We start from the raw sequence: 57671 nt of genomic DNA on the forward strand, positions 1-57671 counted from the left end.
TGGCTGTTCTTCCCTTTATCCATCCGGATATCCGACTGGGCATACAGATGGTGATACATCCTAAGAAATGGATCTCGCATGCGCAGAGAGATTTCATCGATATGATGATATCCAAACCCTAGAAAAAGCTCTGTCCGATGATATTGCATTTAAGGGAAAGATTAAGTATGATTTAGCTAACAATGTATAGGTTTATGTGTGACTGGCGTAGCATGGGGGACCATGAGGGAGCACATGGATGACAACGGCCGTACGCCTGGGCAGAGGTAAGGGAAGCTTATTTCCCTTACCTCTTTTATTATTCTAATGACTTCTATCATCTCTGAAACTATGAAAAAAAGGGGATATCACAACGATGTTGAAAACGAAGAAAATACTGCTGCTAGGATCAGGAGAACTGGGAAAAGAGGTTGTCATCGAGGCACAGAGACTGGGCGTTGAAACCATCGCCGTTGATCGTTATGCCGATGCTCCCGCCATGCATGTCGCCCATCGCAGTTATGTCATTGATATGCTGGATGGGGATAAGCTGCGCGAGATCATAGAGCAGGAGAAGCCGGATTTGATCGTTCCCGAGATTGAAGCACTGGCAACGTCGGAGCTTGTGAAGCTGGAGGAAGAGGGATACCGCGTTATTCCTACCGCGAGAGCCGCGAAACTGACGATGGATCGGGAAGGCATCCGCCGACTGGCGTCGGAGAAGCTGGGGCTGCCGACTGCGGGTTATCGGTTTGCCGATACGTATGAGGAGTTTGTTCAGGCTGTGCGGGAGATGGGATTTCCGTGTGTCATTAAACCGCTTATGAGCTCTTCCGGAAAAGGCCAGAGTGTCTGCCGCTCAGTAGATGAGATCGCGTCCTGCTGGAATATTGCCATGGAAGGCGGCCGGGTGCAGAACGGGAGAGTGATCATTGAGGAATTTATTACGTTTCAATCCGAGATTACACTTCTGACGGTTCGCTCTGTGAGTGGGACAAACTACTGCGCGCCAATCGGGCATATCCAGGAGAGTGGAGATTACATCGAATCCTGGCAGCCGCATAACATGTCGGAAGAGCAGATTGAGGAAGCCAAAGGTATAGCAAAGGCGATTACCGACGAGCTTGGCGGGTTCGGATTGTTTGGGGTAGAGCTGTTCTTGACCGAGAACAAAGTGTACTTCAGTGAAGTATCTCCAAGGCCGCATGATACCGGCTTGGTTACGCTTGTCACACAAAACCTGTCCGAATTTGCGCTTCATGTACGTGCCATTCTCGGGTATCCGATACCCGAGATCGAATGGATCACGCCTGGAGCCAGCCGGCCGTTGAAAGCACCGAAAGAGCTGGAACATTATACGGTTACCGGTGCTGAGCGGGCACTTGCCGTTCCGAACACTCAGCTGCGCATTTTTGGCAAGCCTGTAACCAAGGTCGGAAGACGCGTCGCGGTTGCGCTGTCCACGGCCAGCCATGTAGAAGAGGCACGTTCACGTGCAAAAAAAGCATGGGAGATGCTTGCTGTAGAAGAAGTTTAAACGCTTAAAGTGTAACCCTTCTTGCTTGTCCCTCTTGATCATGCTCTAAGGTCAACCGGCACTTCCCGGTTGGCCTATTTCTATAGGAAGCAGCCGCGAGGATCCGTTTCGCTATTGCCGTGCCGTGGTGCCGAGACGAGTATATGTAATTTAAAAATTAATAATAAATATGCAGAAATTTACGATCGTTCATGATAAGATACACAGGAATACGATGGTCCATATCCCCATAAACCGATCACTTGGGGCCTTATCACGGGATTCATTTCAACATATAAATAGAACGCTCTACAGGCATAGGAGAAATAACATGAGAGATATGACACAGGGAAGTCCGATCAAGCTGATCGTGATGTTTACGATACCGCTCTTAATCGGTAATGTTTTTCAGCAATTTTACAATATGGCAGATACACTCATCGTGGGACGGACGATTGGGGTGGACGCACTTGCAGCCGTAGGTTCGACAGGCAGCATTTTGTTCTTTGTCATCGGTTTTGCTCAAGGCTTGACCGCAGGATTGTCCATCATAACGGCTCAGCGCTTCGGTGCAAAAGATATCGCAGGTATCCGTAAAAGTGTCGGCACGAGCATCTGGATCAGCCTTGTCTTCACCATTTTTCTAACCGTTGTCAGTGTGATGTTTACGAGACCGGTGCTTGAGATGATGAATACGCCGGCTGAAATATTGGATGATGCCTACTCCTATTTGATTGTTATCAACTGGGGTGTTGGCGCAGCCGTTCTGTTCAACTTGTTGGCCAATCTGCTCAGAGCGCTAGGGGACAGCCGAACGCCGCTGCTCTTCTTAGTGGTTGCAAGCATTCTGAATATTGTACTGGATCTGCTGTTTATTCTTGTATTCAAGATGGGCGTAGCAGGAGCAGGACTTGCGACGGTTGTATCACAGCTGTTCTCCTGCTTGCTGTGTCTGATCTATATTCACAAAAAAGTACCGCTGCTGCAGTTCAAGAACGCGGATTGGTCCATAGACTGGACATTTATCCGCCAGCATATGTGGATCGGCTTTCCCATGGGCTTCCAAGCCTCCATCATTGCGATCGGGGCCATCATTCTTCAGATTACGCTGAATGGACTCGGTGCAACCGCCGTAGCTGCATACACCGCAGCTCAGAAAATTGATATGCTCGCGACCCAGCCTATGAGCTCCTTTGGCATTACAATGGCAACGTTTGCGGCTCAGAATTATGGGGCAAACCGTATAGATCGAATCAGGCTGGGGGTTAAACAGTGCATTTGGCTCTCGGGATCGTTCAGCATCGCCGTGGGATTGCTGGTCATATTCGCGGGTCCTGCCGCGGTCAGTCTGTTTGTCGGTCAGGGTCAGGAGGAATTGCTATCGCTCAGCAGGCTGTACTTCTTATCGAACGGAAGCACCTATTTACTCCTGTCGCTGTTGTTTATATACCGCTTCACCCTCCAAGGCTTGGGACAGAGCTTTATTCCAACGGTGGCAGGCATTATGGAGCTGATCATGCGCGTTCTGGCTGCCATCTTCCTGACCGCACAGATCGGTTTCCTCGGTGCAAGCCTGGCTAATCCGCTGGCATGGTTAGGTGCAGTCATCCCGCTCGGCATCGCCTATTATATGAGTATCAAGAGGTTGAGCAAGCCCGCTGCATCTACATCGATACCGGTTCATGCTTAAGGAACAAGATTCAATGGATAACGGAGAACGAATGATGACTCTAGGAACAGGAATCCACCTGTTTGATCAGAGGCACATTCGTTCTTTTTTTGTAACTTTGTAACGGCTTGAAAAAAACGTAAAAGTCAGACATTCCAAATTGCAGGACGGCGATGTAAGATCTTTTTAGATCCATTAAGACTATTAACGGACGAAAACAGGAGGGGTCGCATTGTATAAAGTGCTGTTAGTGGATGATGAAGCCGATGTGCGGGAAGGGCTCGTTCAGGAAATACACTGGGGAGCATGCGGATTCACCATCGAGGGTACGGCGGAGAACGGAAGAGAGGCTATGGAACTTGCAGAGCGACTCGAGCCGGATGTTGTCATTACTGATATCAGTATGCCATTTCAGGACGGACTTCAGTTAGCCGCATGGCTTCGGGAGCATCAGCCGCTATGCAAAATTGTCATACTGACAGGCTACGATGAATTTGATTATGCCCGCCAAGCGATTACGCTCCGTGTGGATGAATATTTGCTTAAACCATTCTCTGCGGACAGCTTCATGGAGCTATTGCATAAGATCAAAGACAAAATCGATAGGGAGGTTGCCGAACGCGAGGATGTAAGACAGCTGAAGGAGCATTACCGCACAAGTCTGCCCTTGCTTCGGGAATCGTTCCTGGCATCGCTGCTCACCCGTAAATTACCCCGTACGATTATCGAGGAGAAGACTCGAAACTATGGGCTTCCATCGAATGGAGCCTGCTATTTGGCGTCGGTATTGGCCTTGTATCCGGCGGCTGAGGATAAGGAGAAGACTTCTTCAAGCTCGCTGCGCCATTCAGGCGATCTGGATTTAATGCTGCACGCCATGTTGAACATAGCCAAAGAACTCATGGATCCTCTTTCTTATGGAAGCGCATTCATCTATCAGGATAGCATTGTGTTATTGACTGCGAATGACGGGCGTGAGGATGAGGCATGGTTTAACGATCTGCAGGTCACTCTGGACCGTCTATTAAAAAGCGTCCTTCACTACTTGAAGCTGTCGGTTACGATAGGCGTTGGCTCCAAGGTTCGGCATCTGTCCGATCTCAAGCATTCCTATCAAGATGCTCTGCTGGCACTGGATTACAGACTGATTCTCGGTGCCGAGAAAGTCATCTTCATTGATGATGTGGAGAGCCCGAGGCAGGAGGGAGTTCGTCTGGATGAGCTGAAGGAGCAGGCTCTGATTCGTAATCTGAAGCTGGGTACTGCGGAAGAGTTGAGTGAAGCGATTTCGCACATATTTGATGAGCTGATTGGTGCCTCCTGCACCATTCATGAGGTTCAGGTCTACCTGCTGGAAGTGGTCACTTCCATATTGCGAACAGCCAAGGAATCGGGAATTGAAATGGAGGAGTTGTTCGGGGCAGGGTTTCAGCTGCACGCTGAAATTTTTAAATTTTCCGGACTGGAGGAAGCCAAAGCGTGGCTTCTTGACATCAGTTTGACCATCCGCAAGCATATTTCCAGCTCCAGACAGCACTCCTATAAAGACATCGTGGAGAAGGCGCTTCAATATACCCGGGAGCATTACGTGGATCCCGAGCTTTCTCTGCAGAAGCTGTGCATGCAGCTGCACATCAGTACAGGCTATTTTAGCGGCGTGTTCAAAAAAGAGATCAAAATGACGTATGTTCAGTATTTAATGCAGCTGCGCATGGAAACGGCGAAGGAGCTTCTGCGTTCTTCGGATCTGAAGGCTTTTGAGATTGCAGAGCGCGTCGGTTATGCCGATCCGAATTATTTCAGCTTCTGCTTCAAGAAGCAGGTTGGTATATCACCCAAGGAATACCGTGCGCAAGCGAGGGGGTAGGACACAGGTGAAAATCACGTATTCCAAGCGATATTCGGCAAAGCCGGCCATGCAGCGCTGGGTTAGGCGATTTCGCACATACAGCATACAATCCATCATCATGTGGTCGTTCTCCGCATTTATTCTGCTCATTGTGGTTGTCGTAGCCGTGCTGCTCTTCAACAAATTCTCACGCTCGGCAGAGCAAAGCGTATTTCTGAATGCCCAGCAGATTGTCGATCAGGTTAGCTATAATCTGGAGGATTATGTGGATGGAATGGCGCAGCTGTACCGGGCTATCGAGGATAATATGCTCGTGGACGGGCAATGGGACGATGAAGAGGTGACCCAACAGCTGGATACGATCATGCGAAGCCGGGATGATATCGTCTCCATCGCATTATTCAATGCGCATGGCGAAATGCTGCGGAACCATCCGGCCGTGCCGGTCAAACCAAGCGCCCGGGTGACGGAGCAGAGCTGGTTTCACTCGGCCATGAGGGTGTCGAATCATTTGAGCTTCTCGCTGCCCCATGTGCAGAATCTGTACGACAATACGTTTCAATGGGTCGTCACAATGAGCAAAGGCATTACGGTCGTTCATAATGGGGAGCCCATGTACGTCATCCTGCTCGTGGATATCAATTTCAAGAAAATTGATGAGCTTAGCAGCCGTATCAGTTTAGGGAAGCGAGGGTATGCGTACATCATCGATGAAGGCGCCGGGAATATCGTGTATCATCCCCAGCAGCAGTTAATCTATATGGGGCTTCGGAATGAGAGCGTGGAGAGGGCGCTCACATCCTCCGACAGCTATATTGACGAATCGGATGGGATCAAGCGGCTGAACACCGTGAAGTCGGTGGTTAACATTGGCTGGAAAATCGTTGGTGTGTCTTATCTGGACGAGATCATGACCACGAGAGAAGAGGTCAACCGCTATCTGGTTCAGGTTGTCGCAATCGTTCTGGTGCTTGCCATCGTCGTGTCGCTGATTCTCTCCGCAATGCTTACACGCCCTATCCGCCGGATGGGCAGAACCATGAAAGCGGTGGAACGGGGCGATTTCAATGTAGAGCTCCCGATGCAGGGGCCGCTCGAAGTCATGCAGCTGTCCAGCCGATTCAATCTGATGCTGGACAAGATCAGGCAGCTGATGCAACAGATTGTGAAGGAGCAGGAATCCAAGCGAAAGTATGAACTGGAAGCATTGCAGGCGCAGATCAACCCGCATTTTTTATATAACACCTTGAATTCGGTTGTCCGCATGGTGGGCATGAGCAAGAAGGAGGAGGTCATTACGATGATTACCTCCTTGTCGAAGCTGTTTCGCTTGAGCCTGAGCAAAGGAAAAACATCCATCAGCGTACAGGAAGAGCTGGAGCATGCAAGGCATTATTTGACCATTCAACAGATGAGATATAAACAGAAGTTTGATTTTACAATCGAGGCCGATGAAGCGTCACAGTCTTGTTATACCCTCAAGCTGGTGCTTCAGCCTTTAATTGAGAACGCTATCGTGCATGGCATCGAGTATTTGGTGGATCAGGGACATATTTCCGTAACGGCAGCCGTACGGGGAGACGTGTTGGAACTGACGGTTGCGGATAACGGGGTAGGGATGGCTCCCGAGGTCGTTGAAGGAATTTTGGACGATGAATGGCCTGAGCAGAATCCCGCCAAATTTGTCAATACGGCCGGCTCCGGTGTAGCCGTTCGAAATGTTCACGATCGTATCCGGTTGTATTATGGGCATCGGTATGGTCTGGAGTTTCAGAGTGAGCTGGAAGCGGGCACGACCGTTCGCATTCAGATTCCTGTCATTCACGATAATATCGAGGAGGTGCGCGAGGATGATTAAGAGAATTACTTCAATTCGGTTACCGCATGTCCCGATCGTCTGTTTCATTGCGGTTTTCTTATCACTAATGTTCTTAACCTCATGTTCTTCAGAGCCACCCTTGGATGAGGAGAGCGAACTGCGGCATATTGCGCTCGTAGCACCCGTACACGCCGAAGAACAGGGCGATGCCATCCGTTTGGGTGCCGAAGCGGCTGCCAAGGAATACAGGTTTGAGCTGGATTATATCGCCCTTGAGCCAAGTGACGATGAAGCGGAGCAGCTTCAAGTCTCGCTACAGGCATTGGAGAGAGGCACTTCTGCCATATTGGTTGACCCGGCATCCGAAGCTGTGCTGAAGGACCTCGGCGTGAAGGCTTCAGCAGCGGGGATCCCGGTGATTGCATTAAATGATGCCCGCATGAATACAGGTGTGATGGCCGCCATTGCAATCAACAACGAAGCGGCAGGACGCCAGGCGGGGCAGCAGCTCGCAGACCTGCTTGGAGGAGCAGGCATAGTGGCCATCCTTCGATCGGACAGGGAAGATCCGGACTTAATTGCTCGCGAAGAAGGCGCCAAGCAAGTACTGTCGAATATCAGCGGCATTCAAATTGCGGATGGCGCCGCATGCGGCAAGCGTGAGGATGCTTGCTGGCAGGCAGCCAAGCAGCTGCTTGACCGGGATGCCATCGACGGGATTCTGGCACTGGATATTCAGGCATCCCTAGGTGCTGCCAAAGAAGTTGCTCGGCGCAAAGAGCAGGGGAGGATCAAGATTGTCACATTTGGCAGCGATCTGGAGCAGCTGCAGCTTCTTCAGGATGGCGTCATTCACAAGCTGGTGGTACAGAATGGCTTCAGCACAGGTTATTTGGGAGTAGAACAGGCGGTGAGAGTATTGGACGGCTCCAGATATGACAAGCCGATCGTGCTTGAAACCAAGGTCATTGATGCGGATAACATGTTCTGGATGGATAATCAGAAGGTGTTGTTTCCATTTGTGAAGTAATTCCACAACTGTAAAAAGTGATGAGGATTTTGATAGAAAACATGAGGATTTTGAATTCGAATGTGCCATCCGTTACGGCATAATGGCGATAGACAGTGAAATGCGGCAATGGATGGCCGTACACATCGCTGATCATCGAATGAATCAGGGAGGTCAACCCAGGTGAAGAAAAAATGGTTGTTTGTCCTTATGGCGGGCATGATGCTGACCACGGCGGCATGCAATAACGGCGGAAGCAGTTCAACCGGCGGTGAAAGCAAGGGAAGTGAAGCAGCGAGCGGAAGCACGCCCCAAGTGGGGGTGGCGATTTACAAATTTGACGATACGTTCATGACGGGTGTGCGTAATGCAATGTCCGACGCGGCTGATGGCGTGGCTAAGCTGGATATCGTGGATAGTCAAAATGCACAGCCTACCCAGAATGAGAAAATCGACCTGTTTATTTCAAAAAAATACAGCTCCATGATCATCAACCCGGTGGATCGGACAGCTGCCGGCGTCATTATTGATAAAGCCAAGACGGCCAATACACCGGTTGTTTTCTTGAACCGGGAACCGATCGCAGAGGATATGAACAAATGGGATAAGGTGTATTACGTAGGGGCGAAGGCGGAGGAATCCGGCACAATCTCCGGTCAGCTCATCGTGGATTATTGGAAGGCGAATCCGAAGGCAGACAAGAACGGGGATGGCAAACTCCAGTATGTGCTGCTGCAGGGCGAACCGGGCCATCAGGATGCGGAGCTGCGAACCAAATTCTCCGTGCAGGCGATTCAAGATGCAGGCATCGAAGTGGAAGCGCTTGCGGTAGATACCGCGATGTGGGACCGCGTAAAGGGCCAGGAAAAGATGCAGGCATTCCTCGCATCCCATGGCGACAAGATTGAAGCGGTTCTCGCGAACAATGACGATATGGCGCTGGGAGCCATTGAAGCATTGAAGGCAGCGGGATATTTCAGCGGCGACAAATACATGCCTGTTGTCGGCGTAGATGCAACGGCCCCTGCAATCCAGGCGCTTGAAGACGGCACACTTCTCGGTACGGTGCTTAACGATGCAAAGAGCCAGGGAAAAGCTTCAGTAGCGATTGCTGCGGCACTCTCCAAGGGAGAAACGCCGAACAAGGATAACACCGGCTTTGACATTACCGATGGCAAATATGTCTGGATCGCTTACAAAAAAATAACGAAGGACAATATCGCCGACGCGAAATAATGGCAGGGTTATATGAAAGGGGCAGCGGCTATTCGTAGCGTTGTCCCTTTATATTCGGCTTTTTTTGGCCCGGCAGGCGAAGGAGGTATCCAGGGATGACAGAATCGTACGTACTGGAGATGCGGAATATATCGAAGGCTTTCCCAGGAGTTCAGGCGTTGAATGATGTGACATTCAAGGTAAAGCCTGGCACCGTGCATGCTCTCATGGGTGAGAACGGGGCAGGCAAATCAACGCTGATGAAGTGTTTGTTCGGCATTTACAAGCCGGATGCCGGCGATATTTATTTGAATGGCAGCAAGGTAACCATTAACAGCTCCAAGGACGCGTTAAATTATGGAGTATCCATGATCCATCAGGAGCTCCATCCGGTGCCGCACCGCAATGTGATGGAGAATATATGGCTGGGCCGATTTCCGATGATGGGTTTCTGGCCTTTCAAATTTGTGAATGAGAAACAGATGGCTATCGATACGCTCCGGCTGTTCCGTGAGCTTGATATCGATGTTGATCCCAAGGCAAGGACGGGTGCGCTCTCTGTATCCAAGATCCAGTCGCTTGAAATCGTCAAGGCCGTGTCCTACCACTCCAAGGTGATTGTGATGGACGAACCGACCTCATCTCTGACGGGTAATGAGGTGGAGCATCTGTTCAGCATTATGAACAGGCTTCGGTCGCAGGGCGTGTCGATTGTGTATATATCGCACAAGATGGAAGAAATCCTGCGGATATCCGATGATGTGACCATCATGCGTGATGGCAAATATGTCGGTACCTGGCAGGCAGGTGAACTGACAACCGATTTGATTATTACCCGCATGGTGGGGCGGGATTTGACGGAGCGTTATCCTGAACGCACGAATGTTCCCGGAGATACCCGGATGAAGATTCACAATTTGAGTTCCCCGCATCCGAAATCGTTCCAGAATGTGTCCTTTGAGCTCCGAAAAGGCGAGATTCTGGGCATTGGCGGCCTGGTTGGTGCGCAGCGGACGGAGCTGATTGAAGCCATGTTCGGGCTTCGTCCGATCGCCTCCGGAACGATATCGATTCACGGCAAGCAGGTGAAGATCAAGTCACCTTCCGATGCCAAGAGAAACAATATGGCACTCTTGACGGAAGAGCGGAGAGCAACCGGCATTTTCCCGGTTCTCTCGGTTTACGAGAATACGGTCATTGCCAATCTTCAAAGGTATCAGAATTGGGCATTTCTGTTGAATGAACGTAAAGGAATGGAAGATGCCCGAAGGAATGTGGAGAAGCTGAGAACCAAAACGCCGTCGGTGAATACCCAGATTCGGAATCTGTCCGGCGGCAATCAGCAGAAGGTGCTGTTGGCAAGATGGCTGCTCACGGAGCCTGAGATTCTGCTTCTGGATGAGCCTACCCGTGGAATCGATGTCGGTGCGAAGTTCGAGATTTATTCCATCATTACGCAGCTGGCCAAGCAAGGGAAGAGCATCATCATGATTTCCTCTGAAATGCCCGAGCTGCTGGGGATGTCCGACCGGATCATGGTGATGAGTGAAGGGCGGATGACGGGAATTCTTGAGGGGCATGAGGCTAGCGAAGAGGAAATCATGCGGCTTGCCGCACAGCAGCGGTCAGCTGATCCAGGAGGGGAAGATCGATGAATACGCAAGTCATCGTTAAAGTTAAAGATTATTTGGCGCAGCGCGCCATATTCGTTGTATTGATATTGCTCGTGATCGGGATTGCCGTAGCAGATCCTAACTTTCTGGCCTTCTCCACATTGAGGGATATTCTGCAGCAATCCTCTACCAGGTTAATTATCGCGCTTGGCGCGGCATTCATTCTGATTACTGGCGGGGTGGATCTCTCGGCTGGACGGGTCGTAGGTTTAAGTGCCGTTGTATCGGCATCGATGCTCCAAACGGATGTCTATGCCAACCGTTTCTTTCCGGATCTCCCTCAAGTTTGGGTCTTCATGCCGATTCTTATCGGCATCTTGGCGGGGCTTATCGTTGGTTTAATTAACGGTTTCATCGTAGCCAAGCTGCATGTGCCGCCATTTATTGCGACACTCGGCACGATGGTCGGCATTTATGGCATCAATTCCATCTATTTTGATATGGAGCCGAACCAATCCCAGCCGATTGGCGGTTTAAGGCCCGATTTTACCGTGTGGGGAAGTGGATATATCGATTTCGGTGGCGGATACTCTCTTCCGTACATCGTTATTATTGCCGTGTTTGTGGCTTTTGTCTGCTGGGTTATATTCAATAAAACCCGGCTCGGCAAAAATATGTATGCCATTGGCGGCAACGTTCAGGCTGCGCATGTATCCGGCATTAACGTAGCCCGAAATCTCATAGCGATCTACGCCATCTCCGGGGCGCTGTATGGAATTGCCGGCGTGCTGGAGGCTGCCAGAACCGGGGGTGCGACCAACAACTATGGCAATATGTATGAGCTGGATGCCATTGCCGCGTGTGTGGTAGGCGGCGTATCCACTGCCGGGGGTATCGGCACGGTTCCGGGCGTGATGGCTGGCGTGCTTATCTTCGGTGTCATCAATTACGGCTTGACCTTTATCGGTGTGAGTCCTTATTGGCAATTGATTATCAAAGGACTTATTATTGTAGCAGCGGTTGCCTTTGACATTCGAAAGTATATGGCAAAAAAATAAAGGAAAATGCAGCCGCTGGAGTATATCCCGCGGCTTTTTTAATAATCATCAACTACAGGAGGTGCTGTCATGATTACGGATCAGAAGCGACTGAATATCGGTGTGCTGGGCTGCGGTCCCATATCGCAGTACGGGCATTTTGAAGCTTGCAGAAGAGCGCGCAACGCAAGGCTGTACGCCATATGTGATGTGGCTGAGGATTTGCTCAGGAGGATGGCCGAAATCCATCAGCCTGCGCAGACCTTCAACGACTATGACAAGATGCTGGCCGATCCGGATGTAGACGCGGTCATCATTGGCATCGCAGACCAGTTTCATGTTGAAGCTGCACTTAAAGCCATCGAAGCAGGCAAGCATGTTTTGGTTGAGAAGCCTCTCGGTGTCACCGTAGAGGAGTGTGAGGAATTGCTGCGTAGAGCCGAGCATTCCGGGTCTGTGGTACAAGTCGGCAACATGAAACGATTTGATCCGGGAATCGCTTACGCCAAGCAGTTCATGGATCAAGAGATGGGTGAACTGCTGGCTGTGAAAGCATGGTATTGCGATTCCACCTACCGTTACACGGTCACGGAGAACGTGCAGCCGATGGTGCAGCTGAGTCCGAACGCATTGAGACCGGAAGGCAATCCGAAGCTCGATAAACTGCGATACTTCATGCTCACCCATGGCAGCCATCTGGTTGATACGGCGCGCTTTTTAGGAGGAGAGATGGTCAGTGTTACGGCTTGGAACACGCAGAAATTCGATGCATATAACTGGTTTGTCACGGTTCAGTATGCCTCGGGTGCTATCGGACATCTGGATTTAACGGTTGCCGTGCGGATGGACTGGCATGAAGGCTTTCAAATATACGGCGAACACGGAAGCATTCTCGGCAAAACCTACAATCCGTGGCTCTTTAAGTCAAGCGATGTTGAGGTGTTCTCGGCACGTGACGGCTGTTATCACAGACCGCTTGGCGAAGACGCGCATTTTTTCAAGCTTCAGGTTGAGGGCTTTGCAGATACGATTCTGGACCAAGCACCCATGAAGGGGGCCAATCTGGAGGATGGCGTTGCCGCCATGCGGGCGATGGCGGCGATTGCAAGATCTGTGGAGAGCAAGGAGACGGTGAGGCTGGCTGATGTAACGGGAGGTGTATGAGGCATGAGTCTTGGCATCTTCTCCAAGACGTTTCACCGACCGACATTGGATGGGAATTTGGATGCAGTCATGGCAAGTGGACTCGATATCATACAGTTCAATCTGTCATGCGCTGGTCTCCCGTCTCTGCCGGATGCAGTGGATATGGAGATGGCGGTCCATATAAGGGAAGCGTGTGAGAAGCGGCATCTTCATATGGCTGCAGTCTCCGGTACCTTTAACATGATTCACCCGGATCGGCAGAAACTGCGGAACGGTGTTCGCCGGTTTCGTCATTTGGCCGCGATGTGCCATGCCATGGGAACATCGGTCATCACCTTGTGCACAGGCACAAGGGACCCGGTCAATATGTGGAGAACGCATCCGGATAACGATACGCCGGAAGCATGGAATGATCTGCTCCTGACGGTGCGGGAGGTTGTGAATATCGCGGAGGAATTCCAGCTTGATCTCGCTATTGAACCTGAGCCGGCCAATGTGGTTAGCGGTGCCGTCAAAGGCAGGCAGCTGCTGGATACCATCGCTTCAGCCCGATTAAAGGTCGTGCTGGATGCGGCGAATTTGTTCAGGCCGGAGGAGGAGAAGCCTTTGGCCGATGTTCTGGAACAAGCATTGTCGCTGCTCGGCGAACAGGTCATTATCGCGCACGCGAAGGATTATTCGACCGCTGACGGGCTGAAATATGTGGCTGCCGGAACCGGTGAGCTGGACTACGGAGCTTACTTGAGGCTGCTGCAAGATTATCATTTCAAGGGACCGCTTATTCTTCATGGATTGTCAGAGAATGAGGTGCCGAAGAGTGCTCACTACCTGAGGACCCGAATGGCTGCAGTTCAAAGAAACGGATGAGGGGATTGTTACAGTAGCCAGGCCCATGGTATTCATGGGCTTTTTTGGCGTGTCCTCACTAGATCTTCACAAGTTTCAGTTATCATGAATTTTTATGTTAAAGTGGACGTGTACTGAGAAAGCACTCGATAAGGAGAAACAACCATGAAGACCATATTAGTCGTGGACGATGAGCCGAATATTAGAGAAGTTCTTGCTTCTTATCTGCTTAAAGAACATTATCTGACACTGGAAGCGGCAAACGGTGCCGAAGCATTGGGATACATGCGTGAGCAGGCTGTGGATCTTGTTATATTGGATTTGATGCTGCCGGATATGGAGGGTGAGCGGGTATGCCAGGAAATTCGAACGTTCAGCTCAGTGCCGATTATGATGTTGACGGCAAAAGTGGCCCAAAGCAGCAGGATTGGCGGGTTTGCGGCCGGTGCGGATGACTATATTGTAAAACCTTTTGACCCCCGCGAGGTGATGGCAAGAATCAAAGCCGTCTTAAGACGGGGGGATGACAGCAAGCTGCTTGCAGATGTAATTGTATATCACCAGGGGCGGCTTGTGATCAATTCATTGAAGCACGAGGTAACCTGTGATGGACAGGTCATAAATTTGACGCCCAGCGAATATAAACTGCTGCTCTTGCTGGCCAAGTATCCACAGCGAAATTTCTCGCGCGAAGAGCTGGTCGATCGGGTATTAGGCTGCGATTTTATTGGGGATATCCGCATTATTGATCAGCATATCAAGAATTTGCGGCAGAAGATTGAGCCCGATTCAAGACAGCCCCAATATATCATCACCGTCTACGGATTCGGCTACCGCTTTGGAGGTGAGGTGTCTTGAAGCAGCGCCTGGATCTAAGGCTTGCCGCCATTATCATCAGCATCACCGCAGGGATTCTGATCGTGTTTACCGTCACCAATATTGTGACCAACCATTATCATATAGCCATGTACCAGCAGCAGTCGAATGGGCATCACGGAATGGACGAGCTGAACGAACATCTGGAGCAGGCGCAGATGCAATCCATTATTTTGACATGCTTGCTGTCGATAGCGGTGGCCTCCATCATAGGTATTTATGTGGCTAGAAGGATATCGGCTCCCCTAATCCAGATGAAGCAAGCAGCTGAGATGATGACGCAAGGGAAATTGGATATCAGGGTGGATACCCGAGGAGATGATGAAATCGCGGGACTCGGTTCTTCGCTGAATGAGCTGGCTGTACAGCTGCAGAAGCAGGAGCAGCTTCGGAGAAACATGACGCAGGATATTGCCCATGAGCTGCGAACGCCGTTAACTACCTTGAAGAGTCATACACGTGCGCTGGAGGACGGCATATGGGAGCCGACAGCCGATCGCTTTCGAACCTGCCTGGAAGAGATTGACCGATTGATTGATCTGGTTACTGAGCTTGAAGATCTGCATGATATGGAATCACCCGAGTTTCAGTTATCCCGATCGGAACAGGATCTGGCCAAGATTATAGAGAGAGCTGTGACCGTGGTAAGGGCCGCGTACAATGAAAAACAAGTGGATCTGCGATACGTGCATCAACCCGGCGATTCGCCGATAATCGCTAAAGTAGATACGGACCGGATGCTCCAAATCTTAATCAACGTGCTCAGTAACGCACTGCACCACACACCGGCAAGCGGGAGGGTCCAGGCTGATCTCGTGGACGAAGGGAATACGGTTCAGATTCGTATTGAGGATTCAGGCCAAGGCATTCCAGCTTCCGATCTGCCGTATATATTCGAAAGGCTGTATCGGGGAGATAAATCAAGGAACCGGTTAAACGGTGGAAGCGGAATGGGACTTGCCATCGTCAAGCAGCTTGTTGCAGCTCACGGCGGAGATGTATGGGCTGAAAGCGGGAAAGAGCAAGCAGGTGGAAGCTGCTTCTATATTCGGATACCCAAGGAAATTCCCGTCGATTCCAGAAGACAACAACAGGAAGTACAGAGGCAGGAGTCATCTATATAAAAAAAACAGCAAGCGCTCTGCTTTAAGCAAGAGCGCTTGCCTGTTTTCTTACTTCAACCCTTTAAGATTGATTAACGGACAATACCTCTCGATATTGGGAAGCTGCTGCAACCATGTTGCGCAGGGCAGCTACGGTTTCATCGCGCCCGCGCGTCTTCAATCCGCAGTCGGGGTTGATCCAGAACAGTTCGGGATCCAGTACGGACAACGCACGCTTAATCATCTGGGTCATCTCATCGACTTCCGGAACGCGCGGGCTGTGAATATCGTAAACGCCAAGGCCGATGCCATGATCATACGTATGCTCCTCGAAGCTCCCGATCAGCTCGCCGTGACTTCGTGAAGTCTCGATGGATATCACGTCGGCATCCAGGGCGCGAATGGAATCGATAATGTCATGGAATTCGCAATAGCACATATGGGTATGAATTTGGGTTGTATCCTTCACGGATGAGGTGGACAGACGGAATGCCTTCACCGACCAATCCAGATATGCCTGCCAATCTTCACGCTTAAGCGGCAATCCTTCACGAAGCGCCGGCTCGTCAACCTGGATCATCTCGATGCCTGCTTGCTCCAGTGCGTTAACCTCAAGTCGGAGAGCCAGGGCGATCTGATAAGCGACCAATTCTCTTGATATGTCGTCGCGAACGAAGGACCAGTTCAGGATCGTGATCGGTCCGGTTAACATCCCCTTGACGGGTTTCGAGGTCAGGCTCTGTGCATATACGGTTTCCTTCACGGTCATCGGGTTCACGAACTCAACGTCTCCATAGATGACGGGAGGTTTGACGCAGCGCGATCCGTAGGACTGAACCCAGCCGTTAGCTGTAAAGGAAAACCCATCCAATTTTTCTCCGAAAAATTCTACCATATCAGTCCGTTCAAACTCCCCGTGAACGAGAACATCCAGGCCGATGTCTTCTTGAATCTCAATCCAGGCGCGAGTTTGCTCGGCGAGGAAGGTTTCATACTGCTCGGCAGACCATTCGCCACTTCTCCAGTTCTTCCGGGCCTGCCGAACTTCGGTCGACTGAGGGAAACTTCCGATGGTTGTGGTAGGGAGGAGCGGGAGATTCCATTTCTTCTGCTGGGCTTTGCGCCGCTCTTCAAACGACAGCGCTCGAGTCGGATTCAATCCGACAACCTTGGACGTTTCTTTCTGTACCTGTTCGTTATTCCGCAGCGATGATTGATTCATGGCGGCTACGGCCTGGTTATGCTCTTTCAGCTGCTCGGAAACGGACTCAATCCCATTATTGAGCGCGCTAGTGAGCAGCGTCAATTCGTCCAGCTTCTCATTGGCAAAAGATAACGCCTGGCGAAGTACGGGGTCCAGCTTATCCTCATAAGCTGTGGATACGGGAACATGGAGCAGGCTGCAGCTCGGCTGTATCACATATTGAGAAGGCTTCACCTTTTGGGAGAGGGTGTCCAGCAATTCCAGCTTGGCATCGAGATCTGAACGCCAGATGTTACGCCCGTTGATAAGACCAACCCCCAGTACCTTATCCTCAGGAAATCCGTGCTTGAGCAGCTGTTCGGTATTACCATCCAGGCCGTGTACGAAATCAAGCCCGATGCCTTGCACAGGCAAGGAGATGATCTCTACATAATGGCTGACCGAATCGAAGTAGGTTTGGAGCATGATCCGGATCGCCGGAGCCGCTGCATGAAGTTTTTTGTATACGGATGATACAAGCGCCAATTCATCTTTGGTTAATGAAGTAACCAGAATCGGTTCGTCGAACTGCACCCACTGAACACCTTCCTGCTCCAGCTCCTTCAGGATTACCGCATACAAATCCGTGAACTGGTCCAGCAAGGACTCGAATTGATCCGGGGTGTAGCCTTTAGACAGCTTAAGGAAGGTATAGGGACCGACAAGAACAGGTTTACCTTCGATACCTAGCGAGGATTTGGCTTCACGGTAAGCTTCTAGCGGCTTGTTGACCGTAAGATGTGGTTTGGCATCCTGAAGTTCCGGTACAATGTAGTGATAGTTCGTGTTAAACCATTTGGTCATCTCGCACGCGGCAGCACCTTGACTGCCGCGAGCCATGGCAAAATAGACACTCAGCGGTACAGGACCACCATCGTACTTGAAACGCTGTGGCACCAAGCCAAACATCACCGACATGTCGAGCATATGGTCGTACATTGTAAAATCATGAACCGGAATAAGGTCGATGCCTTTCTCCTGTTGAATGCGTAAACGGTCCAACCGAATGTCGTCCAACTTGGATAGAAGTTCGTGTTCCTCAAGCTTGCCGCTCCAGAAGGATTCCAATGCTTTTTTCCATTCGCGATTTGCTCCGATTCTCGGATAGCCGAGATTGCTGCTTTGAACATTTGCCAACAATATCTTCGCCTCCACCAACATATTTAAATGACTGAATAAAAAAAGACGCCTTTACCCCGATCAAAATATCAAGGGTAAAGACGCCTCCGTTGTGTACATACGGATGCTGCGATCTTTAACACCTCCCTATCTCCCGTAGGTAAGCAGTGTTGTCAGAATAGGCAGGTCTCCTGGCTCCAGAATCAAGGTCTGCCATGGCCTTCCCGATCAAAAGCTGATCAGTGGCATCATCCGATGGCAAACTCCTCTGTTACAGTGGCGGGACCGCGTTGGTGTTGCACCAAACTTCCCTTTTAAGCTGAAATTGAAGAGGCTTCAACATCAGCACCTATTCCCATTAATTAAATTTGATTGCTGAGTATCAAGGTACAATAAATTCCATAATTATGCAACCTATTTAAATGGAGGTTGTCTTACGCAAAAAAAACCGGATCAGAAGATCCGGTTTTTCCACCCCATTAACTTGGCAGCGGCCTCAACATAATAGTAATCGCCATAGATCAGGGAGACGTTGATATTTTGGTCACCAGGCCGATGGCCTGTTGCCTCTTTCAGTATGCCTTCATAATTCGGATCATCCCATTCAGCGTAACGAGTCGTCAAGGAGTCGATGATGCGCAAGGCACTTCTGCGGTACACCGCGCTTTCGGTTTGCGGTACCTGATCTGCGAGCTCAAGCAAACCCGAAGCAGCGCAGGATGCCGCTGACGTATCTCGGGGTTCTGCCGCAATGAAGAGAGATTCAGCTGATTGATGGGTTGCTGCTGTTGCGGGTGTTTCCAGCTTCTCGGGTTCCGCACGAAAATCCCAGAGCGGTATGGAATCCTCCTCAAGGGACGCGACAAAGAAATGCGCCACGCGTTTCGCGGCGTCCAGATATCGTATATCACCGGTATACCGGTACGTGTTGGCCATGCCATGCAAGGCCCAGGCAGCGCCCCGGCTCCAGGCGGATTCGGGTCCCAGTCCTTGTCCTCCGAGCGCTTCCATGAATTCCCCGGTGAACGGATCAAACCGACAAATGTGCCGAACGGAGCCGTCCGGTCTTATAAAATGCTCCACTACCGTATTGGCCTGCTCTCTGGCAATATGCGCATATCTCGGATCACCTGTCTCCTCGGAGGCCCAGAACAGGAGGGAGAGGTTCATGGTGGAGTCAATGATGGACCAGCCTTCATTCCCGTGATTCCAGGAGGTAGGTTTCACCTGATTCCAGGCACGAATAAACCGTCCCGCGGGATTGTATCTTCCAGCCAGCAGGGTAGCGGCCAGCACCCCTCTGCGCCTGGCATCCTGATCTCCGGTCAGCTTATGTTTGATTACGGCCGTCGGCAGAAACTGAAAGCCTACATCATGATGAAAGTTGCTCTCTGCAATAATGGCCTGCTCAAGTCTCATGTCCCATTCCCAAGCCCATTCCTTATACTGCGGCTGCTTGGTCATATCATACATAATCCACAGCATTCCCGGCCAAAAACCGGAGGTCCACCAATCGATCCGGGTGGAATCATAGATCCCGTTCCTGGTTGCATGGGGAACCTTGTCTGCCAGCTGCTCCGCCATGCGTGATAGTTTGGCCTCGAGTCGTTCCCATAATAACGCATAGGATGCGATCGCTTCCTGCTGTTGTCCGTTCATCGTAACCCTCCCAGAACTTATGGTATAGATCGGCTGATTTTTCGTTTCTGCTGAGACCTATTGTTCCATAGAAAGGCGATAAATTCTATACGCGGAGCAGAAGAACTATTGAAATAACAAGCCGATGCTAAAAAAACACAAGCAGCCTTCTGCACCTAAAAAAAACACAAGGGAAGCGATCAACTTCCATTGCTGCCCGTACCTGAAAACTTATAGGATAAGGATATTCATCACATCCATTTCATAAGGAGGCGAAAGCCGTTGCCGCAAATTACGATTAAAATGTATGAGGGACGCTCGGATGAGCAGAAGAGCGAAATCATTGATGTTTTTACAAGAGAGTTGTCCCGTATTATTGATCGTGAACCCGAATTCATCAGCATCCAGTTTGACGAAATTCCGATAGATGATCATGCACCGGCCAATTTGAGAAACAAGAGGTGAGCACAGATGGCCGAACCAACAAAAGCAGTAAGCAAGGCGCTGCCGGGAAAACATACCAAGCGCAAAAACATATTAGGCTTCATGTGGAAATACAGGGCATTGTATTTCATATCCCTACCAGGTCTTCTGTTCTTCGGATTGTTCAAGTATGTTCCGCTTATGGGCTCCGTCATCGCATTTCAGAATTATAATCTGTTTGCCGGCGTGACCCAAAGTCCATGGGTGGGTCTCGAGCACTTTGAACGGATGTTCCAGCATTACGATTTCTTGAAAATATTACGCAATACGCTTCTACTGGGCACGTACGACATTTTGTTTGCTTTTACAGCGCCTATTGTTCTGGCATTACTCCTTAATGAGGTTCGCCAAGTCGTTTACAAGAAGATTGTGCAGACCATTTTCTATGCGCCGCACTTTTTATCATGGGTCATTGTAAGCGGTATCTTTGTAGGCATTCTGTCTCCATCATCCGGGATCGTGAATGTGATGCTGGGCTGGTTCGGCATGGAGCCGATCTATTTTCTTGGAGAGGATTCCTATATTCGTTCTGTGCTGGTGGGCTCCGGATTATGGAGAGACGTCGGATGGGGGACCATCATCTATCTTGCGGCACTTGCAGGTATCAACCCGGATCTCTACGAAGCCTCCGATATTGACGGAGCGGGCAGATGGCGTCAGACCCTCAGCATTACGCTGCCGGCATTGCTTCCTGTTATTACGATCCTGTTCCTGCTCAAGATTGGGGATTTCATGGATTATGGATTTGAACGCGTCTTTGTGTTTCAGAACCCGCTTAACATTCAATCCAGCGAGATTCTGGATACGTACATTTATAAGGCTGGCCTGCAGCAGCTTCAGTACAGCTATGCAACAGCCATCGGGGTGTTCAAATCCGTTGTCGGCTTGTTCCTGATCTCGATAGCAAACACCATCAGCAAGAAAGCGACCGGCGAGTCGCTGTATTAGAGGGGAGTGACATCCAACGTGAAATATGACAGTGCAGGCAGAAAAATGTTTCTTGTATGCAACTATATTATCCTTACCTTTCTTGCACTCACCATGCTGTTCCCTTTTCTCAACGTGATCGCTCAGTCGTTCAGCAGCCCAGGTGCTATCGACCGGGGAGAGGTCATGTTCTGGCCGGTGGAGTTTACGTTCGCTTACTACCAGCATGTATTCAATGACGTCTCCATTTGGAGAGCTTTTGGAATCAGCGTTTATATTACAGTGTTCGGGACCTTCATTAATCTGGCTGCTACTGCCTCACTGGCGTATCCACTGTCCAGACCCGAGTATGTAGGCAGAAAAACGATCATGATCATCATCCTGATGACGATGATTTTCACGGCGCCGCTGATTCCGCAATTTATTCTGATGCGTGAGCTGAATCTGGTGAACACGCTCTGGTCGTTGATGCTGCCAACAGCAATCAGTGCATTCAATCTGTTTGTGCTTCGAACCTTCTTCACCCAGATTCCGAATGAACTGATCGACTCGTCCCGTATTGACGGATGCAGCGAGGTCCGCACATTATGGAGCATCGTGCTTCCGCTGTCGAAGCCGGCATTGGCGACGGTAGGCATATTCTACTCGGTGACCAACTGGAACAAATACATGGATGCACTCTACTATATCAATGATCGAGCCAAGTATCCTCTGCAGGTGAAGTTAAGAGAGCTGCTCGTGAACGAAGGATTGACCGATACAGGCAACCTTGCGTTTGAAGCAAGCTCCCAGTCCGTGCAAGGCATCCAGATGGCCGTTATTCTGGTAGCTACGGTGCCCATCATTCTCCTGTATCCGTTTCTTCAGCGGTTCTTCATTCATGGGATGATGATCGGGTCGATCAAAGAATAATTCAGTGGAGTAGTCCAAAGCTTGATCCTAAAAAAACGACAAACCGAGCCAAAGACATTCCTTGTTCCCGCCCTGACGGCTCTCTATACTGATATTAAGTTTGAAAGCGCTATTATGAGCGACTATATTAGCTTGAAAAGAGGGGTATTCATGAGAAAAAGGTGGACGCGCGCGCTCACGGCAGGTCTTGTTCTGACCATGCTTGCTGGCTGTGCGGGTAACAATGGAGGCGACGCCGGGACCCATGCCGGTGGCGGTAAAACAGAAGGCGGGGAAGCAGCGGGAGCAACAAAATTCTCCATCTCGATGCGGACGCTCAACGTATCCTACGTGGAGAAGAATGCGGATATCAACAAGGATAAATATGTGTTGGAGCTGGAGAAAAAGACGAATACGGACCTTGATATCCGTCTCATTCCGCATAATGAGTACCAGGATAAAATGGTGCAGATGTTTGCAACGAACGACATTCCGGATGTGGTGCAGGGAACTGGCGGAATCAGCGGCCCTGAGCTGGCTGGCGCTGTCGAGAACGGAGTGTTTCTGCCGCTGAACGATCTTCTGCAAGAGCACGGGCAGGATCTGCTCAAGTTTATCCCGGAGGAAGCCTGGAAGCGGATGACGGACTCGAAGACAGGCAACATTTACGGGATTCCCGAAATTCTCTCCAATCCATCCAGACGGGCAACGTGGATTCGTACCGACCTGTTGGAGAAGGTGGGCAAGGAAATTCCGACAACGGTTGAGGAGACGATGGACGTACTCCGAGCGTTCAAAGAAGCCGGGGTGGAGCAGCCTTATGCCGGTCGCCAGAACTTCAAATATGCCGATACCTTCTTCGGCGCTTATGACGTACTGGGCTATCTGAACCAGTTCAAAGTGTTCCCGGACGGGAAGGTGAAGCCTACCTTCTTCGACGAGGAGAATATGAAGCAAGCGATTGGAATCTATAAGACAATGCATGAAGAAGGATTGATCAGCAAGGAATTCGCCACGATCGAGAGCGCTGATTTCAAGTCCATCGTAACGAGTGGCAAAGCTGGCATGTGGTCCATGAATGCGAATGAGCTTCCGATCTGGGGAACCCAGCTCACCGAGAATGTACCGGATGCCAAAGTAGCTCTGATTCCATCTCCGGTAGGACCTGATGGCAAGGGGGGCTATGCCCATTATAATCCGGTCACCCGTTCTTTCTTCATTAACGCCAAAGCGAAGGATAAGGCGGAGGATATCGTGAAATTCTTCAACTGGATGGTCAGTGAAGATGCGGAATTGTTCTTCAGCTTCGGGATTGAAGGCGAGGATTATCAAGTAACCGATGGCAAGCCGGTCTTTGAGGTTCCGACGGATGCCGCCGGCGCGGATAAAATGCGGTATTTGAACTACTGGCTGTGGCTGGTGCAGGATACAACGTACAACAAGCGCGTATCCGAGCTGTCCGATTCCGGCAAGGAACTGATCAGTGCCTTTGATAACATGCTATCGAAGGAAGGTCGCCGCGGGATCGAGTTCGATCCGAGACTGGAAGCGATGGTTAAGTACCCCGAGCTGAATCCGAAATCGGATGAACTTCCGCCTCTGATCCTGGAACATGTCCTGCGCATGGTATACGGCAGGGAGCCGATCGAAGATTACGGCAAGGTGCTGGAAGAATACCTGTCCAAAGGCGGCAACGAGATTATTGAAGAAGCAACGAAACGATTTAACGAAAAAGAAAACGCTTTCGAATAAGCAGAGCATGTTTTAGTATAGTGTTGAAGAATGACTCCTCTGCTTGAATCAAGCAGAGGAGTATCTTGCTAAAGCTAAACTACTCTCGCTGCTTTCGAAAGGGGAACGGGTAATGTACCGCATTCTGGTCGTTGATGACGAACCTATGATAAGAATGGGCTTGGCGAAACTGATCACCCAGGCGGATCCTTCGATGATTCAAGCGGATACGGCCGAGAACGGCATTGAAGCATTGGAATCGATCCAGACGACACGACCGGATTTCATTTTCACGGATATCAAAATGCCAAAGATGGACGGCCTGGAGCTGAGCAAGCAGCTTTATGAGAAATATGGCGACATTACGGTGGTGGTTATCTCCGGTTACGGAGATTTCGAATACGCTCAGAAATGTATGTCGTATGGGGTTAAGGAGTATTTGCTTAAGCCTGTGACCAAATCGGTGGTACATCACACGATGAATAAACTGATGTCGGACCGGAAATCGATGCAGGAGAAACAACGAATGTATTTCCCTCTGTCCAAGCTGGAGAATTGGCTGGAGCAGCTGGAGCTCGCCGTATGGCATTTGCAAATGAATGACATCCAGGCCAAACTGCAGGAAATTGAGGATTATTGCAATGAGCGCAGGCTTGAAGCCATTCAGCTTCAGGAATTGCTGGATGAGCTCTACGCGAAGCTGATCAAGCAGCTAAACGGCAGGGATGTGTATTCGTTTGAGTCTTTGGCAGGAATGCCCGAATCGGAAGCTGGCGTGAAACGCAATACCTTTGAGGATTTCCGCCAGGCAGTGGATCAGACGGTGAAGCTCATTCGGGAGAAGCGAAAAGGCAATGCCAAGGAGCCTGTTGAAGAGGCAAAAGCTTACATTGAACGCAATCTGTCCCGGGATCTCTCGCTTGACGAGGTTGCCGATATGCTCGGACTCAACCCGTCTTACTTCAGTCAGCTGTTCAAACAGATGACGGATGAGACCTTTGTCCACTACCGGATCAAAAAAAGAATGGAGAAGGCGAAGAAACTTCTCGCTATCCCGCACTATAAAATAACGGATATATCGTTCGAGGTGGGGTATGCGGATCATCCCCATTTCACGAAAACCTTCAAGAAGGTAACCGGGTATACCCCCTCTGAATACCGGGAGCTGCTGGGGATCGAATGATGCGGAGGAGTTTGTCCCGTCAAATTTTTCTGTATTTTTTTATCGTTGTATTGTTCTCGCTTACCACGGTCGGCGTTTTCTTCTACATGAAATCATCTGAAGCGATTGATGAGCAGGTAGAGAAGTATATGACCACCGTGATCACGAACGCCGCAAGACAAACGGACAATCATCTGCAAATGTTTGAGCGGATCAGCAATACAATTCTGCTGCAGGATACCGTCAAGAAATTTCTGGATATGGACCCTAGCGACAGCTACGAACACTACAGGTTCACGAATCTCATCCGCAAGGATGTCTTTCAGAAAATTTTCATTCAATATCCGACCCAAACGCACATGATGTATATTCTGGGATTTCACGGCAGGTCGATTTTTGATCAGAATCAGAATTTCTCCGCGATGTCGATTGATCCCACCGATCGCCTCCGGGAATTGATGAAGAAGACTCCGGAAAACGGGGAATTTGTCATCCTGAAGACCAGCTTGCTGGAGCAGGATCGGGATAGCGTGATTACCGTTGCGCGCAAAATCCGGGGGATGAATTCGTACGAGGTAAAGGGCGTGCTTGCGGTTGAGTTCAATGAAGATCAACTGTCCAGCTTATGGAACGGCGTTGATCTGGGAGAGCAGGGCTTCTTCTTCATCCTGGATCGCGAAGGTGAAGTCGTTTATGCGCCCGAGCATGTGGATATGGACGGAATTACGGCAACGGATCTGCCGGAGCGCATTATTGCGAAGGGCGACAACCGCTTCATTGAACCGGTGCTTGGCGACAAAACGATGATCATCTCGCGCCAGTCTGAATATTCGGGTTGGAGTCTTGTCATTATGATGCCGCTGGAAGAGCTGCGTGCTCCCATTTCAGGGATTCGTTCTACCACCATTATTGTAGGTTTGGTCACGTTGATTATTGCGCTCATCCTGGCCTACAGATTTGGCAAATCGATCGTGAATCCTATTCGCAATCTGAAGAATGGCATGAGGCAGACAGAGAAGGGGAATTGGACGCATATCTCTGACGCAAAACCGCGGGAGGATGAAATCGGCGGCTTGATTCATAGCTACAATCTCATGGTCAGCCGGTTATCCGACATGATCGAGCAGGTGTACGATACGGAGCTTCACAATCAAAAAACACTGCTGGAGCTGCAGGATATACAGCTTGAGCGTCAGCGGGCAGAGTTTCAGGCACTGCAGCTGCAGATCAATCCGCATTTCCTGTACAACACACTGGAGACCATCAATTGTTACGCCATCGTCCAGAATTCGGATGAGATCTCGGACATGGTGGAGGCCATGGCCTTCATGCTCCGTTATTCCATTCAGACCAATCTGGAGGAGATCACGATTGCGAACGAGCTTAACCATGTGCGGCATTACATGATGATATTAAAGCATCGCATCGGGCGCGACTTTGAAATCGAGGTAGCCACGCCGCCAGAGCTCTTGCTGGAGAAAATGGTCAGGCTCTCCCTGCAGCCCATCGTCGAGAACATATTCCAGCATGCCTTTCCGGAAGGAATAGAAGCATGGCATTATATCCGCATTGACACGCGGATTGAGCAGGGTAATCTGCTGGTCATGGTGGAGGACAATGGGGCGGGCATTGCAGACAAGAAGCTTCATAATTTGCGCAAGAGGCTGGAGGAGAACCGTCTGGTCGATGATGATGACGGGATGCATGTCCGCCGCAGGGGCGGCATCGGCATCGTCAATGTTCATCGGCGCATCCAGATGGTCTATGGCGAAGAATACGGGATCACGGTTCACAGTTCGCCGGATCAAGGCACAAGAATTGTCATGACTATGCCTCGTATGGAAAGAGTGCGCGAACAAGACAGCAGGCTGAAACAGCTGCAAACCTAATCAGGAGGGATCGACATGCATATTAACTTATCGGGAAGTATTGCTCTGGTCACAGGTTCGAGTGGAGGGATTGGCCGCGCGGTCGCCTTGATGCTGGCAAGAAGTGGAGCCAAGGTGGCGCTGAACTATCTGAACAGCAAGGAAGCCGCAGAGGAAGCTGTTGCCGAGATCAGAGGTTTTGGCGGTGAGGCTCATGCATTTCGCGCAGATGTTACGCATGTGGAGCAGGCAGAGGCACTTGTAAGCGAAGTCGAGAAGGCTTTTGGCGGACCGGTTACGATTCTGGTTAACAATGCAGGGCATTTGGTTCAGCGCCTGTCGAATGCGGAAATGACCGAGGAGCTGTACAACAAGGTAATGGATGTGAATATGAAGAGTACGGTATTCGTCAGCAAAGCGGTCATCCAAGGGATGAAAGCGGCGGGCACCGGCCGCATTATAAACATGACATCGGTAGCCGCTCACAATGGCGGCGGGCCGGGAGCGAGTATTTATGCAGCCAGCAAGGCGGCTGTCCTCAATTACACCAAAGGGCTGGCGAAGGAGCTTGCTTCCAGCGGAATCCATGTGAATGCCGTATCCCCAGGCTTTATCGGACAAACGGCGTTTCATGCTACTTTTACCCCGGATAATGCACGAAAGGCAACGATTCAGGGCATTCCCCTCGGCCGTGAAGGAACTCCGGATGATGTCGCAGGCACCGTGCTGTTCCTTGTATCGGAACTCTCTTCTTATATAACGGGGGAGACGATCGAGATCAACGGCGGCATGTTCATGCGATGAGGGAAGGGATGAAGGTGGCGGCGAAGTTGGGCTCCTATGGGTGGGGCGAACGCACAGTAGATATTCTTAAGGCTGAGCTTGATCAAGTTATCGAACGTGCGCTTGATATTCCCGTTGATCCCGGCGGATGGTGGCACCAGTATGTGTGCCCACGCCATCATACGGAGCTGGTGTTTGATCCGCTTGAAGCCGACGGGAGAACATTCCTCTGCCCTTACGGATGTGAATGGGAAGGGGAGCCCTATCGGGGAGCGTGGCTTGTGTTCAAGCATCAGGCCATGGCCCGATATGTTCTGCAAGCTGCCGCGGTTTATGCCGCCACGGGAGAGAGGGCATATGCTGAGCTTGGAAAAAGACTGATCATACGGTATGCAGAGCAGTTTCCGCTGTATCCTGTACATCCGGAGGCGCAGCCCTGGATGCTGAAGGGGAGGGCGTTCCATCAGGCTTTAACCGAAGCCATATGGGCCACAACACTGCTTCGCGGTTACCTGCTTTTGCGTGATGAGGGTGTTCTGCTTGATGGAGCAGATCAGCAGAAGATGGACTCATTCCTCCAGATGCTGGAGAGCAGCATGACGGAATACCATCACATTTTGACCCAAGAGCGGGGGGATCCCGAGAACAATTACACAGCGTGGTTGATTGCCGCCCTGTTTTGTATTTATGCGGTGCGCGGCGAATCCGATAGGCTCAAACATCTGTTGGAGAAGAAGGGCGGCCTGCGGCATCATCTCACTATAGCCGTCCGACCGGATCAGCTCGAATTCGAAGGCAGCATTTACTATCACGTATTTGTCCTCCGCGCTTATCTGATTGCTGCCGAGATGGGAGACAGGATGGGGGAAGGGCTGTATTCCCTGAGAGGGGAGCAAGGTCAATCCATGCAGGGCATGCTGACGGTATTGGTTCGGTTGGCAGACCAGAACGGAAAGCTGCCTGCTCTTCACGATGGTCCCTACCGAAGGGTTCCCTATGCGCGTGAAATTGCCGAGATTGTGGAGATCGGTTTATCGGTATATGGAGATCAGGGCTATCGTGGACTGTTAACCCATGTATATAGGGAAATGAACGGTGACAATGGCAGGATCGGCATGCTGGAAGCCCTGCTGTACGGTACGGGCAGTTGGGATGGAAGAATTGGAACGGCCGCTCCGGGCGTGAAGGATGTTCATGATGGGAGACGAGGAGAGGGAAGGGAGGTACAAGGAGTATGGGAAGCATTCGAGGCCCCGGAAGCCTCGAAAGCATCCAAGGCGCTCGAAGAGCCCGATGAGCCCGAAGCGTTTGAAGCATCAGAAGTTCCCGAAACATCTGAAGCATCTGAAGCGCCCGAAACAGAAGAAACATCTGAGGTGTCAGAAGCATCCGAAGGCCGAGGCGTTGCAACGATGGATCCGACCGCTGGTGCAGTGCCTTCTCTGGTACTCCCGGACAGCGGGTTCGCACGGTTAAGGACTAACGATACGAGTGGAATCCAAGCGCTTGTTGATTTTGGCCCTCATGGAGGCGCGCATGGTCACTTCGATAAGCTTAATCTAATGCTTCATGTGGGGCATCACCCTCTTTCCCCGGACCGTGGTACGGTACCTTATGGATCGGTACTGAAAAAAGAGTGGTATCCCCATACCGCCAGCCACAATACCGTGACAGTGGGTGGGCGCTCCCAGCTTCCGTCGCAAGGCAAGTGCATGGCGTACCAAGCGGCTTCGGACTGGTCGTATATTTGGGTCAGGGCTGATCAGGCCTACGATCAAGGCGTTCTGGACCGGCATCTCCTATTGACGGAAGACTGGCTGTTGGATTGGTTCGAAGTTGAATTGGAAGAGCCTCAGGCCATCGATTGGTGGTTTCATTATATAGGCAGCGGGAAGGTGAGCGGGGGGGCGGATGCGGTCAGAGACCCTGGAACTACCAATTTCGGAAGTCAGGATGGGTATGCGTATATAAAGGAACACCGCAGGCTCCTTATGTCTAAAAACAGCCCGCAGTTGGATCTTCATATCGCCCGAGCGTCGGGTCCTTTAGCGGCAGTATCTTTTGTCCCCTTCGAGGGTACGGTGTGCTCCCAGGTGGAGTCACCTGGAATTGCGGATGATCCCACCCGCAGGATGGAAGGCATACGGCTTCATCGGACGGGTTCCAGCGCCCGCTTCATTGCCGTTTACCGAAGAGGCGACAAGCCGGTCACACTGACATGGAAGCCATCAGGGGATGGGGAATCGCTCAACTTATCCGATGGAACAACCACAAGGAATTTTGGTATGACAAAGAGCGGGTTGAAGGAGAGGATACTCGATGAAAACCTTGTTTGAACCGAAAAGCGGACTGCTGTCCGTACCGTATCAACCAGACGAAGAGACGAAACTGTTAGAGAATCCTCCCCGCTTCACCTGGATGCCAGGACAGCTTGAGAATGATCGGTACATGCTGCAAATCTCGTCTTCGCCTTCATTTGAAACGGAAGTTACAACGACGATAGCACCGATCCCCTACAATTTGTATACGCCGGATCATGCTTTGGAGCCCGGTACCTATTATTGGCGCTATGCATTGCTGATTGGCGAGCAAGCCGATTATACAGCCGAGGATGGCAATAGCTGTTCTTCATGGAGTCAATCCCGCATGTTTCATGTACCGGAGGGGCTTCCAAAAACTCCGTTGCCTGGCCGGGCGGCGCGGTATGAGGGCGCGAATACCGGACATCCGAGGCTGTGGCTGGATGCGAGGGGGGTGGAGGAATTTCGCGAACGACTGCGCAACGATGATGACTACTGCGGCTGGCGGACATTCTACGAGAAATCGGTGGTGCCATGGCTTGATAAGCCGTTAATTCCAGAACCCGAGCGCTACCCGGGCAACAAACGCGTCGCGAAGCTGTGGAGAAAAATGTACATGGACTGCCAGGAAGCGCTTTATGCCATCCGGCATTTAAGCGTGGCAGGGGTTATTTTGCAGGATGAAACCATGATTTCCAAAGCGAAGGCTTGGCTGCTTCATGCCGCGAGCTGGGATACGGAAGGTACAACGTCAAGAAATTACAACGATGAAGCCGCCTTCCGCATGGTCGGTGCTATCGCGTGGGGGTATGACTGGCTCCATGATGTTCTGAGCGCTGATGAGATTGATCTAGTTAGAGGGGTCTTGCTGCGGCGTACGGAGCAGGTAGCCTTTCATATTATGGAGCGATCGAAGATTCATCATGTGCCTTATGACAGTCATGCGGTTCGATCGTTGTCTTCCGTGCTTGCGCCCGCCTGTATCGCCATGCTTCATGAAGAGGCCCGGGCACAGGCATGGCTGGATTACACATTGGAATACTATGCTTGTCTCTATTCACCTTGGGGTGGAGAAGATGGAGGGTGGGCCGAGGGGCCGCTTTATTGGACGACCGGCATGGCTTTTGTGATTGATGCGCTGAACCTCATTCGTAATTATGTGTCGATTGATTTCTATGAACGTCCGTTCTTCCGGCGAACGGGGGATTTTCCGCTTTACTGCAGCAGCCCGGATACGATTCGCGCCAGTTTCGGGGACCAGTCCTATCTCGGTGAGCCGGTCAGTCTGAAGACCGCCTTCAATATTCGCCAGTTTGCAGGTATTACCGGAAACGGGCATTACCAGTGGTATTTTGAACAAGTTGCCAGGGCGGATACGGATCCCGATACTAAATTCTACAATTACGGCTGGTGGGATTTCCGGTTTGACGATATGCTGTATCGGCATAATTATCCACAGGTAGAAGCCGTTCCTCCTTCCGTTGCGGTTCCCTCTGTCTTAGACCACACTTCGGAATCGAAGGACGGATCACTTCAAGCCGTCAAGTGGTTCCGGGATATCGACTGGGTGGCGATGCATCACCGGATGGATGATCCGGATGAGCATATCATGTTATTGGCCAAGAGCAGCCGCTATGGCTCGATGAGTCACAGCCATGGTGATCAGAATGGCTTTCTCCTGCATGCCTACGGCGAACCTCTAGCTATTGAGAGCGGTTACTATATCGCCTTTGGAAGCACGATGCATATGAACTGGCGGAGACAGACGCGCTCCACGAACAATATTCTCATTGATGGCCATGGACAGTATGCGGGAAAAGACAAGGTGCTCTGCATGGAAGCGGGCGGGAAGGTTGAACGCGTGGACGCTTCCCCGGGTTATGGTTATACCCGAATGAACGCAACGCAGGCTTATCGGGAGAATGTTCCTTACCTGGAGCGGTATGTTCGCGAAATCTACTTCTTTGATGAGGACTATTTTGTTATTGTGGATACGGTAGACCTTGTTAAACCAGCCAGCATCGAGTGGTTATTCCATACCCTGAACCGGATGAAGCTCTCAGGGCAGACCTTCCGGGTGATGGGCGACAAAGCAGAGATGGAAGGGCGCTTTGTATACAGCTCATCCGGCGATTTATCACTGCATCAGCATAATCAATTCACGGATGTCGAGCCTGAAGAGATCGAGGGGCTTGATAACCAGTGGCATCTGCACGCCAAGACGAAGTCGGCCCAAAGCCATCGGATTGCAACTCTCCTGGTTCCCATGAAGAAGGATGAGAGCAAGTACGTTTCGTATTTCCTGGATGATCAGGACCACGGCGTGCATATTTATTTTACGAATGGAGACGGGAAGACGAGGAAGGTCGAGGTTCCTAAGGCGTACTGAGCTTTAAAGCTGATGTTGGATTGAAAATTCAAAGAGACTTAAACTCCAGCCAATTTTGCTGGGGGTTGAGTCTTTTTTTGCATGCTTGATTGGTGCATATTCGCTATGTTCCGAGTTCGGAGAGAGGCTTGCGAACTTAGGACTACTATGGCTCTCAGGAGTATATTGACTTAATTCAGTCTTGCCTGGGAGGGTGTCATGCCCTTGTACTGTTTGTACAGCTTGGTAAAATAATTCGGATTGCTGCAGCCGACGATACCGGCAATTTCCGTGATGGTCCATGTCCGTTCACGAAGCAGCTTCTCCGCTTCATTCATTCGGGTCAGGTTGACGAAATCAACGAAGGTGCGTCCCGTTAAACGTTTGAACATTTTGCAAAAATGAAAGGGGTTCAAGCCGAGCTGGGCTGCGGCATCCTCCACCGATAATTTCTCGCCGATGCTGGACTCGATCCGATGGATCAGTTGTTTATACCGGTCCCGATTCATAAAATACGGCTCCACTGTCTTCTCAGCCAACTGAACTGGAGAAAAGATGCGCGAGAGCAGGACGAAGAGGGTGTACAGCTTGGACTTGACAATGAGCTGGTAGGCTGGGCGGCGTGAGTCCAGTTCATCGATAATTTCATCCAGCATTGGATAGCAATCTGCACATGCAGGCTGGCTCTCGGCTGGCTTCACCGGGAAGCGCAATCGCCCTTCCATAAAGGGGGCGACATAGCGGGCATGGATCGGGTCATGAAGGAACTCATTGAAGAGGGACGCATTCACCACCAAACAATCAAATGATACGTCGCCGTCCTCAAGGGCATATCCCACATGCAGGCTGCCGCCAGGAATGATGATCACATCACCGGCTTGTACAGGATAAGGAGTTGTATCGATATGGAAGACGGCATGTCCCTGGCGCATGTATATGATCTCAAAGTGCTCATGCCAGTGGAGATACAGGACACAGTCTTTCGCGGATGCATTCGAACAGACGTTGTGGAATACCTGGATTGGATAGGATTTATAGTCGAGTCTGGTATTCTCGTGAAGCTCTTTGGGATTGGACATAGGAATTCACCTCAGACCGCAAGATAAGAGTGGTATTGCACAAGGTTATATAGAGATATTGTTAAGTTTCACTATTATAATGAAGTAACTTCATTTACATTAAGCCAATATCGGAGTGATTTCAACCGTAAATACGATGAATTGAAAACGGTTTATAACACGATAACTTGGATCAGGGGGAGTTTTGCTAACATGACCACAGCGTTTAAAGTTGTTATTGCAGGATGCGGCAGCATGGCGAATACATGGGCCGATTATGCGAAGGGACGAGGGAATGTCGAGATTGTGGGGCTTGTCGATATCCAGGAGGATTTTGCAAAGGCATTTGCAGATCGGCATGAACTCTCTTGTCCTACGTTTACGAATATTACGGAGGCCCTTAATTCGACTGAAGCCAATGTGGTATTCGACGTCACCATTCCTGCCAGCCATTACGGGATCAGCACCGCAGCGCTTCAGCATGGGTGTCATGTCTTCAGTGAAAAACCTTTAGCGGAATCAATGACAGAATGTCTGGACATCGTCAGGCTTGCCGAGATGTCAGGCCTTACGCATGCCGTGATGCAGAACCGCCGTTTCGACCCGCGAATACGGGCCTATAAGGACTTGATTGACAGCGGAGCGATCGGGAAGCCGGGCTTTATCGGGGCGGATTTTTTCCTCGGTGCCCATTTTGGCGGATTCCGGGATCTGATGGACAGTCCGCTGCTGCTTGACATGGCGATTCATACCTTCGATCAGGCTCGAATGATCAGCGGAGCCGATCCGGTGTCTGTGTACTGTCAGGAGTTTAACCCGCCCGGCTCCTGGTATGCCGGGAATGCGATGGCCCTATGCATATATGAAATGTCGGACGGCTCCGTGTTCAATTATCGGGGGTCCTGGTGTGCCGAAGGCGCTCAGACTTCCTGGGAGTCGGCATGGCGGGTAACCGGAGAGAAGGGGACCGCCATCTGGGACGGTCATGATGAGATTTATGCGGAGATTGTGGCGAGCGGGGATCAAACGGGCCATTTTATTCGAAAATATGAGCGGGTAGAAGGGACTCAGCCCGTTATGGAAAAGACCGGTCATCACGGCTGTCTAGACAATATGTTCAACGCGATCGAAGCGGGTATCAAGCCGGAGACCGACTGCAGCGACAACGTTTACAGCATGGCGATGGTGCTCGCTGCCTTGGAGAGTGCGAAGTTAGGGCGGAAAGTGATGATTGCCGAGTTTATGAATGGGCAGCGTTAGGGTATACCTATTTCATAACCCGAAATAAATATGATCAAAGAAGAACGTTAAAGCCATCGCGGAAGCGCGGTGGCTTTTGCTTTTTCGGTGAAACTTTAAACAAGAATTTATGCGCTCGGAGTGGAGCTAATGGTTATTGTCGGGTGGGCAACAAATCATATCCACGAGAGGATAAATGATTCACTTTCGTACATTGATATCGACTGTACTGGCTTCGGTCTAGCTTAAGTTTGAAGGAAGTTGCTGAAAAAAACGCTTTAGTGTTTGTTTCGTTCGATATATAATGTTTCTATAGGTTCATTTAATTTCATTTAGGTTCATTTAATATCATGAACAAGGAGAGAATATCATGCCAAGAATCAAGATCGAATGGCTGAATTGTGATGATGCTGTCAGGGTGGAGAAGTATACTGACTCACACAACTCGGATGGAAGCGTGATGGAGCGGGAAGAAGAAGGATTCACTTATCTGGCTTGTCAGCAGCTGGAGTACGCCGCTGGCGACAAGTATAGAATTACGTTAGAGCACCCTAATCGATACTTGGTCGTTCAGATGGATGAAGCGCTTTATCCGTCTCTGGTATATGTAAAGGGAAACGTCTGGGAATACGAGCTTCCATTATCGTATAAACAAGCGTATCCCGAGAAAGCTTTTGTCGGAGTGAAACATTATGTCACTGCCCGGTATGCAACCGATAGCGAGATTAGCCAATATCGGAATCTGGCCTTGAATGCCCATGATCAGAAGCATGATTCCAGCGCGTTTCCGCATGCTCACGCCAATGTAGAAACCAGGAATGATCCAACCTTTTTTGCGCGCAATGCAATCGACGGCATTTACGCCAACAGCAGTCATGGCTCATACCCGTATCAATCCTGGGGAATTAATCAACAAGCGGATGCGGAGCTGACGCTGGATTTTGGAAGAACGGTTGAGCTGGATCGGCTGGGCCTTGTATTGCGAGGCGATTTTCCTCATGACAGCTGGTGGAGGGAAGTGACGGTTGTTTTCTCCGACGGTTCAGAGGAGCGGCTGCATCCCGTGAAGAGCCGAAGCATCCAGTATTTTGACATTCATCCCCGCAGGGTAGAGTGGTTGGTGCTTAAACGCTTAATCAGAGGCGATGAAGCGCTTTATCCGGCATTAACCCAGATTGAAGCTCTCGGGAGAAATGCACTCTGAGCTGAAGAAAAGCGCTAAAAAAAATCTTGAAGTTCGTACATGTAAAAATGATCCGAGTTGAACAGGAAAGCATATCCGCCATGAAGGTCGCTCTATTGGCGGCTTTCTTGTTTTTTACGATACAAGTTCTTGATAAGTTCTTGCCCCCCGGCACTTGGATAGCACCGTCCTTGACAACCATTTGCAGGAGAACACTTGTCGTCTGTTGAATATATCGGAAACTGCAATAAATATTAGGCGTATTACAAGTACACCTTAGCCGCAGGAGGAGAACATCAACATGAAGTCGATCACCGTTCAGAGCCTTACGGACATGTTTCATCTGGAAGTGCTTGCAGGTGCTAATTGCATGGACCGCTTGATTACCCGTCCACAGACGCATAGACCGGGACTGGAGTTTGTCGGGTATTTTGATTTTTTCCCCATGGAGCGAGTACAAGTACTCGGCCGCAAGGAAATTAACTATTTATTAACGCTAAGCATAGAAGAACGGAAGCTGCATATCGGGAATATTGTCAAATATCACCCGCCGTGCTTTATTGTGACGTCCGGCCAGCAGGAGATTCCTTATCTGACCCTTTTCTGTGATCAGGAGGGCATTCCGCTGCTTCGGACAGCAGAGACAACAACCGAGTTTATTGCCAAGCTGGACAGCTATTTAGTGAAGACATTGGCACCGGAGATGTCGATCCATGCGGTATGCGTGAATGTATCGGGCATCGGCATTCTGCTCAGGGGAAAATCCGGGATTGGCAAAAGCGAGACCGCCCACACCCTTATCCGAAGAGGCCATCGGTTCGTGGCAGATGATATCGTGGTCCTCAAAAAGCTCAGTCCGACAACTCTTCTCGGTACGCATAATGTGACCACTCGCGAGTTCCTCGCGCTCCGAAGCATCGGTCTGATCAATGTTGTACGCCAATACGGGCGCACGGCGTTTCAGGACGAGACGCGAATTGTTCTCGATATCGAGCTGTCTCCGTGGCAGGACAATTCACTGAACAATGAGCTGGAGGCCGTGCCTCAGTTCACCGAATACCTGGGTATTCAAATTCCGCATATCGAGGTTCAGCTTCAGCCGGGACGCGACGTAGCCAGCCTGATCGAAGCGGCGGCTAACAATTGGTATCTTAAACAACTTGGTTACAGTGCCGCAGAAGACTTTATGAAACGCGTTGAAAACGAAATGCAGTCATGATGGATATGAAATAAGCAAGGATAGATCATTTAATATCAAGCCAAATGATAAGAAATCGTATATTCTAAATTTAATAGGCTCGTCTGACCTAGGCAGACGGGTCTTTAGCATGTAAATAATGGTAAGATCTAATAGATAAGAGTGTATAAGCTGAGGAGGGATAGATGATGAATTCGACAGAAAACCAAGGAAGGCCCAATGTGCTGCTCATTACGGTTGATCAGATGCGTTATGACTGCCTCAGCATTGCTGGTCACCCTGTCGTGGAAACGCCTAATCTGGACGAACTCGCAAGGACTGGTGTACGATTCAGCCGTGCGTATTCTGCTACCCCCACCTGCGTGCCTGCGAGAGCAGCCATATTCACCGGCCAATCGCAGCGGGCTCATGGGCGTGTTGGTTATCAGGACTCCGTTCCATGGAATTACAAGGAGACGCTGCCGGGGGAATTGGCCCAAGCCGGTTATCATACGCAGTGCATCGGCAAAATGCACGTTTACCCCGCACGCCATTTGATGGGGTTTCATAATGTCATGCTTCATGATGGTTACCTGCATCACAACCGCAACAACCACAGCATTCCGGTGCAGCAGCATTACGACCAAGTCGATGACTATGTACAATGGCTCCGCGAGAGGGTGCCTGGTGCGGACATGATTGACCTTGGTCTCGACTGCAATTCATCAACCGTTGCCCGCCCATGGCATTTGGCGGAAATGCAGCATCCAACGAACTGGGTGGTGACGCAATCCATTGATTTTTTACGCCGACGGGATCCCGGGAAGCCGTTCTTCCTGTGGATGTCTTTTGTCAGGCCCCATCCTCCGTTCGACCCCCCGCAGGCATACTTGGACCTCTATGAGGATGCTGACTTACCGGAGCCGCCGGTTGGTGATTGGGCAAGGACGGAAGACCCGGAATTGGCAGGATACTCCCCTATAACTGGACGTGGATTGGTTCCGAAGCGCCGTCTGCGCAAAGCGATGGCTGCCTACTACGCTCTGATCACGCATCTCGATCATCAAATCGGTCGTTTTTTGCAGTCGCTGAATGAATATGGAGAGCTTCACAACACGGTGATCCTGTTTACATCCGACCACGGGGAGCTGCTGGGAGACCACCATTTGTTCCGAAAGTCTCTTCCGTATGAAGGGAGCACCCATGTTCCGTTTATTGTCAACGACCCTGGTAACCGATTAGGCTTAAAAAGGGGCGCGGTTTCGGATTCTGTTGTGGAGTTGCGGGACATCATGCCCTCCCTTCTGGAAGCAGCCGGCGTGCCTGTACCAGAAACGGTGGAAGGAAAGAGCATCTGGAGACTCGCATTAGCAGAGAATGAGGGCGAGATCGATCCCGCTTGGCGTCAGCATCTGCATGGTGAGCATGCTCAGGGGGCTCAGTCCCATCACTGGGTAACCAACGGGAAAGAGAAATACATCTGGTTTTCCCAAACCGGGGAGGAGCAGTTTTTTGACCTGGCACACGATCCAAAAGAGCTGCACAATGCCATTACCGATGAGGATTGCCAAGAACGTATCCGTCATTGGCGCGTGGTTCTCATGCAGGAGCTTGATGGACGTGAAGAGGGTTATACGGATGGCGAACGGTTAATCACGGGTAAGAAGCCATTAACCGTATTGTCCCATATCCATGGTATTGCGCAAAAATAATCGAGGCTATAAAAGGAGAAAAAAATGCTAACAACACAACAGCTGAAAGATATTGAACAATTGCAAAAAGAGTGTGAAATTCATGATCATGTGCAATTAAAGCTAAACTGGGAAATGCTTGAAGCACGTGAAGCGGACCCGCTGGATTTTTTTCATTATGAGCATGACGAACTTGTAGCGTTTATAGGCTTGTATCCTTTCGGTTCAACAGTCGAAGTATGCGGCATGGTGAAGGTGAATGAGCGTCGAAAGGGGCATTTCACGCGCTTGTTCCATCAAGCAATGGAGCAAGTCAAGCTCAACGGATACAGGAGAATCTTGTTGAACGCACCGGCAGGATCAGAAGCCGGCCGAGCATTCTTGAATAAACTGGGCGCTGAGCATGCATTCTCGGAATATCAAATGGAGTGGCAGGAAATGACTCTTCCGGAAACGGATGATATTAATCTGAGGCAGGCAACATCGGAAGATTACGAAATGAGTGTACGGTTATCCGTTGAGGCGTTCGGATTGGATGAAGAAGACGCCCGGGCGACGGAAGGCAATTACCTCACGGATAAATCGGATAACCTGATGATTGATGTGAACGAAGAAGCGGTAGGCAAAGTTCGGGTAAGCCATAAAGAGGGACAGGCGTGGATTTACGGATTTTGTATCTTGCCGAAACATCAGGGCCAAGGAATAGGCAGAAAAGTGTTGTGTAAAATCGTTAAACAACAGAGCTCGGCCGGATATTCGGTGCACTTGGAAGTCGAAACGAAAAACGGTCAAGCACTGGGGTTATACGAATCGGTAGGATTTAGAGTAGTGCACGCACAAGATTACTATCAATATCCATGTGGATAATCTAGAAGCCGCCGTGCAGGCGAGCGGTTAACCATGTTAATAGGCCACATTAAAGGATCAAGTCGCTTGCGTAATGAAGCAAGAACTTGATCCTTTTTTAATCCACTTATTAAATTCAAAATCGCTAGCAATCATAGTGTTCCAAGCCACTATTTACGTATTTTATCTTTATAAGCTTTGGCATATTGGTCCGCTGCAAAAATGGCATCTGCAACATCATCTGCCGAAACGTTAAATGCATTATGGATGGTTTCACCCTTAGTAGTTGCAGCATGTGCCACCTTCATGATATCTTCTCTCGAAGCGTTTTTTAGATGAATATCCTCTAGTGTAACCGGCAGGCCTAAACTAATATAAAATGCGATATAACGTTCAATTTCCTCTAAGGAATGTTGTTCTAACGCTAGTTGAACCAGCGTTCCAAATGCTACTTTCTCCCCATGAGACAGGTGATGGATATCGCCTTCCAAGGCAGTAAATCCATTGTGAATCGCATGCGCGGCAGCTAATCCTCCGCTTTCGAATCCTAATCCGCTAAGAAGGGTATTCGCTTCTACAACAGCTTCCAAGGCAGGAGTCACTACTTTGGCCTTCACGGATTCATAGGCAAGGTGGCCATATTTGAACAACACTTCTTCACATTTTTCTGCAATGGCTTCACCTGCAATCGTTGTTACGCCTCCCGCCATGGTGTGGCCGCCAAAAGCAATAACGCTTCTGGCTTCTACCCAAGTCGCCAATGCATCCGCAATGCCAGAAGCCAGCAGACGGGGCGGAGCTTCTGCGATTATTTTGGTGTCAACAAGAACCAGGTCGGGATTTTTGTTATAAAAGCGATAACTATCAAAGGTGCCTTCATCGGAATATACCACCGAAAGAGCACTGGTTGGGGCATCTGTCGAAGCTGCAGTTGGGATGATGACCGTGTAGGCGTTCACTTCATCGGATACTCCTTTTGCCGTATCGAGAGTTTTTCCGCCTCCCACACCAATAACGACCGTAGCTTGAACATTCTTTGCAATCTCTGCAATCCTATTGATTTCTATTTTGGAAGCTTCACCATTGAAAATGACTTTCTCAGAAGAAATGTTTGCCTTCTCTAATTCTTGTACAACCTTGTCTTCGGCTATGCCCCAAACCATTTCATCAGCAATAACAATGGTTTTACTGCCCATTCCCTTCATGTATTCTCCGATTTTTTCCAACGCATTTTTACCTTGCACATACTTGGATGGACTTATATAAACTCTTAATGACATGATGCATTCATCCTTTTCAAATATATTTTGTCTAGAGCCCGGTCTCCTATACATTAACCTTTCCCCAATCAGAAATAACTTATGTAAGCACAAAAGGTTAGGAATTCAAGGATAATCGGACCCAAGGCTTAATTATTCGGTCTTGAATAAGAGTGAGCACGCAAAATGTCGGCTGAATAGGACTTTGTGCTGGTCGAAATCGTCCGCATTAATAGATAGATAGAAAGAATCATTTTTTCGGGAAGATCGGCGAATTGGGTGTACGACCGGCGCTGAATATAATACGATCAGACAAAGTCTTCTGCTGATTAACACGAATAGAACCGAAGCGGATAAACGGAGGGATACGATGAAATTACTAAAGACGATCGCGGTTACATTGGCAGGCATCTGCTTGCTTGGCATAGGTTGTACAAGTCAGAATCAGGGAGATGAGACAACTCAGGTGCAGCTCGAGCAATCCGGCAGCAATATTCGGGTTCCCCACAATGAGCGGCTCCACTTATCCACCGACCAAAAGTGGATCGAGCAAGAAGGGCATCAATCCGATCTGATTCGGCTCCAATGGACCGCAGAAAGGGCCAAACCCGCGATCGTATGGATGGACGAGAAGGGTAAGGACAAAACGGCGATCATCTCGCACGATAAGGCAAACAATCCGGAGCAGCGAGACCATAAGCATATCTCGTTCGAGACAACCATGTCGCCGACCGGCGAATATCCGAACCAGCTGTTCACTCGATTTGAGATCCCTTTTGACACCGATGTAAGTGAAATCCGTACTCATTCTTCCAACTTCAATGTCATGAGCGGCATTTTGCGAGTAGCAGGGGAAAGTGGAACAAACCGGGATATGCAGTTCAGTGTAGCGGGTGAGGACAATGAGACGACAGCCAGATGGGCCATTCGGGCCGATAGTTCGGAGGAATCGGGTGACAATTCCGGGGCCGACCTGCAATTTGTGCGTTACGCCGATGATGGCGAAGTTGTCGATTCCCCGCTTACCGTTCAACGCAGCAGCGGCCATGTCGGAATAGGGACGAATGACCCTGATACCAAGCTTGATGTAAACGGGGACAAACTTCGAATCCGCGAGAAATATACGCCGGCTTCTTCTACAGATGCCTGCAGTCAGGGTCAGATGGCATGGGACGAAGAATATGTCTATGTCTGCGTGACCGAAAACAAGTGGAAACGAACAGAAATTTCCACTTGGTAACAGGGATATTGGGAGACAAGAGCTGTCTCCTTCCGCGTATTCTTGACCTTCACTGATGGATATGCTAAGTTGTGTTCATATAAAAGGAAGCTTAAGGGGAGGGATAAAGCGATGACGGAATTAGAGGTTGTGGATGTTCTTGTGAACCTGTCATCTTCGCGATTTATTGGCATGGTTCACTTTACAAACAATCAGTTACCGGAACTTTATCCCCCCATATCGATATATGCCTAGCGCTTTTTGAATGTCTGCCGCTCAGGTTTATTAGGAATAGGGTCGGGTTTGCGTAAGCGCCGAGAAGCACTGGTTGGACCGGTGCTTCTCGGCGTTTTCCATGACTTCCGTGTAACGGGCGGGATCGAAGGTAGATATTCTCGCCAACACTCAGTTGGAGGTCGATTTTGATGTCACAGATTCAAGTTTCGAACTTGACGTTTGCCTACGAAGGCACTTACGATAACATTTTTGAGAACGTTCATTTCCAGATTGATACCGATTGGAAGTTAGGATTTACCGGCAGAAACGGCAGAGGCAAGACCACGTTCCTCCGTCTCCTGTTAGGAGAGCTCGAGTATAGCGGGACGATCTCCGCAAGCGTTGAATTCGAGTATTTTCCGTTCGAGGTCGAGCATAAAGAATATCTTACGATCGACGTAATTGAAGAGGTGCATCCGGAATATTTGCACTGGAAGCTCGTTCGAGAGCTAAACTGGTTGAAGATCTCGGAGGATGTCCTGTATCGTCCGTTCGAGACGTTATCTAACGGTGAGCAGACCAAGGTGCTTCTCGCAACACTATTTATTAAGGAGAACCGTTTCTTGCTGATTGACGAGCCAACGAACCACCTCGACTTGCATGCGAGACAACTGGTTGCCGATTACCTTGGCCGAAAAAGCGGATATATCCTGGTCTCTCATGACCGGGCCTTTCTGGATCGCTGTGTGGATCATATCTTATCCATCAACAAAACAAATATTGAAATCCAGAAAGGGAACTTCTCGACATGGTGGGAGAACAAGCAGCGACAGGATCAATTCGAGCTGGCGCAGAACGAGAAGTTGAAGCGGGATGTTCAGCGATTGTCGGAATCCGCCAGGCGGACCAGTGGCTGGTCGCATGAAGTGGAGAGCACCAAGAACGGCACGAGAAATTCTGGCTCCAAAGTAGACAAAGGCTACATCGGCCACAAGGCAGCCAAAATGATGAAACGTTCGAAAGCCATCGAACAACGGCAGCAGTCCGCCATTGAGGAGAAGAGCAAACTTCTCAAGAATATCGAGAGTGCGGAGAGCTTGCAAATTGCCCCGCTTCATTATCACAAGGAGCGTCTCGCTGAGCTGGATCATGTGTCGATCTACTACGATGGGCACCAAGTAAGCGAGGATGTGTCGTTCGAGATCGAGCGAGGGGAGCGGGTTGCGCTGTCCGGAGCGAACGGTTCCGGCAAGTCCAGTTTCATGAAGCTGATCTGTGGCGAGGATATTTCATACAGCGGAGGGTTCCAGAAGGACACCCAGCTGCAAATATCCTATGTATCCCAAGACACATCCCATCTTCAAGGCGATTTGTCCGATTACGCAAAAAGCCACGGCATTGATGAGAGCCTGTTTAAATCCATCTTGCGCAAGCTTGATTTCTCCAGACTGCAATTCGAGAAGGACATGGCCACATACAGCGGCGGTCAGAAGAAGAAGGTATTAATCGCCAGAAGCCTTAGCGAAAGAGCACACTTGTATGTTTGGGATGAGCCGCTTAATTTCGTAGATGTGATCTCAAGGATGCAGATTGAAGAGCTGCTGCTCGAATACAAGCCGACACTTCTGTTCGTAGAACATGACAGCGAATTCGTTCATAACGTTGCGACCAAGGTCGTAGAACTATCCCACTGTGCAACGCCATAAATAGGCAGCGTGATCTCTATCAGGAAGAATGCGTCTATTGCACGTATGGTTTTTTTACAGTAAACTGACAGGTACAACCTGATAGACGGAAGGATGAATGATAACGATGACCATTCCTTCATTGCATAGAATTAATGAGCTTAGCCGCAAGCAAAAAAACGAAGGTCTGACCCCGGCAGAACAAGACGAGCAGCAGCAGCTTCGTCAGGAATATTTACAAGCGATCCGAGGACAAGTGTTATCCACCATGTCTACGCTGAAAGTGGTAGACCCGAACGGTGATGACGTAACCCCGGTGAAACTGAAAATAACGCAGCAGCAGAACCCGTCCAGGCTGCATTAAGCTCTGAAATCGGCATTGTGTAATGGATTTAAAAGACCTCCGCAACCTCTTAGGGAAAGGATATCCGCTTCCCATCGAGATTGGTTGTGGAGGTTTTTTTGTGCGAAATGAACTTTTGTTATGACTGCGATCTCTTATCTATGAAGAGGGGGGACCATATGAACGTAAGCCGTCTTGTCAGACAAGCCCAAAGAGGCAACAAAGAAGCTTTATTACAGCTCATCCTGGCCGAACAGGACGCTTATTATCGCCTGGCATATAGCTACATGGGGAATGAGTATGATGCGATGGATGCCATGGAGGACATGATTGTTACACTTTACGAGAAGCTGGAACAACTGAAAAAGGGGGAAGCCTTCTACAGTTGGAGCAAGACCATCCTGGTCAATCGCTGCAAAACATTACTCCGCAAAAAAGAACGATTTCTTCCACTCGGAGATGAGCAGGAATCCGTGCTTACTGCATTAATTGAGGATAATCCATATCGTTTGACGGAGTCTGAACTGAATATGCAGGAGCTGCTGTCTCATCTGAATCCACGGCAGCGGGAAGCGATTGAACTTCGGTACGTGCACGATCTTCCGTATCAGGCCATTGCGGACATAACCGGTACGCCGATAGGTACGATTAAATCCAGAATTTCGCAAGGAATACTTAAGCTGAAAGCTATGATCGGAGGTGATCGTTATGAGGACGATCGAGGAGAGATTAGAGGAGCACAAGCAGGACATGAGTACGATGCAGGCACCGCCGGAACTTGAAGGCAGACTTCGACATGCACTAGAGGAGACACCTGCCCGCAAGAAAAAAATGAATCGAGCAGCAACGTGGGTGTTATCGTCAGCCGCGGCACTCCTGCTGCTTGTTGGAACCTATCAATATCCTGCATTTGCTTATTACGGAAGCATGCTGCTTAACAAAATCGAGCTTAGCTCGCTCAGCTTCGCGGAAGTGGCGGAGCAGGGGTACGGGCAAACGGTGAACAAAAGCAAAACGCTAAATGACGGCACGGTTATTACCATTGATGGTGTGATTGCGGATGATAATGGTCTGCTTATGTATTACACCATCGATCGTACCGATGGATCTGTGTTTACGGATAACGGTTCGTTTCGCTACGGCGTGAACCATATTCATGGTTTCTTGACGGATTCAGACCCGAAGGAAGGTAATGGAAATCATAGCCAAGATGAGACTCAGTTTGAAGGCGTATATAAATTCGAGCCGGTTAGTCCATTCTCCCGAACATTAACCGTGACCTTCAGTGAATGGCTGGAGAATGGAAAGCGAGCTACCTATCCGATCTCCTTCAAATTTGAAGCGAACAAAGCGATGAAGAGCATCGTTAAAGAAGACATAGCCCAAGCTATTCCCGTCGATCAAGGATCTGTTCACTATGATGCCATTATCGCCTCACCGACATCAACCATCGTCAAGGGGCATTACGAAATGAAGTATGAGGGAGCCCCGAGATTTCCAGCCAGGACGAGTCTCTACGTGAATGGGGTGGAGGTGAAGTCGTGGGGAATGCGGGCGGATCATTCCGGACCCAAGGGCAGCCCGGCATTTGAACTTGAATTTGACGTGCTTCCGACAGACAGGGTTAAAACCATAGAACTGGTTCTGAACAATTTCAGCGGCTATCAGAAGGTAGAAAAGCCTATTTCCCTGGCGTCACCATCGGATCAATCGATCCGCATCGGCGATGAGAAGTTATGGATTCGAAGTGTTACCCCAACCGCTTCGGGTTATGATATCGTGATCGCGAGAAAACAATTCACCCTCTTGGAGAAGGAACATGTATCCGTGCAGGCGGGGGGCAAGACCGTTCCTGTTTCATCTATTTCCCAATCACGTCCTTGGGATCTGAAGAACGGCAATATCCTGCGGGAACAAACCTATTCGTTCAAGACAACCGAGAAGCCGGAGCTTCTGCTGTTGAACGAATTTCACTATATTAAAACCTATGATAAAAGCGTATATATACCGGTGAATTCTCCATAATCAACTGCTTCGATTTCATTACAGTGCCCTACAAGTAGAACGAACACTGCTTGGGGGCATTTTTCCTGTTCAAATGGGAACGCATGGGATAAATTGCTAACTCAACAACATACTAACTCGCAAGAGGTGGTAAAAATTGCAGCAATCGTAGGAGCAGAATCTTCAACATATTGAACAGCAAGTCCGGGATTTGCTTCGTATTCTCGGACATCTGAAGTTCGCGCTCACGCCGACGCATATCTCATCCGAGCTTCCGGGAGAAATGGTGGGCAATCTGTAGAACGGTAAAGTCATCATCCTGATTGACCAGTTCTTATTTGCTTTTTCTTTTCCAGCGATCATAACCGATTTGTGGTCAACAACGCTGGATGTCAACTATCCTTATCTGTTTCAGGTTTTTTTACGGAGTATACGGGCGTCAAAAAAACGTGTATGAAACATTTTCCTGCCATTACACGTTATATTGTCGAAGGACAAGAAACTATTACTGAATGGAGGACAGCCCATGTTGATCAACAAGAAGAAACCATGGTGCCAACATCCAAGGAATCGACGAAGCAAGCGTCTTGTATCGGGTATTGTTGCTAGCATACTTACTTTACAAGGAATCATGGCGTTAGTGCCGTCGCAAGTTTATGCGGAAACCGCCGATTTATCGCTCCGAAACTGGCATGCATCCTCACATATCTCTGTACCGACTATAAAGCCATCTTGGACGATGCAGGTAGACAATTATCTGGACATGTACGATACCTATGAAGGTCACCATGCAATCGCTGAGGAAGGGAAAGTATTTACGTTCGCCGACCAACAATTGATTGCTATCGATGCGAGGACGGGGAAACGGTTATGGAGTTATGGCAAGGATCTACAGCCTTATGTGACGTATGGCAATGGCGTCGTATATGGGCTGTCTGCTGATCATATGCCGTTTGCTCTTCATGCCAAGACAGGAAAGCTGCAATGGAAGTCCGGCACATCCACATTCATCGATACACGTCTGCGTACGGAGGTAATGATTCCGACATCCGACATGCTTTATGCCATCAATGGAAGCGTGACATTTGCATTTGATCGTGCGACAGGCAAACTGCGGTGGGAGGCCAACGAGCCGTTAGCAGATGGACATGGAACAGCTTATCTGGAAGAAGCGGATGGTGTCATTCTCCGTACGTTCATGGTTCAAGGAGCGCTCTCATCCGTTCAGTTGAATGCGTATGACAAGAAGACGGGCAAGAAGCTGTGGGGACATTTCGGTCAGGGAGAAGCGCTGACAATCAAAAACGGCCTCGTATATTCGATTGATTACTATTCTCCTCAGTTACTCGATTATCAGTCCGTGCCGGATCGCAAAGTAATCGTGAACGCGTATAATCTCAAGAGCGGGATTCAGAAGGGAAGCCGCGAATTCACCTGGAAGCTGGAGCATGAACCGCCGTACGAGTACGGCCGGGGTGGCGTATTTCTAAGCGGTGGCAAGCTATATATCGAACAAGGCAATCAGGTGGCAGAGTATCCTTTTGACGATTACAAGACGGGTGAAGCGCCACTGAGAGCCTTGAGTAGTCCTTACGGTGAAGAGTGGATATTACTTGGCGTGGTTCAGGACAGATTGATGTACAGGGACTATAAGACAGGGGAAATGAAGGGCGTTAAGCTGGCAAATGGTCAGCCGGTAGTGTTGAGTGGTGACGCTCCGATTTCACAGATTGACTTATACGATAAAGGAATGTACCGAGCGCAGCGCAATGGCACGCTGCTTGGCATTAACATACTGACGGCCAAGCCGGTCTTTAGAGTAACAACAGGTGCAGATCTGCACGAGTCAACCTTGAAGACGGGGGATATGGTGATCATCCAGGCGGAAGGCAAACTCCTCGGAATAAAGATACCGGCTTCATTGCGTTAGGCGAATCAGAATAGAGTTTGAAATCGTTCTTCTAATTGACTATGGAGCCGCATAACTTGCGGCTCTATTTGTTGTATGTAATGAGTTTTAGTAACCATCACGTATGTAATCCTTACTTAAGCTATGGACGATGAAATAGATGAGAACACAGCGGCTATTACACTGCTTCTGACTAAGTATCGATCGTATCGATGGATCTATATTTACGCCTGAGCTTGAACCAGTCCGGGGTCTTCTGATTACACTGATCAACCTGGGTTTGATTGATGACGCTGTTGCCTTGTAGTCATGGAGAAGAAGTGCATCTGCCCAAGCGGCAGATGCATTTCTTCTATACTCTATGAAGGTCAGCGTCTGCCCGCTTTATATAGTTTGGGAGGAAAAGAGGTGCGGAGGATGCTAAAAAAAGTATGGAGACAAGAAAAAAACGTTTAATTCAATCAGGCATACTCTTTTCTCTCGGTATGTTTCTGGGTATTCTGCTAGGCAACTATGTGAACATAACCCCCAAGCAATATTACCGTCCGGGACAGGGGGCAGTATGGTATAACCTAGCCCTTAATAACATGGGTGCAGCTCTCCTCATTGCAGGCACTGGTTTTCTGTTTTCCATTCCAACCATCATTATGCTGCTGTTTAACGGGCTTATGATCGGCTTTATTATCGCACTGTCTGCGGCAGTTCATTCCTTTCCGACCCTTCTGGCGGGATTGCTTCCGCACGGCATTTTGGAAATTCCAGCCCTGCTGTTAGCTGGGGCCATCGGCCTTAGACCACTGGGGCTTTTCGCACGGGCGGTCAAGCAACGAGAGAAAATTCCCTGGGGGAAGGAAGCCAGACAGAGCGCTGCTTTGTTTGCTGTGGTCATGGTGATGCTGATCGCTGCAAGTCTGATTGAAGCCCATATAACTCCGGTTATCATGGATTGGACACGATGATATTCTCTCGTGCCTAAAGAGTCTCGGTACCATTTGAGAGTGGAGCCTGACTTAGACGATATCATAGGAAGAGACGGCCTCCCGAAAATTCAGGGGCCGTCTCTTGTTTTTTAACAGCCTTATGCACGGCTGTCCACTTGTGTGGTTATGACCCGCATGTTCTGGTCTTCTGGAATCTGCTGCTCAAGACGGAACTCATGAATCGGTGACCAGGACGCGTAAGGAGGTACGGCATAGGGTTCGCGATGCCAGCCAGCAGCCGCTGACGGCGATGACCAGGGCGATCAATGTCAGGCCAATGGCAAGCGGCCACTCCATGATCAGCGGCAGTTTGACAATGCCGTATGCAGACAGCAAACCACGCAGCACGGCTGGCAGTACGTAAATGCCGCACACCATGCCAACCATTGCACCAAGCGCACCCAGTACGGCAATGCCGCTTGTCAAGGCGCGACGGATGTCTGATACCGTCAGGCCAAGCGAAGCATAAATCCCGTATGTTTTTGTTTCCTTGCGAATATGCAGTCGGCAAGTGCTATAAACAATCAGGCACGTAACTGCAAGGAACAGAAGAGCCAGCATACTCATCGGAATGAGCAGCACGGCCGCAGCTTCCTTAAATACGGAATCAAGCAGCACCTCCTGCTTCATAGCCTGAATGACAGGGCCGTAACGTTGGTTTAGCTGTTGGACAAATTCATCGCTATCCGCCGGGTTCCATAGATGAACAAACCCCGCATCCGGATTTAATGGACCGACAAGTTCCGATGTGACCCGGGCTATATTCGACAAGTTGGAAATGGACTGAAACGTGCCGGTGATCAGCAGCTGATGCTCTTTTCCTTCAATGTAGATCGTGAGTGTATCGCCAATACCTTTGTGCAATTTGCGGGCAATATTGATTCCAATCGATATTTCATTAGACAGAACTGGATTTCGGCCAGAAAGCGAGGCTAATCCCATCTCGTCCATGCTGCCCTCCACAACGGTCAGAGGGAGGCTGAACGTCGCCTGATGATGGCTACCGGGCTCCGCGATGACGCCGTTGGCCGAACCGGACCAATTCAGGCTGAAAACCCGGGGATCGTTCTCGATATAAGACTGCATGTCGGTCCGGTCCAATCCCTCACCGTTGATCACCATAATGGCGATATCCGCGTCGTCATATCCCCATTGGGCCGAGGTTTCGCTGATACGATAGACACTGGTTACCAGGAGTGTGCCAAAAACGAGCACAGCCGCGGTAATGCTCATTAACAGAAAGATCAGCGCAGCTCCTTTTTTGTTGCCGGTCACATGCTTCCAGCCGATCACTGCGGGCACAGACCACCGGTCCAGCAGCCGGGTACGGGTTCCGTGACGATGGGCATGGGAATGCGAAGACTCTGACATGCCGTATCGGATCGCCTGTATCGGTTCGATACGGCGTGTTTTGCCTGCGTAGAGGACAACGCATAACAGGATGATGAACAGCATGCCGACGCCGGTCCAGATCGTGATTCCCACCGACTGCACGGAAACAGGTGTTGTATCGGATTTGAGGAAGGAGAGAGAATTCTGGATGATGACATTCGAGAGCAGACGGCTGCCGATCAGGGCAGGAATCAAGGCGATCCCCGTGATGAAACCGTATTGGAGCATATAAGTGCCGATAATGCGTTCAGAGGACATACCGACCGATTTGAGAATCCCGATGGTACGGTAGTTGGCAAGGATCGTGTCCGTGATCGTAAACCCGATGGTAAGCAGGGCTACAACAATCATGACCAGTCCAAGGCAACTCATAACGAAGCCAATCACTTTGTTCATGATAAAGTAAAAGGCGGACAACTCGGCAAACGAGATGCGTTCCTCCAAAAACGGCGTTCCGAGCGCCTGCTCAAAGCGCTGCCAGTATGCTTCGCTTTGTTCGGGATGTGCAAAGCGAAGCGACAACATATATTGCTCCGGGGTAGACAGGCCTCCCATGGTTGACTGATAGTCGGCTTCGTTCATCCAAATGCGGGCCGAGGTGGAGAATGGGCCGCCATGAGACAAGTCAATGACAATGGCACTAATCGTGAACTGTACCGGGGCTGCCCCGGAGGTGAACACCAATTCATCCCCGACCTCCATTCCGTATTTGTACGCGAGGGAGGTGGGTATCCATACTGTACCTTCTTCCGGTTTGGTCAGATGGGCTGGACCTGCAGCAGGGAGGGGGTTATTGACTCCATGAGGCATGGGCGGTGTATTGATCATATACAGATAAAGATTGGGCAATTCTTCCCCGTTATAAGAGAGGCCAGTCCAAGGCTTGTAAGGAACCAAGCTGGAGGCGCTCACACCGTCCTGGGCTGACCACCATTCGGCCACCATGCGTTCATCATGCAGCCCGCGGGTCATATTTATGATCTCATGAGCACCCTGAGCAGCCGAATGTCGCTCCTCAAATACACTTTCCGTATTCTGCAAAACAATGAAAGCGGTGCTGACTAACAGCGCAGACAGTGCAATCAGCAGTGCAATCAGCGCGTTTTGCATTTTTCTCTTGCGAATATTTCCCCAGCACAGCGTCAATATGGCCTGCATCTTGGGCTACCTCCTCCCGGTGACATAAGCAAAAATCATCGCTTCCCGCTCGGAGGCTTGCTCTGGTGCATAAGGCCCCATATCCAGCGTTCCGCCAATCTTGCCATCGCGAATGTAGATGAGGCGGTTGCCGCGGCATGCTGCCTTCATATCGTGAGTAACCATGACAATCGATTGACCGTCGGCATTCATGCCGCTCAGGATGTCGAGTACAGTAACGCCTTGTTCGTAGTTGAGACTGCCGGTGGGCTCATCGGCAAAAACGATATCCGGGTTGTTGATGAGCGCCCTGGCGATGGCAGCTCGTTGCTGCTGACCACCGGATACCTGGGACGGCAGTCGGCTGCCTTCTTTTTCAAGGTAGAGGCTTGTCATCAGTTCGTGCGCTCTTTGTTTCACAGCTTCTTTGTCCCGGTTTGCAATATAACCAGGCAGAGCAATGTTATCGAACAGGGTTAAATCCGGTACAAGATTGCTGTTCTGATAGATGAAGCCGATCTGATTGGCACGAAAGCGTGCAAGTTCCTTGGCAGAAAATTGATTAAGCTGCTGTCCCTGAAGCTGGACTTCTCCGGCTGTGACCGCGTCGAGCCCGCTAAGCAAATAAAGCAAGGTCGATTTCCCGGACCCGGAATCTCCCATAATGACGGTAAAGTCTCTTTCGTAAATTGACAGATCGACATTGCGAACGGCATGGTACTGCTCCTTGCCGGTGGTATAGGTTTTGCATAAGTTGGAAGCTTGCAGCATGATGGTTTTGCTTGTAGGCATGATAGAGTCTCCTTTCTTCACTAGCTTCCAAAGTATAGCGGACAATTCTTGCACATTTGTTATCAAATTATAAATAAAGTATGACAGGGGTCAGCTTAACGGCAGCGTTAAGCAGAAAGTTGTTCCCTGCTGTTGTTTGCTGTGAAATTCGATCGTGCCGCCATGCGCTTCCATGATATATTTACAAATCGACAATCCGAGTCCGACCCCGTGCCGCTGGGCCAGTTTCGTGCGGTCCGGGACACTTCCCTGGTAGTAACGCTCGAAGATAAAGGGCATATCCTGCGGAGAAATCCCGCTGCCCGTATCAGAGACGATGATCCGCAAGCAGGACCATTCGGTTTGTTCCTCCACAGCGAGCGTGATCGTATCCCCGGGCTCGGTATGCTTCAGGGCATTTGTGACGAGGTTGGCGATGACCTGCTCGATACGCACGGCATCAATAAAGACAAGGACGTTTGGAATAGTGGAGGGCTCTTCGCAGTTCACACCCATTGTACGAATGTAGTGGGCCATTGTCCGGAATATGGGCTCAAGCGCTGACGAGCTATACTGCTCCAGTGGATGTACCGCAATCTGTTCCAGATCGCGCAGGGCATGCAGCAGCAAATCGTCGACAAGCACGGCCATTTTGCTGGTATTTGCATGTACAACCTCAAGATAAGCCATCACGCTGGGCAGATCGGGGCAGATACCTTCACGAATCGCATCCACATAGGCTTTGATGGTCGCCAGCGGAGTTTTTAAGTCATGGGACAGATTGGAAATCAATTCTTTGTGCGACTGGTTATGTGCAGCTTGCAGCATATGTAAATTACGAATTTCCTCTCGCATGAGGTCAAAGACGGCATAGAGCTCTCCGACCTCGTTATCGCTCGTCCATTCGGCGCGCTGCTCGTAATCGCCTTTCAAGATAGCTTCCGCGTAAGGCTTAAGCTCGGCGATGGGTTGAACCAGATCGCGCTGCACCCGGCGTCCGATGGAGAAGAATAAATAAAGCAGCGTCAAAAAGGCCAGCGTAAGCAGCGTCCATGGCACAAGGATAACCGGGCTCGAGGCGGGTAACGCTGCGGCCATTACATGCGCAGGAACAGTAAACTGGGCGTAGCCGATTAAGGCGCTGGATTCGGCGTCCAGCAGCGGAAACGCAAGATGATAATCGGGCGGTTCGCTGTCAGAAATACGCAGCGTATAGTCCAGTTCAAAACGCGGATAAATATGCTGCAAGGATGGCAAGGATGAATGATCGCTATCATAGACCATCGTGCCGTCCGGAAGCACAACCTTGAGGCTGATGGTTGTCTCCTTGCTCCAGTCGTTCAATTTCTGCCGAAGCGGTGCATCGGACAGCAGCAGTTCGGTATGCTCCTTCTCCATGGTGTGCACAATCGGATTAGTCAGCACACGAATATGGTTGACAATGGATGACGGAGTCGGTTGGTTCGAAGGCCAAACGAGCCAACCGACGGACAGCAGCATAATAAGAAGAGATAGCCAAGCAACCAAACGCACTTTTCTATACCACAATTTCCAATTCATGGGAGGTTACTCCGTTTCTTCGGGATCGAATTTATAACCGACACCCCAAACCGTGGTGATATAGGAATGTTTGATTTCGCTTCGCTCCAGTTTCTCGCGGAGCCGCCGAATGTAAACCGTAATCGTGTTATCCTCGACAAAAGCGGAATACCCCCACACCTGATCCAGCAGCTGGGATTTGGTAAACACTTGGTTAGGATGGGAGGCGAGGAAGTAAAGCAGGTCGAATTCCTTCGCGGACAAAGATATCTCGAGATGTCCGGCCATGACCTTGCGGGCTGTTTTATCAATCGATAACGAGTCGAATCGTAATAATTGCTGTGTCGTTGCCTTAAATTTCGGATCTGCCAGTCTGCGCAAATGTGCCTGAACTCGTGCGACCAGTTCACTGAGCGAGAAGGGCTTGGTCATATAATCGTCCGCGCCAAAACCCAGAGCCAGCACTTTGTCCGTATCGCTGCTTCGAGCACTTAAGATAAGAATAGGCGCAGCGGTCAGCGTACGCAGCTTGCGGCAGACTTCAATCCCGTCGGCATCGGGCAGCGTTAGATCAAGAATGATGAAATCCGGCTGACGGTTCCGGACTTCCCGCAATCCGTCACTGGCATTCTCTGCGATAAACGCGCTGAATCCCTGAACACGCAGATAGTCGTTCACAATACGAGAGATATCCTGTTCATCTTCAATGATGAGTATGGTTTTAGGAGAATTCAATAATTGTCGCCCCTGTTCCGTATGCTTTAAATTTTCTGTTCATTATAGCATGGGACTGAAAGATACATAGAGCAAAACGAGGAGAATCTGGGCAGAGTACAGTTTTGCACAAAAGGGACTCCATGAATTGAACTGTCACTTCTTCATTGCCCATGGGTATAATCAAGTTGCAAAAGGTACCACACTAAACGGCAAAGGAGTTGATGCCGTATTTTGGACGAACGCAGTACACGGATTCTGACCCTGCTTCATGAGGCAGCCGATTATGTATCACTGGAAGAACTGATGCAGAAGCTCGGTATCTCCAGACGAACCGTTTATTATGATATGGAAAAAGTAAACGACTGGTTGAAAGCGGTTCATCTTCCACCGGTTCAATATGTCAGGACAGCAGGCTACTATTTGCCTGATGAGAGTCGGGCGGGTCTGCCGAAGCTGGCGGGGAAGCCTCATGCACAGCAGTACTATTTGTCTCCACGAGAACGACTGGCCTGGATCTCGCTTTATCTGTTATCGGCGGTGGGGCCGCTTTTTGTACAGCATTTGACACATCTACTGCAGGTTAGTCGGGGAACTGTGCTCAAGGATTTGAATAGCGTCCGTCAGGAGATAGAGGGCGCCAGACTCAAGGTAACCTATGATCGCAAGCGAGGTTATGGTGTGCAGGGGCAGGAGCGTGACAAGCGGAAGCTGCTGAACTATTACTTCGGGCAAATCTTCGGCAATGCTAGCTGGGAACAGGCGCTTGACCCGAACCAGGAATCCGAAAGCCACGAGCTTACCGCGGTCTTGTTTCCACGAATGGAATCGGGCGATCTGAAGCGGGTTTATCGCTTGATTTCGGATAGTGAAATAACGCTGGGCGTAGATTTGACAGATGAGATGTTGTTTAATTTGACGGCACGCTTCCTGCTATATATACGGCGGATACAGGCAGCACAATGGATCTCAATTGATGAGGATGAGCGAAGCGTACTGCATAGAACGCCTGAGTTTGAAGCTGCTGCACGTATTGCGGAGGGACTCGGTCCCCTGTTTGGCATCTCTTTTCCGGATGAAGAAGTTTGTTATTTTGCAATGCACCTGCTAGGAGCGAGAGTGAACCGGATGGAACAGGTGACCGGATCCGAAGAGGTACTCAAGCAGCTCCGCCAAGTTACCCAGCAGATGATTGATGATTTTCAACGATATGCCTGTGTATTTCTGCCGAACCGGGAAGCCATGGAGGAACATCTTCTGGTCCATTTGAAACCGGCTTATTACCGGATCCTGTACGGACTCGATCTTGAAAATCCGCTGCTCGAAAATATCCTTACCAAGTACAGGGAAGTGTTCGAGTTAACCCGGCGTTCCGCGGCGCCGTTCGAGCGATTGGTTGGTCGCAAACTTGATGATAACGAAATCGGATACCTCGCCATGCATTTCGGCGGCTGGCTGCGCAGAGAGAACACGAAACCGGCCGTGAGGCGGCAGGCCGCCATCGTCTGCGTCAACGGTATTTCCGCTTCACGGATGTTGAAATCGCAGCTGGAGAACTTATTCTCGGCTGTGGATATATCAGCGGTGCTCTCGCTGCGCGATTACGAGTCGTTTCATGAAGAGCGTGTCGATTTTATATTCTCGACGGTACCTCTTCCGGACAGCAAAGTGCCCGTTCTCTTGGTGAATCCGATTCTAAGCGACAAGGATAAGGAGCACCTGCTGAACCAGATCAACATGGTTGCCGGTCGTAAATCTAGAACCCAGGCCAATACGGTTCAGGCATTGCTGGACATTGTCCATAAATATGCCGCGGTAAAGGATGAGGCGGGACTTGTGGAGGAGCTTAACCACTACTTGTCCGTGGGGAAAACGTGGCTGAGCGAAGCGCGCAAGCCTTCTCTGTCGGATCTGCTTACCGAACGCATGATCCGAGTAAAGAGAGAAGCTGCCGACTGGCGGAGCGCTATACGTGAAGCCGCAGAACCTCTGCTTGAAGATGGGCATATCGATGGAGCTTACATCGATGCGATGATCTCCAAAGTGGAGGCGCTCGGTCCTTACATCGTTGTTGCACCTGGCATCGCGATTGCACACGGCAAGCCGCAGGATGGAGTCCGGCGGCTGGGAATCAGCTTGCTGCGGCTGGAGCAGCCCGTCGCCTTCTCAGAGGAACCTCGCCATCAGGTTCAAATTATTCTGGTGCTGGCGGCGATTGACGGTGAGTCTCACCTGAAAGCGCTGTCGGAGCTGACACTCCTGCTCAGCGAGAAGGAGAACTTGACCAGACTGAAAGAGGCCAAGACGAAGGAGCAAATACTGCAGCAATTGCAAAGCAGTCATTAGCGCCAATTTAGCGCCAATTAGAATACCGGATTTGGGAGAGATGAGAGATGAAATTTTTAGAACCGTCACTAATTGCCCTGGATGTAGAAGCCGAGACGGCCGAAGAAGCAATCCGCTTAGCGGGAGGACTTCTTACGAATGCGGGAACGACGGAAGAACGTTACGCCGACGCTATGGTAGCATCCTACCGTGACAAAGGCCCGTACTTTGTTCTTGCGCCCCATGTCGCTCTTCCGCATGCCCGTGCGGAGGACGGGGTGAAGGAAGCGTCGGTCTCGCTGCTTAGATTGAAGAACCCCGTTGTATTTGGCCATGCAGCCAATGATCCGGTACAGCTCGTATTCGCCCTCGGCGGCTCCACGAGTTCGGAACATATCGCCATGCTGCGCAAGCTCACTACGCTGTTAAGCAACCCGGACAATCTGGAACAATTCAAGCAAGCCGCTGATGTGGAGACAATCCAACAACTTATTAGGGGGAACGAAACATGAAAATTTTATGCGTATGCGGTTTAGGACAAGGAACGAGCCTGATTCTGAGAATGAATGTGGAGAATGTACTGAGCGGCATGGGAGTCAATGCCGATGTCGAGCATACGGACGTCTCAACGGCCTCCGGAACAGCAGCCGACTTTATTATTACAAGCAACGAGCTGGCACAAAGCCTTCAAGGGCATGAAGCCAAAGTTGTTATCGTCAATAACTATTTTGACAACAACGAAATCAAACAGAAGCTGGAAGAAGTACTGTAAACCATTAGAAAGGGAGAGGGCT

At 50.1% G+C, this 57671-nt stretch carries 46 protein-coding genes and 2 riboswitches (1 of these 48 only partly in view); of the genes, 38 read left to right on the plus strand and 8 right to left on the minus strand.

Annotated features, from left to right (window positions below; translation table 11 throughout):
* The 13 genes from B9D94_RS12300 to B9D94_RS12360 all read left to right on the plus strand — a co-directional run.
* Window positions 1-122, plus strand: the end of a protein-coding gene (locus tag B9D94_RS12300) for a LysR family transcriptional regulator (protein ID WP_148247131.1). The gene continues 754 nt to the left of window position 1, outside the view; 122 of the gene's 876 nt are visible here — the last part of the coding sequence; the start codon falls outside the window, past its left edge; its stop codon occupies window positions 120-122.
* Window positions 123-188: 66 nt separating this feature from the next.
* A riboswitch (ZMP/ZTP riboswitch) is annotated at window positions 189-269 on the plus strand.
* Between the two features lie 86 nt (window positions 270-355).
* Complete coding sequence (gene purT / locus B9D94_RS12305; RefSeq protein ID WP_006210558.1) at window positions 356-1516, plus strand: phosphoribosylglycinamide formyltransferase 2; 1161 nt, start codon at window positions 356-358, stop codon at window positions 1514-1516.
* A 310-nt stretch (window positions 1517-1826) separates the two neighbouring features.
* Window positions 1827-3185, plus strand: a complete 1359-nt coding sequence (locus B9D94_RS12310; RefSeq protein ID WP_063480606.1) for an MATE family efflux transporter — start codon at window positions 1827-1829, stop codon at window positions 3183-3185.
* Window positions 3186-3396: 211 nt separating this feature from the next.
* Window positions 3397-5031 carry a response regulator gene (locus B9D94_RS12315; protein WP_148247132.1) on the plus strand — a complete coding sequence of 545 codons (1635 nt, stop codon included), beginning with the start codon at window positions 3397-3399 and terminating at the stop codon, window positions 5029-5031.
* Between the two features lie 49 nt (window positions 5032-5080).
* The gene (locus tag B9D94_RS12320; RefSeq protein WP_148248768.1) at window positions 5081-6871 is read left to right on the plus strand and encodes a cache domain-containing sensor histidine kinase; all 1791 of its coding nucleotides are present in this window, start codon (window positions 5081-5083) and stop codon (window positions 6869-6871) included.
* Window positions 6864-7862, plus strand: a complete 999-nt coding sequence (locus B9D94_RS12325) for a substrate-binding domain-containing protein (protein ID WP_006210555.1) — start codon at window positions 6864-6866, stop codon at window positions 7860-7862. Before B9D94_RS12320 ends, B9D94_RS12325 begins: the two co-directional genes overlap by 8 nt.
* Before the next feature lie 162 nt (window positions 7863-8024).
* Complete coding sequence (locus B9D94_RS12330; protein WP_063480609.1) at window positions 8025-9077, plus strand: galactose ABC transporter substrate-binding protein; 1053 nt, start codon at window positions 8025-8027, stop codon at window positions 9075-9077.
* Window positions 9078-9172: 95 nt separating this feature from the next.
* Window positions 9173-10711, plus strand: coding sequence for a sugar ABC transporter ATP-binding protein (locus B9D94_RS12335; RefSeq protein ID WP_148247133.1), 1539 nt, complete (start codon window positions 9173-9175; stop codon window positions 10709-10711).
* Window positions 10708-11727 (plus strand): galactose/methyl galactoside ABC transporter permease MglC, encoded by a 1020-nt coding sequence (gene mglC / locus B9D94_RS12340; RefSeq protein ID WP_006210554.1) that lies wholly within the window; start codon window positions 10708-10710, stop codon window positions 11725-11727. Before B9D94_RS12335 ends, mglC begins: the two co-directional genes overlap by 4 nt.
* Before the next feature lie 69 nt (window positions 11728-11796).
* Window positions 11797-12870 (plus strand): Gfo/Idh/MocA family protein, encoded by a 1074-nt coding sequence (locus B9D94_RS12345; RefSeq protein WP_006210553.1) that lies wholly within the window; start codon window positions 11797-11799, stop codon window positions 12868-12870.
* A 3-nt stretch (window positions 12871-12873) separates the two neighbouring features.
* Window positions 12874-13719, plus strand: coding sequence for a sugar phosphate isomerase/epimerase family protein (locus tag B9D94_RS12350; RefSeq protein ID WP_148247134.1), 846 nt, complete (start codon window positions 12874-12876; stop codon window positions 13717-13719).
* Between the two features lie 144 nt (window positions 13720-13863).
* Entirely contained in the window at window positions 13864-14556 is a 693-nt protein-coding gene (locus tag B9D94_RS12355) for a response regulator transcription factor (protein ID WP_076151407.1), read from the plus strand.
* The gene (locus B9D94_RS12360) at window positions 14553-15698 is read left to right on the plus strand and encodes a sensor histidine kinase (protein WP_148247135.1); all 1146 of its coding nucleotides are present in this window, start codon (window positions 14553-14555) and stop codon (window positions 15696-15698) included. The genes B9D94_RS12355 and B9D94_RS12360 overlap by 4 nt, the downstream gene beginning before the upstream one ends.
* Window positions 15699-15759: 61 nt before the next feature.
* On the opposite strand, the gene metE is transcribed toward B9D94_RS12360, so the two are convergent.
* Together metE and B9D94_RS12370 are read right to left on the minus strand one after the other, a co-directional pair.
* Complete coding sequence (gene metE, locus B9D94_RS12365) at window positions 15760-18057, minus strand: 5-methyltetrahydropteroyltriglutamate--homocysteine S-methyltransferase (RefSeq protein WP_148247136.1); 2298 nt, start codon at window positions 18055-18057, stop codon at window positions 15760-15762.
* Between the two features lie 145 nt (window positions 18058-18202).
* Window positions 18203-18407, minus strand: a riboswitch (cobalamin riboswitch).
* 85 nt (window positions 18408-18492) lie between these two features.
* Complete coding sequence (locus B9D94_RS12370) at window positions 18493-19698, minus strand: glycoside hydrolase family 88 protein (RefSeq protein ID WP_148247137.1); 1206 nt, start codon at window positions 19696-19698, stop codon at window positions 18493-18495.
* 261 nt (window positions 19699-19959) lie between these two features.
* Between B9D94_RS12370 and B9D94_RS12375 the strand changes: the two genes are divergently transcribed.
* The 9 genes from B9D94_RS12375 to B9D94_RS12415 all read left to right on the plus strand — a co-directional run bounded on the left by B9D94_RS12375 (window position 19960) and on the right by B9D94_RS12415 (window position 32211).
* Window positions 19960-20142, plus strand: a complete 183-nt coding sequence (locus tag B9D94_RS12375) for a tautomerase family protein (RefSeq protein WP_006210547.1) — start codon at window positions 19960-19962, stop codon at window positions 20140-20142.
* Window positions 20143-20148: 6 nt separating this feature from the next.
* Complete coding sequence (locus B9D94_RS12380; RefSeq protein WP_051449098.1) at window positions 20149-21108, plus strand: ABC transporter permease; 960 nt, start codon at window positions 20149-20151, stop codon at window positions 21106-21108.
* Between the two features lie 18 nt (window positions 21109-21126).
* Window positions 21127-21999 carry a carbohydrate ABC transporter permease gene (locus B9D94_RS12385; protein WP_006210545.1) on the plus strand — a complete coding sequence of 291 codons (873 nt, stop codon included), beginning with the start codon at window positions 21127-21129 and terminating at the stop codon, window positions 21997-21999.
* Between the two features lie 150 nt (window positions 22000-22149).
* Entirely contained in the window at window positions 22150-23730 is a 1581-nt protein-coding gene (locus B9D94_RS12390) for an extracellular solute-binding protein (RefSeq protein WP_006210544.1), read from the plus strand.
* Window positions 23731-23842: 112 nt separating this feature from the next.
* Window positions 23843-24892: a response regulator transcription factor gene (locus tag B9D94_RS12395; protein WP_148247138.1), complete on the plus strand. Its 1050-nt coding sequence runs from the start codon at window positions 23843-23845 to the stop codon at window positions 24890-24892.
* The gene (locus tag B9D94_RS12400; RefSeq protein ID WP_148247139.1) at window positions 24889-26760 is read left to right on the plus strand and encodes a cache domain-containing sensor histidine kinase; all 1872 of its coding nucleotides are present in this window, start codon (window positions 24889-24891) and stop codon (window positions 26758-26760) included. Before B9D94_RS12395 ends, B9D94_RS12400 begins: the two co-directional genes overlap by 4 nt.
* Before the next feature lie 15 nt (window positions 26761-26775).
* Window positions 26776-27543, plus strand: a complete 768-nt coding sequence (locus B9D94_RS12405; RefSeq protein ID WP_148247140.1) for an SDR family NAD(P)-dependent oxidoreductase — start codon at window positions 26776-26778, stop codon at window positions 27541-27543.
* An 8-nt stretch (window positions 27544-27551) separates the two neighbouring features.
* Window positions 27552-29858, plus strand: a complete 2307-nt coding sequence (locus B9D94_RS12410) for a heparinase II/III domain-containing protein (RefSeq protein WP_148248769.1) — start codon at window positions 27552-27554, stop codon at window positions 29856-29858.
* Window positions 29842-32211 (plus strand): DUF4962 domain-containing protein, encoded by a 2370-nt coding sequence (locus tag B9D94_RS12415; RefSeq protein WP_107338713.1) that lies wholly within the window; start codon window positions 29842-29844, stop codon window positions 32209-32211. The genes B9D94_RS12410 and B9D94_RS12415 overlap by 17 nt, the downstream gene beginning before the upstream one ends.
* Window positions 32212-32381: 170 nt before the next feature.
* Here the strand turns inward: B9D94_RS12415 and B9D94_RS12420 are convergent, their stop codons facing one another.
* Window positions 32382-33269, minus strand: a complete 888-nt coding sequence (locus B9D94_RS12420; protein ID WP_148247141.1) for a helix-turn-helix transcriptional regulator — start codon at window positions 33267-33269, stop codon at window positions 32382-32384.
* A 192-nt stretch (window positions 33270-33461) separates the two neighbouring features.
* On the opposite strand from B9D94_RS12420, the gene B9D94_RS12425 reads away from it, so the two are divergent.
* The 5 genes from B9D94_RS12425 (at window position 33462) to B9D94_RS12445 (ending at window position 39405) form a co-directional block, all read left to right on the plus strand.
* The gene (locus B9D94_RS12425) at window positions 33462-34508 is read left to right on the plus strand and encodes a Gfo/Idh/MocA family protein (protein WP_148247142.1); all 1047 of its coding nucleotides are present in this window, start codon (window positions 33462-33464) and stop codon (window positions 34506-34508) included.
* 349 nt (window positions 34509-34857) lie between these two features.
* On the plus strand, window positions 34858-35691 hold the full coding sequence (locus tag B9D94_RS12430; protein WP_148247143.1) for a hypothetical protein: 834 nt from the start codon (window positions 34858-34860) through the stop codon (window positions 35689-35691).
* A gap of 280 nt (window positions 35692-35971) precedes the next feature.
* Complete coding sequence (gene hprK, locus B9D94_RS12435; protein ID WP_006210535.1) at window positions 35972-36889, plus strand: HPr(Ser) kinase/phosphatase; 918 nt, start codon at window positions 35972-35974, stop codon at window positions 36887-36889.
* Between the two features lie 167 nt (window positions 36890-37056).
* Window positions 37057-38559: an arylsulfatase gene (locus B9D94_RS12440; protein WP_148248770.1), complete on the plus strand. Its 1503-nt coding sequence runs from the start codon at window positions 37057-37059 to the stop codon at window positions 38557-38559.
* Window positions 38560-38583: 24 nt separating this feature from the next.
* Window positions 38584-39405: a GNAT family N-acetyltransferase gene (locus B9D94_RS12445; RefSeq protein WP_148247144.1), complete on the plus strand. Its 822-nt coding sequence runs from the start codon at window positions 38584-38586 to the stop codon at window positions 39403-39405.
* A 149-nt stretch (window positions 39406-39554) separates the two neighbouring features.
* On the opposite strand, the gene B9D94_RS12450 is transcribed toward B9D94_RS12445, so the two are convergent.
* Entirely contained in the window at window positions 39555-40664 is a 1110-nt protein-coding gene (locus tag B9D94_RS12450; protein ID WP_301337248.1) for a glycerol dehydrogenase, read from the minus strand.
* A 349-nt stretch (window positions 40665-41013) separates the two neighbouring features.
* Here B9D94_RS12450 and B9D94_RS12455 point away from each other — a divergent pair, with 349 nt between their 5' ends.
* From B9D94_RS12455 to B9D94_RS12485, 8 genes are all read left to right on the plus strand, one after another.
* Window positions 41014-41883: a hypothetical protein gene (locus B9D94_RS12455; protein ID WP_148247145.1), complete on the plus strand. Its 870-nt coding sequence runs from the start codon at window positions 41014-41016 to the stop codon at window positions 41881-41883.
* Between the two features lie 111 nt (window positions 41884-41994).
* Entirely contained in the window at window positions 41995-42117 is a 123-nt protein-coding gene (locus B9D94_RS31765; protein WP_301337249.1) for a hypothetical protein, read from the plus strand.
* A 170-nt stretch (window positions 42118-42287) separates the two neighbouring features.
* Complete coding sequence (locus B9D94_RS12460; RefSeq protein WP_148247146.1) at window positions 42288-43784, plus strand: Lsa family ABC-F type ribosomal protection protein; 1497 nt, start codon at window positions 42288-42290, stop codon at window positions 43782-43784.
* A gap of 106 nt (window positions 43785-43890) precedes the next feature.
* Window positions 43891-44127: a DUF896 domain-containing protein gene (locus B9D94_RS12465; protein WP_036637391.1), complete on the plus strand. Its 237-nt coding sequence runs from the start codon at window positions 43891-43893 to the stop codon at window positions 44125-44127.
* Window positions 44128-44285: 158 nt separating this feature from the next.
* Window positions 44286-44888 (plus strand): RNA polymerase sigma factor, encoded by a 603-nt coding sequence (locus B9D94_RS12470; protein WP_006210527.1) that lies wholly within the window; start codon window positions 44286-44288, stop codon window positions 44886-44888.
* Window positions 44815-46131, plus strand: coding sequence for a DUF4179 domain-containing protein (locus B9D94_RS12475; RefSeq protein ID WP_040680674.1), 1317 nt, complete (start codon window positions 44815-44817; stop codon window positions 46129-46131). Before B9D94_RS12470 ends, B9D94_RS12475 begins: the two co-directional genes overlap by 74 nt.
* 505 nt (window positions 46132-46636) lie before the next feature.
* Window positions 46637-48040: an outer membrane protein assembly factor BamB family protein gene (locus B9D94_RS12480; RefSeq protein ID WP_148247147.1), complete on the plus strand. Its 1404-nt coding sequence runs from the start codon at window positions 46637-46639 to the stop codon at window positions 48038-48040.
* 410 nt (window positions 48041-48450) lie between these two features.
* Window positions 48451-48978 carry a stage II sporulation protein M gene (locus B9D94_RS12485; RefSeq protein WP_148247148.1) on the plus strand — a complete coding sequence of 176 codons (528 nt, stop codon included), beginning with the start codon at window positions 48451-48453 and terminating at the stop codon, window positions 48976-48978.
* A gap of 195 nt (window positions 48979-49173) precedes the next feature.
* Here B9D94_RS12485 and B9D94_RS12490 read toward each other — a convergent pair whose 3' ends face one another.
* From B9D94_RS12490 to B9D94_RS12505, 4 genes are all read right to left on the minus strand, one after another.
* Window positions 49174-51549, minus strand: coding sequence for an ABC transporter permease (locus B9D94_RS12490; RefSeq protein ID WP_036637398.1), 2376 nt, complete (start codon window positions 51547-51549; stop codon window positions 49174-49176).
* 6 nt (window positions 51550-51555) lie between these two features.
* Window positions 51556-52320, minus strand: a complete 765-nt coding sequence (locus B9D94_RS12495; RefSeq protein WP_006210522.1) for an ABC transporter ATP-binding protein — start codon at window positions 52318-52320, stop codon at window positions 51556-51558.
* 90 nt (window positions 52321-52410) lie between these two features.
* Window positions 52411-53859, minus strand: coding sequence for a HAMP domain-containing sensor histidine kinase (locus B9D94_RS12500; protein WP_006210521.1), 1449 nt, complete (start codon window positions 53857-53859; stop codon window positions 52411-52413).
* Window positions 53860-53865: 6 nt separating this feature from the next.
* Window positions 53866-54573: a response regulator transcription factor gene (locus B9D94_RS12505; RefSeq protein WP_006210520.1), complete on the minus strand. Its 708-nt coding sequence runs from the start codon at window positions 54571-54573 to the stop codon at window positions 53866-53868.
* 213 nt (window positions 54574-54786) lie between these two features.
* On the opposite strand from B9D94_RS12505, the gene B9D94_RS12510 reads away from it, so the two are divergent.
* From B9D94_RS12510 to B9D94_RS12520, 3 genes are read left to right on the plus strand one after another with little or no spacing between them, the layout of a single operon-like run.
* Entirely contained in the window at window positions 54787-56898 is a 2112-nt protein-coding gene (locus tag B9D94_RS12510) for a BglG family transcription antiterminator (protein WP_253806146.1), read from the plus strand.
* Window positions 56899-56945: 47 nt separating this feature from the next.
* Window positions 56946-57389 carry a PTS sugar transporter subunit IIA gene (locus B9D94_RS12515; protein ID WP_006210519.1) on the plus strand — a complete coding sequence of 148 codons (444 nt, stop codon included), beginning with the start codon at window positions 56946-56948 and terminating at the stop codon, window positions 57387-57389.
* The gene (locus B9D94_RS12520) at window positions 57386-57649 is read left to right on the plus strand and encodes a PTS sugar transporter subunit IIB (RefSeq protein WP_006210518.1); all 264 of its coding nucleotides are present in this window, start codon (window positions 57386-57388) and stop codon (window positions 57647-57649) included. Before B9D94_RS12515 ends, B9D94_RS12520 begins: the two co-directional genes overlap by 4 nt.
* Window positions 57650-57671 lie beyond the last annotated feature (22 nt).

This window comes from Paenibacillus sp. Cedars (assembly GCF_003184205.1).
GTDB lineage: Bacteria > Bacillota > Bacilli > Paenibacillales > Paenibacillaceae > Paenibacillus_AQ > Paenibacillus_AQ glucanolyticus.

Excerpts from the sequence above, each read along its gene's own strand:
- purT (WP_006210558.1), top strand. The coding sequence starts at position 356 with ATGTTGAAAACGAAGAAAATACTGCTGCTAGGATCAGGAGAACTGGGA.
- B9D94_RS12310 (WP_063480606.1), top strand. The coding sequence starts at position 1,827 with ATGAGAGATATGACACAGGGAAGTCCGATCAAGCTGATCGTGATGTTT.
- B9D94_RS12320 (WP_148248768.1), top strand. The coding sequence starts at position 5,081 with ATGCAGCGCTGGGTTAGGCGATTTCGCACATACAGCATACAATCCATC.
- B9D94_RS12325 (WP_006210555.1), top strand. The coding sequence starts at position 6,864 with ATGATTAAGAGAATTACTTCAATTCGGTTACCGCATGTCCCGATCGTC.
- B9D94_RS12335 (WP_148247133.1), top strand. The coding sequence starts at position 9,173 with ATGACAGAATCGTACGTACTGGAGATGCGGAATATATCGAAGGCTTTC.
- mglC (WP_006210554.1), top strand. The coding sequence starts at position 10,708 with ATGAATACGCAAGTCATCGTTAAAGTTAAAGATTATTTGGCGCAGCGC.
- B9D94_RS12345 (WP_006210553.1), top strand. The coding sequence starts at position 11,797 with ATGATTACGGATCAGAAGCGACTGAATATCGGTGTGCTGGGCTGCGGT.
- B9D94_RS12350 (WP_148247134.1), top strand. The coding sequence starts at position 12,874 with ATGAGTCTTGGCATCTTCTCCAAGACGTTTCACCGACCGACATTGGAT.
- B9D94_RS12355 (WP_076151407.1), top strand. The coding sequence starts at position 13,864 with ATGAAGACCATATTAGTCGTGGACGATGAGCCGAATATTAGAGAAGTT.
- B9D94_RS12370 (WP_148247137.1), bottom strand. The coding sequence starts at position 19,698 with ATGAACGGACAACAGCAGGAAGCGATCGCATCCTATGCGTTATTATGG.
- B9D94_RS12380 (WP_051449098.1), top strand. The coding sequence starts at position 20,149 with ATGGCCGAACCAACAAAAGCAGTAAGCAAGGCGCTGCCGGGAAAACAT.
- B9D94_RS12390 (WP_006210544.1), top strand. The coding sequence starts at position 22,150 with ATGAGAAAAAGGTGGACGCGCGCGCTCACGGCAGGTCTTGTTCTGACC.
- B9D94_RS12395 (WP_148247138.1), top strand. The coding sequence starts at position 23,843 with ATGTACCGCATTCTGGTCGTTGATGACGAACCTATGATAAGAATGGGC.
- B9D94_RS12400 (WP_148247139.1), top strand. The coding sequence starts at position 24,889 with ATGATGCGGAGGAGTTTGTCCCGTCAAATTTTTCTGTATTTTTTTATC.
- B9D94_RS12405 (WP_148247140.1), top strand. The coding sequence starts at position 26,776 with ATGCATATTAACTTATCGGGAAGTATTGCTCTGGTCACAGGTTCGAGT.
- B9D94_RS12410 (WP_148248769.1), top strand. The coding sequence starts at position 27,552 with ATGAAGGTGGCGGCGAAGTTGGGCTCCTATGGGTGGGGCGAACGCACA.
- B9D94_RS12415 (WP_107338713.1), top strand. The coding sequence starts at position 29,842 with ATGAAAACCTTGTTTGAACCGAAAAGCGGACTGCTGTCCGTACCGTAT.
- B9D94_RS12420 (WP_148247141.1), bottom strand. The coding sequence starts at position 33,269 with ATGTCCAATCCCAAAGAGCTTCACGAGAATACCAGACTCGACTATAAA.
- B9D94_RS12425 (WP_148247142.1), top strand. The coding sequence starts at position 33,462 with ATGACCACAGCGTTTAAAGTTGTTATTGCAGGATGCGGCAGCATGGCG.
- B9D94_RS12430 (WP_148247143.1), top strand. The coding sequence starts at position 34,858 with ATGCCAAGAATCAAGATCGAATGGCTGAATTGTGATGATGCTGTCAGG.
- hprK (WP_006210535.1), top strand. The coding sequence starts at position 35,972 with ATGAAGTCGATCACCGTTCAGAGCCTTACGGACATGTTTCATCTGGAA.
- B9D94_RS12440 (WP_148248770.1), top strand. The coding sequence starts at position 37,057 with ATGAATTCGACAGAAAACCAAGGAAGGCCCAATGTGCTGCTCATTACG.
- B9D94_RS12445 (WP_148247144.1), top strand. The coding sequence starts at position 38,584 with ATGCTAACAACACAACAGCTGAAAGATATTGAACAATTGCAAAAAGAG.
- B9D94_RS12450 (WP_301337248.1), bottom strand. The coding sequence starts at position 40,664 with ATGTCATTAAGAGTTTATATAAGTCCATCCAAGTATGTGCAAGGTAAA.
- B9D94_RS12455 (WP_148247145.1), top strand. The coding sequence starts at position 41,014 with ATGAAATTACTAAAGACGATCGCGGTTACATTGGCAGGCATCTGCTTG.
- B9D94_RS31765 (WP_301337249.1), top strand. The coding sequence starts at position 41,995 with ATGACGGAATTAGAGGTTGTGGATGTTCTTGTGAACCTGTCATCTTCG.
- B9D94_RS12460 (WP_148247146.1), top strand. The coding sequence starts at position 42,288 with ATGTCACAGATTCAAGTTTCGAACTTGACGTTTGCCTACGAAGGCACT.
- B9D94_RS12465 (WP_036637391.1), top strand. The coding sequence starts at position 43,891 with ATGACCATTCCTTCATTGCATAGAATTAATGAGCTTAGCCGCAAGCAA.
- B9D94_RS12470 (WP_006210527.1), top strand. The coding sequence starts at position 44,286 with ATGAACGTAAGCCGTCTTGTCAGACAAGCCCAAAGAGGCAACAAAGAA.
- B9D94_RS12475 (WP_040680674.1), top strand. The coding sequence starts at position 44,815 with ATGAGGACGATCGAGGAGAGATTAGAGGAGCACAAGCAGGACATGAGT.
- B9D94_RS12480 (WP_148247147.1), top strand. The coding sequence starts at position 46,637 with ATGTTGATCAACAAGAAGAAACCATGGTGCCAACATCCAAGGAATCGA.
- B9D94_RS12485 (WP_148247148.1), top strand. The coding sequence starts at position 48,451 with ATGGAGACAAGAAAAAAACGTTTAATTCAATCAGGCATACTCTTTTCT.
- B9D94_RS12490 (WP_036637398.1), bottom strand. The coding sequence starts at position 51,549 with ATGCAGGCCATATTGACGCTGTGCTGGGGAAATATTCGCAAGAGAAAA.
- B9D94_RS12495 (WP_006210522.1), bottom strand. The coding sequence starts at position 52,320 with ATGCCTACAAGCAAAACCATCATGCTGCAAGCTTCCAACTTATGCAAA.
- B9D94_RS12500 (WP_006210521.1), bottom strand. The coding sequence starts at position 53,859 with ATGAATTGGAAATTGTGGTATAGAAAAGTGCGTTTGGTTGCTTGGCTA.
- B9D94_RS12515 (WP_006210519.1), top strand. The coding sequence starts at position 56,946 with ATGAAATTTTTAGAACCGTCACTAATTGCCCTGGATGTAGAAGCCGAG.
- B9D94_RS12520 (WP_006210518.1), top strand. The coding sequence starts at position 57,386 with ATGAAAATTTTATGCGTATGCGGTTTAGGACAAGGAACGAGCCTGATT.